Genomic DNA, 52,233 nt, shown 5'->3' on the forward strand with positions numbered 1-52,233 from the left:
CCTATCGACCCGGAAGAACTGACGCATGCCGTAGACAAGGCGGTCCAGGTCGTCCTTCGGAAACAGGAGAACAAACGGATGCAGAACCTCCTGCAAAACACGCAAGCATTGGACAAACAAAAGAAAATAGCCCTGTCAGTCGCCGATAAGATAGAGTTTGTAGAAATCGGTTCCATCATCCGTTGCGAATCCGAAAGCAACTACACAACTTTCTATTTGAAATCGGGAGAAAAACTGATCGTATCGAAGACACTCAAGGAGTTCGACGAACTACTGGCCCCTTACCATTTCCTTCGCGTCCACCAATCACATCTGATCAACCTGGATGAAATCAAAAGTTTCATCAAGAGCGACGGTGGATATATACGCATGAAGGACGGAGCCTCGGTCAGCATTTCCCGCCAACGGCGAAACTATGTGATGGAAGTATTAAAACAATTATAAACCAAGCCATCTAAATAACTGCTCATTCCTTATATTTCAAATCGAAACGGCCTTCCGTAATGCGTCCTCCCTCGAAAGTGCCGCTGAACACGCCGTCCGACATACGGGAGATGTAGACCTTGCCATCTTCCATATTTTGATTTTCAAAAGAGAGATTCACATAAGGAAGCGTTTCTCCCTCCTTGGGATCGGCAATCGTAAAACGGATATACGAACCGAGACCGACCTGCGCCGAAACCGTCACGCTGGAACCCTCTTCCCGCTCCAAATATTCCGCAGCAGGCATCCCCCACCGGCCGCTTGTATACACCCAGCCGTCAACCAAGCAACCAAATGTATTTGCCCCGGTCGTAGTAGCTTCGGGCATGATCGTCGGATCGACCGATTCGTTCTCTTCACAGGCCACACAAAACAGCAACAAACAGATAAATAACAGATGTCTCATAACCGTATCTGATTAAAAGTGTAAATTCATACCGAACAATAAGGATAATTGGGAGAAACATCCTCCGCCACCGCTCAATTCAGGAGATTCGACCTGCCATTTCTGACCGTGATACCTGACCGAATAGCTCTCGGAGGAGGTAACGATCCAATTCAATTTTGCAGAAATCCCCACCAATGGAGAAAGACGATACTCGCCTCCCGCCGACAGATTATAGGCCAGTTTATTCATTGACACATCCCGCGGCTTGCCGTACACAAAACTTTTATCTTTATAATGCTGATATCCCACCCCGGTCGATAAAGACAGATTGTATTTCTGCTTCACCATAAACAAGGCAAGCTGAGGCGCGATATAATGCATCAGGATCTTGTCGGAACTTTCGTCATGAGTGTTTTTATAACGCCCACCCTGATAGATAAGTCCGGGAGCGAGTTTAAACGAACCGAAGATATATTTGTCTCCCAAGAAATAATAATTGGCATCCCAGGCGATCCCATTCCGCAAATCATTCCGATAAGCATCGGAGTTGTTCGTGATCCCGATCATTTTCCCCAAATACCAGGAAGGTCCTACGCGAACGGAGAACATCGACTTTCCGACAGACGTCTCCTGGGCTAAAACCGACACAGCCTGTATCAACAGCCCTAACCAAAGTACATACTTTTTCATAACATTTCTTTTAGACTTATAATCATAAATATAAGATGCTCAAAACCAGTCAAACGTTGCACAGGCGGTTATGATAGAATAGGGTCGTATTGTTTCTCCCTATCTCCAAAGTATCGCTTGGTTCAGATAATGGATAAATTCAGGATCATCGGGTGCAATGATAAAGTTACCACGGCGGGAAGTCGTAATCAGAATACGGTTATCAGAACGCCGGGCAAAAACTTTTACACGTCCGATAGCAGTAGAAGAAAAATATCCGAGATCACCAAACAACCAACCGACACCAAATGAACGGATCATTATTCCTAAATCCAGCCGGTCGACCTCGCGAGCCGAAAGGATTTCCTCTATGTTTATATACGTCTTCCGAAAATACGCATCTATCACCAGTTTTTCTCCATCCACAATAAAACGGTTTGGCATAAATCCTCGAGTAAGCATACAAAGGATCGAACTGACGGCAAACAAACCTAACAAAACAGACAGATTGCCATCCCAAGCCGGAAATATACAGATACCATATAAAAGCAGAAGCATGACAGACGTTTTTATTTTATTGGCATTGTCCATCGAAGAAGAAGATATCCGGGTTTCCATACTCTTATTCCTTTAGTATTACTTAGATATTCCAAGACTCACAAATATAACAAAAATCCCGTACAAACTATTATCTTTGCAAAAGAAACAAAGACAATTAGGACAATGACTTTCAATTACGATGTGATCGTGGTAGGTGCCGGCCATGCAGGCTGTGAAGCCGCAGCGGCGGCCGCCAATATGGGTTCGAAGACGCTTCTCATTACAATGGACATGAACAAGATTGCGCAGATGAGTTGCAATCCGGCTGTCGGAGGCATAGCCAAAGGACAGATTGTCCGCGAAATCGACGCTTTAGGCGGATATATGGGAATCGTGACGGACCGGACAGCCATCCAGTTCCGTATGCTGAACCAAAGCAAGGGACCGGCGATGTGGAGCCCGCGCTCCCAGAGCGACCGCGCCCGTTTCATCGAATGCTGGCGGGGAATACTGGAAAACCTGCCGAACCTGTATATCTGGCAGGATACCGTACGCGAACTGTTGCTCGACGGGAATACCGTATGCGGCGTAAAAACGGATATGGGAGTCGAGTTCCATGCGAAAAGCGTGGTCCTGACAAACGGGACTTTCCTGAACGGGCTCATGCATATCGGACGGACACAAATCAGAGGCGGCCGCATAGCCGAGCCGGCGGCAACCGGACTGACCGAACAACTGGTCTCATTAGGCATCAAATCCGAACGGATGAAGACCGGAACACCTGTGCGTATCGATGCACGCAGCGTGCACTTCGATGAAATGGCGGAACAGCCCGGAGAAAACGACTTCCATAAGTTTTCTTATATGGACACCTCGCACCGCGTTTTGAAACAACTTAGCTGTTGGACAACGTTCACCAACGAAGCCTGTCATGCAGTCCTGCGCGAAGGTCTCCCCGACTCCCCGTTGTATAACGGGCAAATCCAAAGCATCGGCCCACGTTACTGTCCGAGCATCGAGACAAAAATCGTAACGTTTGCGGACAAGCCACAACACCAACTATTCCTGGAACCGGAAGGTGAAACGACACAGGAATACTACCTGAACGGCTTCTCCTCCTCCCTTCCGTTGGATATCCAGCTACGTGCCTTGCAACAGATACCGGCATTCCGGGACATACAGATCTATCGTCCGGGATATGCTATTGAATATGATTTCTTCGATCCGACGCAGCTCCACCATAATTTGGAAACAAAACAAATCCGCAACCTCTTCTTTGCCGGACAGATCAACGGGACGACCGGATATGAGGAAGCCGGCGGACAAGGATTGGTAGCCGGCATAAACGCACATATCAATTGCCACGGCGGAGATCCGTTCGTTTTAGGACGCGACGAAGCCTACATCGGCGTACTGATCGACGATCTTGTTACGAAAGGCGTCGACGAACCCTACCGTATGTTTACCTCACGTGCAGAATATCGCATTCTGCTCCGCCAAGATGATGCAGACATGCGTTTGACGGAAAAGTCGTATCATCTCGGTTTGGCAAAGCAGGACCGCTACGATTTGTTGAAAGAGAAAAAGGTAAGCCGGGATGCGATTATTTCTTTCGCAGAAAACTACTCCATCAAACCGCAATATATAAACAGTGGCCTGGAGGCGTTGGGCACTACCCCGCTCGCACACGGATGCAAGTTGATCGAACTGATTCCACGTCCTCAGATCACCTTGGAGAATATCGCGGAACTGGTTCCGGCATTCCGGACAGAGCTGGACAAGGTCCCTGTTTCACGAAAAGAAGAGATCATCGAAGCGGCAGAAATATTAATCAAGTATAGCGGCTACATCCGCCGCGAGCAGATCATCGCCGACAAGATAAACCGCCTGGAAAATATCCATATCAAAGGCAAGTTTGACTACAATGCGATCCAGTCTTTGTCTACGGAAGCCCGCCAGAAACTGACACGGATAGACCCAGACACGATAGCCCAGGCAAGCCGTATTCCGGGCATCTCACCGAGCGACATCAATATCCTTCTGGTGATGCTGGGACGCTAAACGTGGAATGTTCCACGTGAAACATTTACTTTAACAACAATAGCGTAAAAGACTGAAAATAGGATAGAAACAGATGCAAAAAGCAATGAGCGCAACCGAGGAACATATAAAAACAATCCTTTCCGTCATACCGGAATCGCCTGGCTGCTACCAATACTTTGACGAGAAGGGGACGATCATCTATGTAGGCAAAGCAAAGAACCTGAAGCGTCGCGTTTCCTCCTATTTCAACAAAGAACACGACAGCAACAAAACACGTGTCCTGGTCAAGCAGATACGAGACATCAAATATTTTGTTGTCGACACGGAAGAGGATGCACTTCTTTTGGAGAATAACCTGATCAAGCAATATCGTCCCCGGTACAACGTGCTATTGAAAGACGACAAGACCTATCCGTCCATCGTTGTCAAGAACGAATATTTCCCGCGCGTATTCCAAACCCGGAATATCGTACGGGACGGTTCGCGCTATTACGGTCCCTACCCTTCCATCTATACGGCAAAGGTCATGCTGCAAATGCTGAAAGAACTGTATCCGCTACGTACCTGCAAATATCCTCTTACTCCCGAATCCATTGCGAAAGGACGGTATAAGGTATGCCTCGAATACCATATCAAGCGCTGCAAAGGGCCTTGTGAAGGATTGCAGACATTGGAGGAATACCAGCAAAACATTTCCGAAATAAAGGAAATCCTACGCGGGAATATCTCGCAAATAAGCAAACATCTGTATGAAGAGATGCAGAAACTGGCAGGAGAATTGCGGTTCGAAGAAGCACAGAAGATCAAAGAAAAGTATGAAGTCATCGAGAATTACCGCTCCAAATCGACAGTGGTCACCCCGATGCTCCACAATATAGACGTATTCTCACTGGCCGAAAACGAGAATTCCGCCTACATCAATTACCTGCATATCGGCAACGGAGCGATCGTGCAAGCCTATACATTCGAATATAAAAAGCGTTTGGACGAGTCGAAAGAGGAGTTGCTCAGCTTGGGGATCATCGAAATGCGCAACCGCTTTAAAAGCACTGCACGCGAAATCATCGTTCCTTTTCCGTTGGATATAGAACTGGAAAACGTTTCGATCACCGTTCCGCAGCGCGGAGATAAAAAGAAGCTGGTGGAATTATCGGAAATGAACGTGAAGCAGTATAAGGTCGACAAGCTGAAACAGGCGGAGAAACTGAACCCGGAGCAACGCAGCACACGTCTTTTAAAAGAGATACAGGAGACGCTCCATCTCCCCAAATTACCGGCTCATATCGAGTGTTTCGACAATTCCAATATACAGGGAAGCGACGCGGTAGCTGCGTGTGTCGTCTTCAAAATGGCGAAACCATCGAAAAAAGATTACCGGAAATACAACATCAAAACGGTTGTCGGCCCGGACGACTATGCCTCCATGAAAGAGGTCGTACGTCGCCGCTACCAGCGTGCCATCGTCGAAGAGACTCCCCTGCCCGACCTGATCATCACCGACGGTGGAAAGGGGCAAATGGAAGTCGTACGCGAAGTGATCCAGGACGAACTGCACTTGGACATTCCGATAGCCGGGTTGGCAAAAGACGGGAAACACCGGACTTCGGAACTCCTGTTCGGCTTCCCTCCCGAAACGATCGGCATGCCGATACAAAGTTTCATGTTCAAATTCTTCACGCAAATACAGGACGAGGTGCATCGTTTCGCCATCACTTTCCATAAGGATAAGCGCAGCAAAAGCCAGACAAAATCCGAATTGGATACGATAAAAGGGATCGGAGAAAAGACAAAAGTATTACTTTTACGTCATTTTAAGAGCGTAAAACGAATACGTGAAGCCGGCTTCGACGAACTGAAAGAGGTAATCGGAGAAGCCAAAACAAAAGCATTATTAAATGGTTTAAAATAAAGATATGAGAACATTGATACAACGGGTACAGCATGCCTCCGTAACCATAGACGGACAGCTGAAATCCAAAATCGGGAAAGGTCTGCTCGTACTGGTCGGTATTGAAGACCGCGACACGCAGGAAGATATCGAATGGTTGTGCAAGAAGATTGCCAACCTGCGCATCTTTGACGATGAAAACGGCGTTATGAACCGTTCTGTCGTCGAAACGGAAGGCGAAGTGATGGTGGTCAGCCAGTTTACCCTGCACGCCTCCACAAAGAAGGGAAACCGCCCTTCCTATATCCATGCCTCCAAACCGGACATAGCCATTCCGATGTACGAAGCTTTTTGCGCCGAGATGGGCCTGCAGATCGGAAAGGAAGTACAGACCGGCACGTTCGGCGCCGACATGAAAGTGGAACTGGTGAACGACGGGCCTGTCACGATCTGGATCGACTCACAAAACAAAGAATGAAAAGATATGGCAGAAATTACGCTTAAACAGGCACAGGAGCAGGTGGACAGCTGGATCAAAACGTATGGTGTCCGCTACTTCAACGAACTGACGAATATGACCATTCTGACCGAAGAAGTCGGCGAACTGGCCCGCATCATGGCCCGCACATATGGTGAACAATCTTTCAAGGAGAGCGACAAACACCGCGATTTAGGCGATGAAATGGCCGATGTCCTATGGGTATTGCTTTGCCTTGCCAACCAGACAGGCGTTGACCTGACTGCTGCTTTCGAAAAGAACCTGCAAAAGAAAACGAACCGGGATAAAGAACGACATATAAACAATAAAAAACTATAAGATTATGGTACACGAACACGATCACGAATGTGGATGCGGACATCACCATCATGATGAAGACACCGAACATCTCCACACCAATAAATACCAGCAAGCATTCGCCAAATTCGAGGCGGCCGGCACAACGGAAGAAGTGACCGGACGGGTAAAAACACTGCTCGGAAAACATGGGAACGACAACTTCACTCCCGACGTTTTGAAGCAGATTCACGGTTTCATCGACCTGACTTCCCTCACCAGTATCGACACGAAAGAGAGCATCTGGAAACTGGTCGACAAGGTGAACGATTTCGAAGGAACCCGCCCCGACGTACCCAACGTTGCCGCCATCTGCACCTATCCCCTGTTTGTTGAGACGGTAAAAGAGGCCCTCTCCGCACAGGAGGTAAAGATTGCGTCCGTAGCAGGCGGTTTCCCTTCCTCGCAGACCTTCATGGAAATAAAGATTGCCGAGACAGCGATGGCCGTCATGCAGGGAGCCGATGAAATCGACGTTGTCATGAACTTAGGCTATTTCCTCGAAGAAAATTATGACGAACTTAGCGAAGAAATTCAAGAGATCAAAGAAAGCTGCCGTGATGCCAAACTGAAGGTCATCCTTGAGACAGGTGCTCTCCAGACTCCCGAAAGCATTCAGAAGGCGGCTGTCCTCGCAGTCTATTCCGGTGCGGACTTCATCAAGACATCGACAGGGAAAGGTTATCCGGGAGCCACTCCGGAAGCCGTTTACACGATGTGCCAAGTCTTGAAAAAGTACCATTCCATCACGGGAAAACGTGTCGGTATTAAAGTTGCAGGCGGTGTCCGCACGGCAGAAGAGGCTGTCCGCTACTATACCATCGTCAAGGAAGTATTAGGAAACGATTGGTTGAATAAAGACCTGTTCCGCATAGGAGCCAGCAGTTTGGTGGAAGACATCGAACACCGTCTGGGAAAATAAGAAGAAAAGCAACGGGATATTTCTCACAAACCCATAGTCTTTTCTTCCAAAGATAACGACATAAATTCGGCTACACCCGGATGTTCCCACCTGCTACACCCGGATCTACCTTAAACGAACACCCGGATGCAGGGATCGCCTACATCCGGGTGTCGTCGTGTTTATATAAGCAGTTTATTCATCTTTCTCTGTATCTTCCGGAAGTTTTTCCAAGGTGCTATGCGCATTCAAGGGAGAGACAACAGAACGTCCCAACTGACTTTCCAATTGCTGCCTGGCCACTTTGGCGACCTTGCCGCCTTCCATCGCTACAGAGGCGTTTTCATCGAAATTTTGAGGGTTCTTTACTTGCGAAAGTTCCGTTGTAGAAGCTTCGGCAAGCATATTCAAGATTAACTCCGTATTAGTCATATTATCCCGGAGGTTTTCTTTCTTAAGCCCCTTATACGCCTTATATTCTTTCGTTGTCTTATCAGACCAAGTCTTTGTGATAATATCGGTCAAAGAAGCGAACTGTACCCCTTCTTCCATTCCACAACGCTTCCATTCGTCCGTCAGGTTCTTACGGATCTCAATGCTTTTTAATCGTTGATTGATCCAGCTGTCAGAGTATCCCAAACGTTTATATTCCCACATAGCACGATCTATCGTCAATTCAGGATCCTGCAATTCATCGATTCTTTCACTGGCAATCTGCGCCATCCACCCTTTAAAAGGTTCGGCTTTGGGAGAAGGGACAGATTGAATCAGGCGGAAAAGTTGTTCGGTATCGGCAACATCGGTAAGACGTTTCTTTCCATCTTCGGCAACCAATTTCAACTGGTTACAATTTGTAACCGTTTCATTTCCCTCCTTCTTCAACCGATTTTTCAATACTTTCCAATAATTTCGAGGATCAGGACTGTCGGTTAACACACCTATTACATCTACAATAGAAAAGTACCATTTTTCCAGTTCATCGTCCCAAACGGTCCGGACTTTACGCTCTTCGAAGAGCTTAATCGCTTCTTTTTTTGTCATAGTCACTGTTTTTAAGTAATATCTGGCAAAGATACTGACAATAAAGCAGCAAACCTAACTTTCCCTCGGCATATTTATCAAATTGATTTTCAACCTATAACGTATTAAACGAAAAGAAAAGTGTGATAGAGGGTGACACAGGAGTGATAGATGAAAAGGGCATCTATCACACTCAATACATGTTGATATACAAAGGATGCAAGAAAAAAAGTGATAGAGTGACAGTAAATACGCGAAAATCTATTTACGGCGTTCTACGATGTAATCGGCAAGCAGCAGCAAACCTTCGCGTGCTTCCGATTCAGGAAGTGTCATCAAAACCTCGACCGCTTTGTCATGATATACCTGCATACGCTGTTCAGCATATTCGATTCCCCCGTTCGCTTTCGCAAAATCAATCAGCAAATCTATATTCTCTGTGGTAAAGTCTTTTTCATTTATGATATGAAGGCAATGTTCTGCCTCTTCTCTCCTACCCGTCTGCAACGCGTGCAGCAAGGGGAGCGTGACCTTTCCCTCCCGGATATCGTTGCCAGTCGGTTTGCCGATATTCGCCTCTTTGAAGTAGTCGAAGATATCATCTTTGATCTGGAAACAGTAACCTAAATATTCACCGAACTCACGGCATTTTCCCACCATCTCACCGGATGCTCCGGCAGAAATGGAACCGATCTCGGCACAAGCGGAAAGCAGCATGGCCGTCTTTTTCCGTATCACCTGCATATAGCAGGATTCGTCGATGATGCTTTCTTCGGCTGTTTCCAACTGCTTGATCTCCCCTTCCGAAAGATCGCGTCCGAGATTGGAAACAATACCTATGATTTGCAGATTACCTGTCTGGATAGAACGGATCAACGCGGTGGAAAGGACATAATCGCCCACTAAGACAGAAATGCGGTTATCGAATATGGCATTCAAGGAAGGAACCCCGCGACGCTGTTTTGTCTCGTCGATCACATCATCATGAATCAGTGTGGCAGTATGAAGCAGTTCCAACAGAACAGCCGAATTGATCGTATTATCCGTTACCTGCCCACATGCTTTAGCCGTCAAAAGTACTAATAAGGGGCGGACATGTTTTCCGCTCGCATTCAGTATCTGGTCAATAGCTGATTGCAAACGATTCGTTTCGCTTCGCAGCGAAGCAGCAAACTCATCATTAAAACGTTTAAACTCTACGGCAACCGGTTGTTCTATTTTACTTCTATCCTTCATAATTGATCCTAAGATGCGCAAAAGTAACAAAAAGTATCGAGTAAGCGAGTTTTTTCGTACATTTACCGACAATTGTCACACTAAAACGTGTTAAAAGAGATGAAGTTATTCCTCATAGATGCATATGCATTGATTTATCGGTCTTACTACGCTTTTATCAAGAACCCGCGTATCAACTCCAAAGGCATGAACACTTCGGCCATCTTCGGTTTTATCAACAGTCTGGAAGATGTCCTGAAACGTGAAACCCCGACCCATATTGCGGTAGGCTTCGACCCGAAAGGTCCGACTTTCCGCCACGAAGCCTACGAACAGTACAAGGCGCAACGGCAAGAGACGCCGGAAGATATCCGCAAGTCGGTCCCTTTCATCAAAGACATCATAGAAGCCTACAACATCCCGATACTGGAAGTTCCGCGCTATGAAGCCGACGATGTTATCGGCACGGTTGCCAAGCAAGCCGAAAAAGAAGGTTTCGAAGTTTATATGATGACACCTGACAAAGACTACGGCCAGTTGGTATCCGAACATATATTCATGTACCGCCCCCGCTTCGGCGGTGACTACGAGATTATGGGCGTACCCGAAGTACTGGACAAATACGGCCTGACATCCGTCGACCAAGTGATCGACCTTTTAGGACTGATGGGCGACAGTTCCGACAACATCCCCGGATGTCCGGGTGTCGGTGAAAAGACCGCCCAGAAATTATTGGCCGAATTCGGAACGATCGAAAATCTTTTGGAGAATACCGACAAGCTGAAAGGCTCCCTTCAAAAGAAGGTCATGGAGAACATGGAGCAGATCCGCTTCTCCAAATTCCTGGCAACAATCAAGACGGATGTACCGATCCGGTTCGATGCTGCCAAATGCATCCGTAAAAAGATGAATGAGGAACGTCTCGTAGAGATTTACACTGAATTAGAATTCAGAACATTTATTAACAGAATGAGCGGAGAGCCGGAAAAAGTCAAAACGGAATCCAAAACAGCACCGGCGCCAGCAAAAACCGATACAAGAAAAAAAGCAGCTCCGGCAGGCCCAATTCAAGGCTCGCTCTTTGAAGAATTTGCGACCGAACCTACGGCTGTTCCCAAATATTCGACTCTCGCGAACTTAAAGTCTACTCATCACACCTATCATCTTGTTGATACAGAGGAAAAAAGAATAGAATTAGGGTGGTTTTTGAACGAACAGGATTTTTTTGCTTTTGACACGGAAACAGATGGTATAGATCCATTGAAGGCCGGATTGGTCGGAATGTCGTTCGCCGTGAAGGAAAACGAGGCCTGGTACGTCCCTGTTCCGGCAGCCCGCGAAGAAGCCGACAAAATTCTTGCCCATTTCTCCCCCGCCCTGCAGAATCCGAAATCTCTCAAGATCGGACAAAATATAAAATTCGACATCCTTGTCGTCCGCAAATATGGAATCCGGATAGCCGGCCCTCTATTCGACACGATGATCGCCCACTACCTTCTGAATCCCGAACTGCGTCACGGTATGGACTACCTCGCCGAAACATACCTTAAATATACAACGGTACGGATCGAGGAACTGATCGGCCCGAGAGGAAGGAAACAACTTACCATGCGTGACGTCCCGGTTGCCCAAGTAGCCGAATATGCCGCCGAGGACGCGGACATCACGCTCAAGCTGAAAAACTATTTTACCCCCTGTCTGGAAAAAGAAGGACTCGAATCGCTTTTTTATGACATCGAGATGCCTTTAATATATGTATTGGCTGAAATGGAATATACGGGAGTGACGCTTGACACCGTCGCCTTGAAACAATCGTCCGAGGAACTGACGACCGCACTCAAGAAGTTGGAGAAAGAGATCTACGAACTGGCAGGAATGAAGTTCAACATCAATTCTGCCCGGCAGGTCGGCGAAGTCCTTTTCGATCACCTCAAGATAGAAGAGAAAGCGAGGAAGACGAAGACAGGCAGCTATAGCACGAGTGAAGAAATACTGGAAAAAATGCGTTCCAAACATCCCGTCGTGGGAAAGCTGCTCGAATATCGCGGGCTGAAGAAGCTGCTCAGCACCTATATCGACGCCCTGCCCGAACTGATCAACCCGGAAACCGGCAAGATCCACACGTCCTACAACCAGGCAGTCACCTCGACCGGCCGCCTCAGTTCTACCAATCCGAACCTGCAAAACATTCCGGTACGCGATGAGTTGGGACGTGAAATCCGGAAAGCCTTTACAGCCGAAAACGAAGACTGTATTTTCTTCTCCGCCGACTATTCGCAGATCGAACTTCGCATCATGGCCCATCTGAGCCAGGATGCCCACATGATAGAAGCCTTCCGCAGCGGAGCCGACATTCATGCCGCCACAGCCGCCAAGATATACGGTATTCCGGTTGAAGAAGTCACTTCCGACATGCGCCGGAAAGCGAAAACGGCCAATTTCGGCATTATCTACGGAATCTCTGTTTTCGGGTTGGCCGAACGGCTGAGCATCCCACGCGCAGAGTCAAAAGAGTTGATCGAAGGATACTTCAAAACCTATCCGGACATCCGTGCATACATGGACGAAAGCATCGAGGTGGCGAAAGAAAAAGGATATGTAGAGACGATCTACAAGCGCAAACGTTTCCTGCCGGATATCAACTCCCATAACGCGATCGTACGGGGATATGCCGAACGAAACGCGATCAACGCTCCGATCCAGGGCAGTGCAGCCGACATCATCAAAGTTGCCATGGTTCGCATCTTCAACCGTTTCGAAACCGAAGGTCTGAGGAGCAAGATGATCCTGCAGGTACACGATGAATTGAACTTTAACGTCTACAAAGACGAATTGGAAAAAGTGAAACAAATCGTGTTGGATGAAATGGAAAATGCAATCAAACTGCAAGTTCCCTTGATCGCCGACTGCGGTGAAGGGGTAAACTGGCTGGAAGCGCATTAACAAAAACACATAAAGTTTATAAATCACAGCATTTATACACTATCTTTGTCGTGAAATTTATTGCAAGGAGTTGCAATATCACATAGTAAAACAGAAGCGTTATCATATTGTCCTTAAGCAAGAAAATCGCCAATTTTTCATCCAGCAAGGACAGTAGACAACAATTGCCTCACGTTTTTTGTATATATATACATAATATATAAACATCAAGCGTGGGCTGTTGTCTATCTGCTGGATAGGTGTTTGGCGATACCTCTTGCTTGGATAGATGGCAGTTCCCACGCTTTTATTATATTTTCCGTCTTAGGGGGACAGATGGAGCAATTGGAAAATTATGTATTTCATATTCCCTGACAATCTTCCAGTATCCGTACAAAAAGCAGCGTTCGAATTCACATCCGGACAGTTCCCCTTGTATCGTTACATAACACCGGATACAGAGATACTGAATCGGGGTATTTCAATCGCTATCCCGGATGAAGCCAGCCACATCCGTTCCATCCGCCTCACGACATCACTGAGCCATTTCACTTACTATTACCCCGAAAAAGGATATAAGATCGCGCAAGGTATCCATCTTCCCCCTTTCCGGGTTCCGGCTGTCGGAGATCTCTATGCAAACGGCGTGATCATACAGGCTGGGGCAGATTCTCCCGGTCAGCATATAGAACCCGATATAGCCCCTTATAAAGGTTCGGTAATGGAGATACGGGAACAGACACTCGATTATTTCGATGCCTTGATCTATTGCGAGTCCATTTCCGAAGGGACCTTAGACAACTGGCATCTGCCGGATATGCTCAATCTGGTATTACTGCACACCAGGCAACGGGAATTCAACATGTTCCTCGCCAAGTATCAAGGAACTTTTTTATACGACGAGGAATACTGGTGCAAAGACAACAGCGTGATCGATCTGGGAGTAGCATTCAATATGGCAAACAGCCGCCTCGCTATATGCCCCAAAAAGGAAAAGCGGCAGGTTCGGGCCATACTGGATTATTAAAAGACTCAAATTCCTCTCCCGCTTATTCGCCCAAACAATATTTTCTATATCCGGTTCGCCTGTATCCGGCAACATAAATACAAAAGATTGTATATCTTTGCAGTCTGGAAACAAAGTTTGAATAAATCATAACAACAAAATAGAATGGCATTACAATGTGGCATCGTAGGACTTCCCAACGTAGGAAAGTCTACTCTTTTCAATTGCTTATCGAATGCAAAAGCACAGTCTGCTAACTTCCCGTTCTGTACGATCGAACCGAATGTCGGCGTGATCACCGTACCGGACGAACGTTTGAACAAACTGGCAGAAATCGAACATCCCCAGCGTGTTATCCCTACTACGGTGGAAATCGTAGACATCGCCGGCCTTGTAAAAGGCGCCAGCAAAGGAGAAGGGCTGGGAAACAAATTCCTTGCCAATATTCGCGAAACAGATGCAATCCTGCATGTACTGCGTTGCTTCGATGACGACAATATTGTTCATGTGGACGGCCGTGTCGATCCGGTTCGCGACAAGGAAATCATTGACACCGAATTGCAGATCAAAGACTTGGAAACCATTGACAGCCGTATTGCCAAAGTGCAGAAACAGGCTCAGACAGGCGGTGACAAGCAGGCTAAAATCGCTTACGAAGTACTTTGCAAATATAAGGAAGCACTGGAACAGGGTAAAAGTGCCCGCACCGTTTCTTTCGATACGAAAGACGAACAGAAGATCGCACACGATCTATTCCTGTTGACCGACAAACCGGTAATGTATGTCTGTAACGTAGATGAAGCAAGCGCAGTCAACGGTAATAAATATGTGGATGCTGTCCGCGAAGCCGTAAAAGACGAAGGAGCTGAAATATTGGTCGTAGCGGCCAAGATCGAAAGCGAGATTGCCGAATTCGACACCTACGAAGAACGCCAGATGTTCTTACAGGAGATCGGTTTGGAAGAATCCGGCGTTGCCCGCCTGATCAAGTCCGCTTACAAACTCCTGAACCTGCAAACATTCCTGACCGCCGGTCCCGACGAATGTCGTGCCTGGACTTTCCATAAAGGATGGAAAGCCCCGCAATGTGCCGGTGTGATCCATACCGACTTCGAAAAAGGCTTTATCCGCGCCGAAGTCATCAAATATGAGGATTATATTTCCTACGGTTCGGAATCTGCTGTAAAAGAAGCCGGAAAGATGAGTGTCGAGGGAAAAGAATATATCGTTCAGGACGGCGATATCATGCATTTCCGCTTTAATGTGTAATTACCTAAAACAAAATACATTATGATTGATAAAACCAGTACAGCATTAATAGTGGCCTTGATAAGTATCTTAGGGCTTACCAGCTGCATACGATACAACGTTGCAGAACCATTAGACCGTTTCAGCAGTCCCGAAATGGGAACTGCCGACGGTAATGAAATAACCGTGACAGCCGGATCGACCTGGTTTGCTGAAGGAGAATATGAGAACTTTATACTTACCGGGCAAGCTCTCACCGGAGAAAATGCGGAAGCGGCCTTGTTGTTCCATCATACCGACGGGAAATCAGGCTATGAGGTAGCATTCCGGAACGGAGCCATCGACGGCACACGTAAAAGCGGCAGCCTCACATCCGTGCGTAACCTCTACCGTTCATTAGCTGAAGACGGGAAGTGGTTCGACTTTGAAATTGCTGTACGCGGGCATAACATAATGATTGCCATAAACGATACGGTAGTAGTATGCTATACCGAACCCGAACACCCCTATCGTACAAAAGAGTATGCCGGGCGCTTGCTCAGCCGCGGTTCTATTGCACTAAAAGGTATGAGCGGTGATGTAGCCTTTCGTAACCTCAACATGACCCGCTTGAAAAAAGACGTGGTCAATGAGGCAGATACAATGCCACGGATAGACGAACAGAACGATGCTGTGATCCGTTTCCAGCAGCAAAACTTCCCCGTGATAGATTACCACGTGCATTTGAAAGGCGGCCTGACGAAGGAGATGGCGCACGCCATGTCAATGAACTACGGTATCAACTACGGTGTGGCTCCCAATGCCGGTGAGGGCGGCGTAGGCCGTATGCTTGCCGATGACAAGGAAGTGTACGAATACTACAACGAAGTAAAAGACATGCCATTCCTGCGCGGTGTGCAAGGTGAAGGCCGTAAGTGGACAGCCACCTTCTCTCAGAAGGCTTTAGGCGTATTCGATTATCTCTTTACCGACGGAATGACCATTGTGGACCATAAAGGACGTCTGTCAAGGATATACCGCCCCGAAGAGGTACACTACGACGGTGTTACCAAAGAACAATATATGGATAACTTGGTGGACCAGACCGTCAAGATCCTTACCAATGAGCCGGCCGACATCTATGCCAATCCTACCTTCCTGCCGGAAGAGTTGAATGCAGAGTATGCCAAATACTGGACCGATGAGCGTATCGACCGCGTCCTGGATGTATTGAAAAAACATAACATTGCACTCGAAATCAACGCACGCTACAAAATTCCAAGCTTCGACATCATCCGCAAAGCGAAAGAGCGTGGAATCAAGTTCACCTTTGGGACGAACAATGTCGATGCCGATTTCGGCAAACTGGAATATTGCCTGCAAGCCGTCGACGAATGCGGTCTGACAGCAGAAGATCTCTGGTTTCCGACTATGAGCGTACGCGGTACTCGCGAAGTGGTGCTGTATAATAAGTGGTAAAATCTTCTCTTTACAAATAATTTTCATTTTCAGGTGCGCTGTCTATACTTAATCAACAGCACACCTGTTGTTTTATAGATACTCCTATCACATTCTATGGAATATTAGAAAGTGACCAAACTTATCCTCTACAGCAAAGCTGGCCATCTCCTGCTGGACGAACCGTTCAACGCCTCTCCTATTGCTGCAGAAGAAATACGTATGCACATCACCGAAAGCGCCCGGACAAGAGGCATTATCTTGATAGACCACAATTTCAGGGTAGTGCACAAAATAGTAAACCGCACCCTGCTCCTGGATCAATGCTACCTAAAGAAAACCAAGGAAAAGAAAAAATTAATCCCTTACGGCCATTATCGTCCCGGCTAATTTTAGTATCTTTCAGCGCATATTAATTCTCAATCATTATGAAAACCTGTTGTATGATTCTCTTAGCGGCTTTCACGTCGCTCGCATCCGCCCAACAAAACGACGTAACCAGCATATTGGAAGTACTGGACGTAACAAACGGCAGGCGCACCGTAGTCAAAGAATTCCCCTACCGTGTCGAAGCTCCAAACTGGACACCCGACGGCCAGTGGCTCGTGTATAATAGCGGGGGAAAACTGTACAAACTCTCCCCCGATTCGCCCGGCGAACCTGAAATGATAAACACTGGCTTTGCCACCCGATGCAACAACGACCATGTCATAGCTGCCGACGGCAAGCAGATAGCTATCAGCCACGGGACGAAAGAAGACGGCAAATCACGCATCTATACCCTCCCGATGCAAGGAGGGACACCTCGCTTGATCACCCCGATTGCTCCTAGCTACCTACACGGATGGAGCCCGGATGGACGGCAACTTGCCTATTGTGCCGACCGGAAAGGCAATTATGACATTTACATTATTCCAGTTGAAGGAGGAGAAGAAAGACAGCTGACGACAGCAGAAGGATTGGACGATGGTCCCGAATATTCCCCTTGCGGAGAATATATCTGGTTCAATTCCGTACGCACGGGTTTGATGCAAGTATGGAGAATGAAGAAAGACGGCTCCGAACAAACCCAGATGACGTTTGACGAAACCCGCAATTCCTGGTTTCCTCATGTCTCGCCTGACGGTAAATCCGTTATCTTTATCACTTATTATAAAGGAGATCTGGAACCGGGGCAGCATCTTCCCAATAAGAACGTTGAACTTAGGATTATGCCAGCCACAGGAGGAAAGCCAAAAACATTAGTCAAGTTATTCGGAGGACAGGGCACAATCAATGTCAATTCCTGGGCTCCGGATAGTAGGCGCGTCGCATTCGTCAGTTACCGCCTCTCCTCTCCTTCATCCAAATAAGCATTCTTGGCGGTGTCAAAACTATTCTACCCCCACGCTTAACGCACCGCCAAGCTTTTACATTATATAGAAAAACATCATTTCTAATAAAAAAAGGAATGCCGTACCGACATTCCCTACCAAACACACATTTACCTCTTATTTCATACCATATTTCTGCATTCCATATTCACCTAATATTTCAAGGCATCTGAGGCACTTTCTAAAAAACTTCTTCATAGCTTCTCTCTTTTTGTTTAAAACGACTCATGCAAAACACACCCGCATTAGTATTGCATAATTATGTTTTACAACACAAAAATAGAGGTAAAACAGATACGTTATTCACCTCAAAATGTCTATTTAACATCATTTGTACAAACAGCCGAACAATAAAAAAGCACCTTAGCCTATGATATATTTCGCATGTGGCAACTTACTCACCAGATAAGTAAATGACCATGAACAAATAAAGGTAAGAATGGTCGAAACAGGAACCAAGGCCGGAATAGGTGTTCCAATCCACTGCGCGAACATATAGGAAGGGCCGACAAAGAAATAATGCACGCAATACAAGCCAAAACCACATTTGGTCAGATTGGCAAGGGCACGGCAAATAACCGGCGAAGTAATCCGTACTTTCCGTACCAACAAGAAAACGGCAGCCGTCATCAACAATGCGTTAGGCGAACAATAAGTAAAGAACAACTCCATCCCCTCCTCGCTCACGTTCGGATCGGATGTCATATAGCGAAAACCGGCTAATGTAATAAAATAGCCAACTAAAAACAGCGGAACCGTCACTGAGAAAGTCTTGCCAAGCGACCAATCCGTTCTTTTCCCTAAATAATGTCCTAACAGCAAATAGCCGTTGAAACCGGCAAAATAATAAAATAGACCGAATGAATTCCATGAGCAAGTTCCGAACTGGTAATGCGAAACAAACTCCGTCAGATAAGGGATAAACAACGAAATAAACCAAAACGCCAGAAACATACGCTTCGCCTTATCCGACGCCTTTTCCACCCATGCGGAAAAGACCGGCATATACAGATAAAGTCCTATCAGCACATAGATATACCACATTGGCGTCGCATAGACCGTAAAGGTTACAGGGATCAAAGCGATCGTCTTCAGCGCCTCTACAAACGAGGCCGAAGGGTTCGGTTCCCAAGGGAAAAAGTCCGTCACCAGTTCCGGGCTGCCTCCTATCCACTGGATGAACCAGGGCGCCAGATCAAACAAAACAGACCAGATCAGAAATGGAAACAACACACGTGGAATGCGTTTCTTATAAAAGGCAGAAGCCTCTTGCCTGACCGGCAACAAAAGAAATCCGGTCATCATCACAAAAAGCGGCACACTGGCACGCAGCATGGAGCCATAAACAGAACCCCAGAAATTGAACTCCGGATTGGCACGCGATTCAGGCGAAGCGTTAAACGGATCAGTGCAATGGATGGCAATCACCATCAAGATGGCGACAAGACGAAGAACATCCAGCCAGACAATATGCGGTCTGGCAGTAGTAGTTTGAACAGTGTCCATGATAGAATAAAGATCGTTATGTATTTATTTGTTATTCTTATACTCCGACGGGATCATGCCCGTACACTTCTGGAAAGCCCGCCGGAACGTACTGATCGAATGGAATCCGGAACGTTCGGCAATCTCCTGTATACTGGCATTCGGCTCGGCATCCATCAAGCGCTTGCTTTCCTCGATCCGGAACTGGTTGACATAATCGGAGAACGATTGTCCCAACTCCCGGTTAAACAATTGGGAAAGATAAGAACGGCTGATAGGGAAGATCCGTTGCAAATCCGTCAGACGTAAATCTTCGCGAAGATACGGTTTTTCTCTTTCAAACCATGCACTTACTTCCTCTGCATAGCGTTTACTGAAAACCCTGTGTTCATCATCGTCATTGTCGTCCTCTTGATACGGAAGATCCCATCCGCTTTTAAAAGAATGCTCCAAAACAACTACCTTCAGAAATAGCGCCTTATAAAAGAAATAATACCAAACGAACAACAGGACTGTTTTGTCGATCACATACATCAATGGTGTATTGGTCAGCAATAAGACAAGATAGAAACCATACAGAACAATCAAAATTATCATGGTTTTCCTTAACCATTCCAAATCATATTCTTCCGGATCGGAAACATTCTCTGCTAAAAAAACATTGAAGTCTTTACTGTACCTTGCTATCAGATAAACGGGCAGAATCATATAAAACAAAGTCAGCAGAAAGACTGTCATACGAAGCAAAACATCCATATTCAAGTATTCGAAAACCTCCCTTATTGAATAGTAGGTATGAATTTCACCTCCCGACAAACGATAAGTCAGGTAAGCCAGTCCACCAAAAACAACCGGACTGATAAATAAGAAAAAACGTTTGCAGGTAAGAAACCCGGGCCGTAAGACCTCAATCACATAACAAGCAAGCGTTGCCGTTACCAAAGCGCCCATAATCAATATATCCGGATGGAAAGCCTCTTTCGGTTTATGCAGGTAAAGGTTCACAGACAACCTTATGGCAGCCAGAAAAGCCCACAAAAACATACCCCACCCTAATATCCTTTTCGCCCGGTTATCATCGGCTCGGAGCAATAGGGTAGCTCCGCCGAAGATACAGAATCCGATGATCTGTAAGCTTAATAAAAACTGAATTTTGTCCAACATAATATATCCCTCGTATCAAGTAAACAAATTGAAGCATTAAATAGTTGATCTGAACCATTAGTAGACAATTTGATGCCTGTAGATAATTTGCGCCTCGTGGTTTTATACGATTTCATCGTGGTTTTATACCGAATGCACCCTCTACCTCTCCAAACTGACTGATCTTTGTACCTGCAATCACTTCACAAAAATAATACAAAGAATGAATAAATTACTACTATTTATGATAACGGCGGTTAGTATTTTTAGTTGCACAAACGACTACGATCCGGGGCTCATTGAAAATTTAGGCATGAAAGAGCAACCTTTAAGAATAATAACAAAGGTGCTGACAACAAAGTCTCCTAATTTTATGCAAGAATTTACAAGAGGATCGGTCATCGGGTTGCATGTCGTCTCGGAAAGTACCGGCAACATCTACGATAGTAATCCGGATTACAAAAACGTGCGGGCTGAAGCCTTTCTGGTAAACAACAAGCTGAACTGGCGCCAGTCACCCGATATTTATCTGAACGAGGAACCAGTCACTGTTTATGCCTATTACCCGTATCAGTCGCAGGTTAATTTCGACCCGGAGAATATCCCGGTCCGCATATCGCCAGACGCTTCCCTGACGAAAGATTACATGTACGGGATACAGGCCAGCGGGCAACGAGCGGTCAACCAGATTTCCCCAGTCGCGTTGCTTAACATGAATCATACGCTTTCGCTCCTGAGCTTCCAACTGCGAATGACACCGGAAGCAGAAGGCTGCTTCCTACTCCATGCGATACAGATCGGAAACAAAGCCGGCGGTACAGCTCTTTGCTTCAGGGGTAAGATGAACATTAAAACCGGAAATATCGGCGGATGTGCCGGGACAAATGCCTCTACCCGACTGAAACTGAATACTCCGCGCATGTTGAAAAAGATACCGGACGAGCCGCAACAACTAATGGTAATCCCCACATCGCGTATCAGAACAGACGGAGATGTGGAAGTGCTCTTCATCATCAACGAAACGACATTCAAATATAAAATTCCCGCCAATACGAAGTGGGAAAAAGGAAAAAGATATATCTACAACCTTCTTTTCAACGGTAAAGACATCACACTCGAAAATATAAGTACCAGCGAATGGCTTCCTGTTGAAGGGAATATGGAAAATACTATTCTGTAATGTAAGTTTTATTTTATGTTCGGTTATGTCAGGTGTAACAGCCGAATATCGCCACTCAAAAGACATATGAAAGCGCCCCGCCCATTTTATCCCTTCTCAACTTATCGCCAACAACACACCTCTATTCAAATTTAACCAGGACGGGGCCGCTTTTCATCTCACTTCTCATTTACAAAAATATTTATGCATGATGAACTTGTAACTGAATGTATCATATCCCATGCACTCGTCAAGCTACGGAACCCCCAATATGTAACTGTTTGAGCACTCACATCTCCTGATACTAGTCTCTTAAATAAACAAGGGCAGTCCATACATTGTGAACTACCCTTGTTTCATTCTATAATCAATAATATTTTCAGGAAAATAATAATTTATCTCTCACTCCGGTCTCTGCCCTTAACGCTCACCAGCTTAGGCCGGAGCAAGCCTGACGGTTAGATCTTGCCTGACGTTCCGGAAGAAGATATGCCGGTTACAGTGTTGCGATCCGATGTTTTAGAAGCGGAGGACGTTGTTTCAGAAGCTATATTTGTAGCAGTCGCAGCAGTTCCTTCTACCTGTTTGTCGACTTCCCAATGGAACGGTTCAAAGGCAGTATTCGGGTCCACCCAAGATGGTTTTTTGGCAGCATAGATAATGAACGGAGCGGCTACCACCACGATAGCGCCGATAATCAGCACGGCAAACCAAACGGTATTGTTACCTGTAGAAATTTGACTGGGCGGAATAAAACTCAGTACGAAGGCAAGCAATGAACCGCAAAAACCAAGGCCGCCGATAAACCACATCAGACCGTTGCCACTCTTACCGATACGGAACGGACGACCGGCTTTCTTCATCCGATAACGCAATGCGATTGCACCAGAGAACATCAGCATATACATAATCAGATAAAGGATAACTGTCAACTGTGACAAAATCTGATAGAAACTTTGTACGGAAGGCATAACCACGAACAACAAGCTCAGGAATGTAACAGCCAAGCCCTGAACCAGCAGGATATTTTTCTGCACACCCAACTTATTTGTTTTCTGGAAGAACGGAGGCAGATAACCGGCTTTGCCAACGGCAAAGATACCTTTTGACGGACCGGCCACCCATGTCAATACACCTGCCAACACGCCGAAAGCCAATGCAACTGCGATAACCGGCGACAGCCAAGAAGCATGAATAAACTTGAAATAGTTGTCAAAACCGACCAACAAACTCTGAGTCAGGTTAATGTCCTTCTGCGGGATAATGATACCTAATGCAAATGTTCCCAACACGAAGATCAACACCGTGATCAGCGCACCGATAAACACGGCCTTCGGATAATTGACGGAAGGGTTTTCGACATCTTTCACATGAATACCGCCCATTTCCATACCGGCATAAAAAAGGAAGATACTGGAAGCAAGCACCAGGTTATCGAACTTCGTAAAGTCAGGGAAGAAATTGCTGTGGAAGTCCATGTTGGAATGACCGCCGGAAGCCAGGTACACGATACCTAAGATAATCAACAAGGCAGCAGGGATGATCGTACCGACGATGCCACCCACTTTAGCCACTTTACCTACCCAGCTCAGACCTTTCAAAGAGATAAACGTAGCGAGCCAGTAAATAATCAATACGACAACCAGCGTATACATTTTGTTTGAAGCCAGCGTCATATCGTGCGCATCGTTCATCCCAATAAAGGCGATGGATACAGCACCGAAAGTCAATACGGTCGGATACCAGATCGTACTCTCGATCCATTGTACCCAGATAGCCAGGAAACCCCATTTCTTTCCATAGGCCTCTCCTACCCATCGGAATACCCCGCCCTGTTTATCCTGGAACATGGCAGCCAACTCAGCTGCCACCAACGAGGTAGGAATTAAGAACACGATTGCCGCAAACAGATAATAAAAGGCTGAACTCAGTCCATACACAGCCTCAGCAGGCAACCCGCGGAGCGAGACGACTGCCGTGACATTCATAATCGCAAGAGTAAATACTCCAAGTTTTACTGCTTTTCCAATATTTGCCATGAATTTTACTATTAAAATGTGAATTTTGTTTTGCTTGTATTGACAGTATAACAACTCGTTTTTGTGTTAGTTTGTCAACAGGATGTCAAACTTGGTTAATTAACAGACAAGTGTTAAAAACAAAAGGTGTCATTTTGCTGTTTCATCGGATAAAATGTCAATGATGATTTACAAAATAAATACCAAATATTAAAAGACAATGAGAACTGCATTCAATGACTTTTTTTATGAAAAGCGAGGCATTTACGGAGTGCTTCATGTGATGATATTGCTACTCTCGCTTTTCCTGATTGTGGATATTTCGATCGACACGTTCAACAACATACCGTTCATCTCTCAGACTTCGTATCTGAAAACGCAGTTCTGGATCTGCATGTTCTTCATCGCCGATTTCATATTGGAGTTTTTCCTGTCAAAAGATAAAATTCATTATTTGCAAACCCATTTCCTCTTCCTGCTGGTTTCGATCCCTTATCTTAATATTATCAATTACTACGATTTCACCTTCTCGGCCGAAGTGACCTATTTCCTACGTTTCATCCCGCTCGTACGCAGCGGATGGGCACTGGCGATCGTCGTCGGCTGGCTAACTTCGAACCGGGCCTCCGGACTCTTCGTCTCCTACCTGACGATGTTGCTGGCAATGGTCTATTTCTCCAGCCTGATCTTTTTCGTGATCGAACAGAAGGTGAACCCTGAAGTAAAGGATTACAACGACGCCCTCTGGTGGGCTTTCATGGACGTGACGACTGTCGGTTCGAACATCATCGCGATCACGCCTACAGGGCGTATTTTGTCGGTCCTGCTGGCCGCTCTCGGCATGATGATGTTCCCGATCTTCACGGTCTATGTCACGAGCCTAGTACAATCGGCAAACAAGAAAAAAGAAGATTATTATAATCAAACGCATCCCGTCTCCTCCGGACAAGCATCAGAAGCCAAACCGGCCGGTTCCACTCAAACAGACAAATAAATTCAAGACTACTTATTGTAAAAAACAAGTTATTTAACAATTGGCAGGTCTGGCGATGAAAGAATTCAAATATTCTTCTTTTTGAATATAAAACGTACTTTTCCCATTTATTTGCCGATCTATTACCATGAAGACGATCGTCATCGCCAAAATACTGCGCAACTCTTTGCTTTTCCTACTCAGGCTGACAAAACAGAAGCAATAACCGGACAAGTTGCCTATCACATACTTTCTGTTGTCAAACAAAAACCGTCAGGCCGAACAAAATGCAAGATTAAAATGAACTGGAATTTCAAATGAAAAACTATTCCCGCAAAAAAACAAGCCTCCCGTCTCCCTATTATTTCAGGGGAGTGGAGGCTCGTCAACTAAAAGAATAAACCGTTTTAACCGGTGATTGTAAACCGGGTACTGCCAAAAATGGAGAGCCCCAGTTTATTCATTATATATTTGATCGCCAATTGTGCTTTCACCGAATTGCCGGAGCTATCCAATGGAGGCGCAAAGGCGGAGATTCCGAAGTGTCCGGGCATGATCCCCATGACACCGCCGCCAACACCCGTTTTGGCAGGAATACCGGAAGTGTACAACCAGTCTCCCGTACGTTCATAGAAACCGACCGTAGCCACTAAGGATGTGATTTTAGGCGACAAAGAAGCGTCGAAGACAAGTTTCTTTGTAACCGGGTTCACGCCATCGTTGGCAATCGTTGCTGCGGCGATGGAAAGTTGTTCGGCTGTGATACCCAACGAACACTGGCGAGTATACAGGTCGAGCGACATATCCGGATCGTCATAGATACGGTTGTAATTCTTCAGTAACCAGGCGATAGAACGGTTATTGAAGTTGGTGGCAGTCTCTGACTTGTACAGTTCATCGATCAATTGCGGAGCACTCCCGCAAAGGTCGGTGATGTTGGAAACGATGGCTTCCCACTTCTTGTCGGACTTACCGAGCGGCTGTACCATACTGCAAGCCGTGATCGCACCAGCATTTACCAGTGGAGTGGAAGGATGGTCATTTTCCAACAAGATCGCCATGATGGAGTTGAAAGGAAGACCGGTGGCATCGGCACCGATCATCTTTAGCACTTTCTCGGCTCCGTACTGGCGAAGTGCCAGGATAGCCGTATGTACTTTCGAAACGGATTCGATCCCGAAACAGTAGGAAGAGTCCCCTAACGTAATGGTTCTGCCATCCAACAAGCAGATACTGATACCGAACAAGTTCTTGTCAATATTAGCCAGATAAGGGATGTAATCAGCATTCTTGCCACCCGTATTATCCTTGAACTGCTCGTAAGCCTCCTGTGCCGCTTCTTTTATCTGTGAAACGGAAATTGTTTTACTCATGATCATTTCTTTTTATGGGGCATACCCGTATGAGTAAACACAGAACCTTTCACTTCCTGATTCTTATCCTGTGCGATACGGGTAGGAGTCGGATATTCCAGTTTTTCAAGTTCCGCAACAGCTCCTGTGATATCATTCAGCAACTGGTCAGCCATGTCGCGACTAAATCCCTGACGGGCAACGATACGCATCACGACATGGTTTTCAAGATTGTTTGGCAATGTATAGGCAGGAACCATCCAACCGCTTTGTTTCAGTTTATCCTGCAGGTCGTACAGGGTCCATTTCGCTTTTTTCGCATAGTCCGGTTTCAGATACCAGATAAACAACGGGTTCACGACTTCGTTGCTGTAGTTCACGAACGGAGCCATCTTACCGATCTGATCATGTAAGTATTGGGTAACCGCCATGCTGTTTTCCTGAACTGCTTTATACCCTTCGAACCCGAGACGGATAAATTGGTAATATTGTCCGAGGATCTGGGCGGCAGGACGGGAGAAATTCAGACCTACCTGTGTGATATTGGCTCCCAAATAATTTACACTGAATGACATGGAGTCGGGCAAATATGACTTGTCTTTCCAGACAACCCAACCCAGGCCCGGATAAACCAGACCGAACTTATGTCCGGACGTACTGATGGAAAGAACCCATTTCAAACGGAAGTCCCACTTCAATTCCGGTTTCAGGAACGGGAGGATAAAACCGCCGGAAGCAGCATCCACGTGAATTGGAATATCGTAGCCGGTCTTTGTATTGTAAGCATCAAGAGCTTTGTCCAAAGCCTCCACATCATCGTTCAGACCTGTCCATGTAACCCCTTGGATCGGCACGATACAGATTGTATTTTCATCACACATCTTCAATGCTTCTTCGGGATCGAGCGTAGTCTTCTCCAATGTCAGAGGCACCTGACGCATTTCGATCTGCCAAAGCTGGGCGAATTTTTCCCATACAACCTGAAATCCGGTAGAAATAACGAAGTTCGGCTTATCCACAGGCTTACCGGCGGCTTGCCTTTTCTTACGCCAGCGCAACCAAGCAGCAACACCTCCCAACATACATGCTTCGGACGAACCGATAGCCAATGCTCCGGCTTTCCACTTTGCCTGTTCGGGAGTATTCCACAAATTGGCTACGATGTTGATACATTTGGCGTTCATGACGGCAATACGCGGATATTCCGTTTCATCGATATAGTTGATGTTGATCGCCTCGTTCATAAGTTTGGTTGCATAGTCGTCCATATAGGTAGTTACGAATGTCGCCAGGTTCAAGCGGGGCTGTGTCTGTGCAAACGTTTCGTCTTTAACCATCTGATACGCGATTTCCGGGGTGGTAGGACCATCAGGGATTTTGTCTACAGGAGAGGCTTGTAGCATCTTTTCCGAGCCAAAGATTGCTGTCTTGGCATCACCTTTTCTGAAATTAGAATCTTCCATGTCTTTTTGTTTTTAATTAATAATGGCGCTATCGACTTGTTTCGGCCGATTGTATGGCAAAAACAGCTACTATCCGCAATTGTTCTGCGTTTTTCGTTAAACATACGATATTTAGGGTTTATTAAAACAATGAACTTTCACTATTCGGGATTGTTTCAATACAATAAAAAATGATTTAACGAAACGATTATGCGAATACAGACCGGACAGGGAACGATTCCTCTTATCACGCTAATAGGCATATGGTCGATATCGGCACTGAATGCACTGCCCGGCCTGGCTGTCTCCCCAATCTTAGGAAGACTTTCTGCAATCTTTCCGCATTCCACAGAACTGGACATACAGATGCTTTCATCACTTCCTTCCCTCTTGATCATCCCTTTTATCATCCTGTCGGGCAAACTGACGGAAAAGATCAATAATGTCCTTCTGTTGCAAGTGGGACTGGTGATCTTCTCGTTGAGCGGCATCCTGTACATGCTTTCCACAAAAATGTGGCAACTGATAACAGTCAGCGCATTATTGGGGATCGGTTCCGGATTGATCGTGCCACTTTCCACCGGTTTGATTTCCCGCTTTTTTACAGGAACATACCGTACGAAACAGTTCGGGCTCAGTTCCGCCATTACGAATATAACGTTAGTGCTGGCCACCGTTCTGACGGGGTATCTGGCAGAGGTGAACTGGCATTTGCCGTTTATCGTCTACCTGTTTCCGCTGATCTCGATCGTTCTCTCGTTCTATCTGAAAAAGAATATTTCACCGTATCCCGGTATAGGCATAAACACCACTAGCCGGAGAACGGAAAGGCCTGCCGATAGCAGTTTCGGGAAGTTCGGTATACAGATTCCCCACCTGATGCAGATCATGTCGTTCTATGGGTTGGCTACTTACTTAGTGATCATCATCAGCTTCAATCTTCCTTTCCTGATGAAAGAATATCATTTTACCAGCGGTAATTCGGGTATTATGATCTCGCTGTTTTTCTTGGCTATCATGTCGCCGGGATTTATACTGAATCAAATTGTCTCCTTCTTCGGCAAAAAGACCAAATTTGCCTGTATGGTCTCGATCTCTGTCGGAATGGCGCTTATACTCGTTTCCCGCACCGAATGGTTGATCGGGCTGGGTTGTATCTTTGCCGGATTAGGCTATGGTGTCATACAACCGATAGCTTACGACAAAACGACCCGCACGGCTATTCCTGAAAAAGTGACGCTTGCACTGGCATTCGTTATGGCCATGAACTATCTGGCCATTCTTCTTTGCCCTTTCATTATAAACATACTCAAGGATATGCTCCATATCGAGACACAGCAGTTCGCTTTCATCTTCAATATGGCCATTGCCCTGATAGCTGCCGCATGGGCCTACCTGAAACAAGATTCGTTCTTGTTCGACGACCGCATCAAACAAGTATAACATAAAATCCCAAGCATCGTGAAAAATAAAATAAGAGAAGCCAATATTTACATGATTATTTCCAAAACTTTCAGCGGGTTGAATATGAATGCGTTGAAATATCTCCTACCATTATGGATAAGTCCGCTGACGGGTGTAACCCTGCGCTGTACGTTTGCCGCCCTCGCGTTTTGGATTATCAGCTTGTTCACCCAACCGGAGACTTCCACCCGCCGGGAAAAGATTCTCTTATTTCTGTTGGGGGCGCTCGGCATTTATGGCTTTATGTTCTTTTACTTGCTGGGATTGAGCAAAACGACCCCTGTGTCAAGCTCCATTTTCTCCAGTTTACAACCTATCTGGGTATTCATTCTTTCTGTCATCTTCTTTAAAGAAACAATCACAAAGATGAAAATAACCGGTATTCTGATCGGATTAGGTGGCGCATTGCTCTGCATCCTGACCCAGAAAAACGATGACCTGGCTTCCGATGCCTTCACCGGAAATCTGCTTTGCCTGCTAAGTTCCATGGCTTATGCAATCTATCTGATTGCAAGCAACCGAATATTGAAGCATGTAGGAGTTATGACAATGCTGCGGTACACCTTTTCCGGTGCGGCTTTCTCCGCCATCATCGTTTCCGGATTTACAGGATTTGAAGCAACACTTTTCACGTTCCCGATCCATTGGAAACCGATGGCAGTCTTGGCATTCGTCCTGATTTTCCCGACCGTTATCAGTTACCTGTTAATACCGGTCGGACTAAAATATCTGAAAACCACACTGGTGGCCATCTATGGTTACCTGATCCTGATTGTGGCAACCATTACCTCGCTGGCATTAGGACAAGATCGCTTCAGTTGGTCCCAATTAATAGCTGTCCTCCTGATTTGTTCGAGCGTTTATTTCGTTGAAATAGCAGAAAGTAAGGAAAAATCATAAATTTTTCTCTTTCTTTGTAACAACAGCTTTTCCGTTCCCGTCTACTTAATGAACGCTCTCCAATAGCGCGCGTTGAAGAGCCGGAACTAACGGAATAAGTAACGATTAATACATTAGAAAGATGAAAAAATACATCGCAATCCTGATCCTCATCCTATTCTGCCAAGCAGGATATAGCCAGAGCATGGACAAGCTGTTCAACGACTTTGCCAAGCAAAAAAACGTAACCCACGTAACGGTCGGCCCGTTCCTGATGAAAATAAGCAGCCTGTTCACCGAGACGATGGGTGTAAAAAGCATCGAAGTCCTTTCTTTCGAGGAATGCGGCAATACCGTCAAAGACGATCTCCGCGCTGCCATCAAGAAACTGAAAGACCCGAATTACGAAACAATGGTCAATGCCAACGAAGAGGGCAACCGCACGAAAGTAATGGTACGTATTGACAAAGACATCATCCGCGAACTGGTAATCTTGACAACCGATGGAGGCGACGATGCCCTGATCCGCATCAAAGGAAAGATCAAACCATCTGACATCGAAAAAGTAATAAACGACCACAAAGATGGATGTTGAGAACTTTAAAAGGCTGTTCCTTCCCCTCCATCCCAAGCTCTTCCGGATTGCTTATGCGCTGGTCGAAAACAAGGCCGATGCCGAAGATATCCTGCAAGATGCCTACTATAAGTTATGGAGCCGGCGGAATGAACTGACCGATATCCAAAATCCGGAAGCTTTCTGCGTGACGCTGGTCAAGAACCTCTGCCTCGATTTCCTTCGCTCACCTCGTGCCAACAGGCGCGACGCAGATGTCACCGAAGCCGTCACTCTTTCTACCGCTTCTTCACCGGACGAAGAGTTGGAAAGACAAGACAAAGTACAGCAAATCCGCCACCTGATCGACCGCCTGCCGGAAAATCAGCGGCAAGTTCTCCGGTTGAGAGGGATCGAAGACTGTTCGATGGACGAGATAGAACAGATCACCGGCCTGAGTGCCGTCAACATACGGGTGCTACTCTCCCGGGCACGAAAAATAATCCGGGAACAACTTGAAAAATATTATACATATGAATATGGACGATAAAAAGATAGATGAACTGATCAATAAAGCCCTCCAAGAGGAACAAGCTTTACCCGAAGGACTTTCCCGTAGACTGGAAAAGCAGATCGACACCTGGGCTTCCACGGAAGAAAAGAAGACCCGTTCATTGACCCGTAGACGGACTTTATATTGGTTAAGTGGAGTTGCTGCCTCCATCCTGTTGTGCATCAGCTTTTTACAATACAAATCGTCGTATCAAGCTCACGACCGGCTCAGCGACACTTACACCAATCCGAAAGATGCCGCCGCCGCTGCCGAAAAGGCTTTACTCCTACTCTCGCAGAACCTCAACAAAGGCATCAGCCAGGTGGATAACGCCGGGCAGGAGATAGATAAAGTAAACAATATTTTAAACAAACACTTAAACGATTAATCTTATGAAATTAAAGAATATATTCCTGATCCTGTTTCTTTGTTGCACCAGCTTGTGCTTTGCCCAGGATAAACTGTTCGAAAAATATGCCGATATGGATAATGTAACATCTGTCTTCATCTCCAAGAAAATGTTCGACATGATCCCTAATGTAGAAAGTGGTGGCCTCAACCTGATGAATCTGAAAGGGAAAATAAACAATCTTCAAATCGTCACTTCCGACAAGCAGGAAGTCCGGGACCAGATGCGAAAAGAATTCAGCAGCCTTATCAGCAAATCACATGAAGAACTGATGCGGGTCAAGGACAACGATACACGCGCCTCTTTCTACATCGTCCAGAACGATGACCTAATCAACGAAATGATCATGCTAGCCGACACAGATTCAGACTATGTGGTCATCCGGATAACAGGCAAATTCACCTTGCAGGATATACAAGATGTGGCAAAAAGTTTTTCCCAAAACGATAAAAAAGAGGTAACGATCAGTTACAACTAAAACCGGAAAAGTATAAATATCCCGAAAAGATAATTATGCTTTTGTGAATACCTTAGTTCTGGTAGAACTAAGGCTATTCTTGTCTGTTGTTTGCTACCGTGACAAAATTAGCTATATAAAACTACTAGATGTTTTCAAAAATGATATTAAAATTAGTCAAATTGATATTCTTTCAAAAAAGATATTCTCCTTTTTCCCTTCCAGAAGACTCCAATAACCTCCACAGATAAGCCAAAACCGATAATCGAGCCTACTTTTTTACAACTATCCGTACTGTATAGTTCATAGTTCTACCAGAACAAATTCAATTGCAATCTTAAATCATTAGCCTATGGAGAGAAGTAAATAACACACCTAAAAAGTTTTTGTAGAGAAAATTAGAGTATTTCAACTGTTAAATTAAATTTTAATATTATGATCAAATCGATATACAGCAACTTATTGCCTAAAGCTGTACTATTATCAGTATTTTTAAGCCCCGGATATGTGATTTCAAAAGCTCATGCAAACACAGATTCCATCAGTGGTATAGAACAAACGAACGGTAAACTGTCCGGACGGGTTATCGATGCAAAAGGAGAACCTATACCAGGTGCAAACATTTCCGTCAAAGGCACCACCATCGGTACCATTACAGACATGGACGGTAATTTTTCCATTGATGTTAACCCCAATCAAATACTCACCATCAGTTTTATCGGATATGAAACAAAAACAATCCCTGTCTCCAACCAGAAAACATTAAATGTCGTTCTGCAAGAAACTGTAAACCAACTGGACGAACTTGTTGTCGTTAGCTACGGTACACAGAAAAAAAGGGATTTGACCGGATCTGTTTCCAAGATAGATGCAGGAGAATTAGAAAGTTTTCCTGTAGGACAATTTGCCCAAAAACTTCAAGGACAGGTAGCAGGTGTACAAATTAACCAATCTACAGGACAGCCGGGTAAAGGTATGGGATTCCGTATCCGTGGTGCAGCATCTATCAATGGTGGTAGTTCACCTTTATTCGTGGTCGATGGAATCCCTATCAATATGGACCTAAGCAGTATCAATCCGGATGAAATTGAAACCTTTTCCATCTTGAAAGATGCCGCTGCCACTTCTTTGTATGGATCACGTGCCGCCAACGGTGTCGTACTGATCACAACGAAAAGAGGAAAACAAGGTAAAACTCAAGTGGATGTGAATGCTTCATTCGGTATTCAGACTTTAAAGGGACTAAAGACTCCGGATGTTATGAACGGGGAAGAATTTGCCCAATACAAAAAAGAATACTACGAAGATGCTGCCAGATATGAAGGTTATACCGGAGGAGTTCCAGAACAATATCAAAATCCATCCCAATACGGTACTGGAACCAATTGGTATGACTTACTGACACGCAATGCCGCCACACAGAATTACAGTATCAGTGTGACAGCCAATAAAGACAAGTTCAATACAGCTATCGTATTAGGCTACTTCCGCCAAGACGGTGTTATGTACAATTCTAATTTCGAACGTTACTCTTTACGTGCAAACAATGATTATCAAGTAAACGACCGCTTAAAATTAGGACTGAACATAGCTCCCACCTTGCAAATCAAAAACAACCAAAATACAGACGGAGGTTGGCAGATATTAAGTGCTGCGTTCTTGGCTGACCCAACTGTAAATCCTTACGATGAAAATGGAGAACCTATTCTTTCTCTAAACTCTCCAGGGATGTTCCCCCAACCTAACTGGATACGTGTTTTACATGAAAAAACAAGTAAAACACAGGATTTGGCCTTATTAAGCAATGCTTTTGCAGAACTGGATATATGGAACGGTATCAAATATAAATTCCAGGCTGGTTTCGATTTAGGTGCCAAGAACTATAGAGATTTTACACCTTCGACAGCCGGTGGAGCCATGTTTACTGCTCCCCCTCAAAAAGCAAGTGGACAATACAACACCAACTTCCACTATAGTTGGACTATCGAAAATATGTTGATGTATAACCATAAATTCGGAAACCATAATATAGATGCACTGGTCGGTTATAGTGCACAAAAATATTCCAACGAATATAACCAACTAACAGCAACTGACTTTCCAAGTGATGATATTCCTTGGATGGGTGCCGGTGCTACAAAAAACGGTGACAACAACATCGAGCAATGGGCATTAGCCTCTGTCATTGCACGCGCGAATTATAGCTTCAAAGACCGCTATTTACTCCAGGCGACATTCCGCCGAGATGGTTGCTCCCGTTTTGGGGCAGGCAATAAATACGCAAATTTTCCTTCCATATCCGCCGGATGGATTGTATCTGACGAAGCCTTCATGGAACCAGTAACCAATGTTATGAACTACCTGAAAATAAGGGCCAGTTATGGACTAACTGGTAACTACAACATTGGTAATTACCGATATATTGCGGGAGTTAGCACTTATAACTATGTCTTAGGTGGCTCTTTAGCTCCGGGAAAAGGATTAGGTAATTTAGGGAACAATGCTCTTACTTGGGAAGAAACAAAGCAACTGGACTTAGGTGTCGATATCGGTTTCCTAAACGATCGTATCTATTTGATGTATGACTATTATAATAAAAAAGTCGATGGACTTTTGTATCAAGTCGATATTCCAAGAGCTTCCGGCTTTTCCAACATTTATTCCAATATCGGTGATTACAAAGCATGGGGACATGAAATCACTTTGCAATCTCGTAATCTTGTCGGTGATTTCAAATGGACTACCAACTTGAATATAGCCTTCAACCGGAATGAAATAACCAAAATGGGAACAAACAACACCCCAAAAGGTGGATATTCCAATCAGGAAGATTTCAACCGTTTAGCAGTAGGAGAACCTATCGGTATATTCATGGGATATGTATTTGACGGCGTATATATGACCGAAGAAGAGTTTAATTCCCAACCAAAGCACGCCTCATCTGAGATCGGAACGGTCCGCATGAAAGATGTCAGTGGTCCTAACGGTGTTCCTGACGGTATAATCGACAACAATGACCGTGTAAAAATTGGTGATCCGAATCCGGATTTTATTTATGGTATGACAAATGAATTTTCCTGGAAGAACTTCGATCTGAGCATTCTGATCAGTGGACAAGTAGGTGGTGACATTATCAATTCAAACTACGAACATACCTTGAATATCGACGGTTGTTTCAATGTATTGAAAAAAGTTGCCAATCGTTGGCGCTCTCCGGAAAATCCGGGTGACGGACAGGTTCCGAGAACAAAAGCCGGTACCACGGAATTATTCCGCTTCAATAATAGCAGTTGGGTATATGATGCTTCTTATTTGACCATAAAGAATATCACTCTGGGCTATACAATTCCGATTAAACCGAGTCAATACCTCTCTAAACTCCGGGTATATGTAACAGCTCAGCAATTAGTCACATTCACTAAATACCCAGGTATGAATCCGGAAATAGCCATGAATGAAGATATGGGATGGAACGGTTTAGGAGTAGATCGTACAACTTACCCGGTTCCAAGAACATTCAGTATCGGATGTAACATTTCATTCTGACAGAAAAACAAATTATAAATTTAAAGCGAAAGATCATGAAAAAGATATTTAGTTTAGTTGTTGCATTGTTAACTTTGGTTTCTTGTTCGGAAGATTTTCTGAATCTGACGCCTCAATATTATCCGAATGATGCGACATTCTTTAAAACTCAAGAGCAATTCACTCAAGCAGTGAACGGAGCCTATTCCGCTCTACGGGGAGTATCGGCAAGACAAGGATACCTGATGGGAGAAATGCGTTCCGACAATACACATTACACCCGCTATAAAGCAGACCGTGGTCTACACATCTTGTATCGTGAAAATATCGCGGATTTTGTTGTAGATGACCAGAACCAATGGACAAATGAAATGTATTATGCATGTTATACGGGCATTTCAAGAGCCAACACCATTCTGAACCGCATTGAAGGGACGACTTTTCCCGATGATTTCAAAAATAAAACGATCGGAGAAGCTAAATTCATCCGTGCTTTCATGTATTTCCAATTGGTGCAATGCTACGGAGACGTCCCTTTGCATCTGGAAGAAGTGACAGGAGCGGACAACGCATTCTTACCTCGTTCATCTGTTAACGATATCTATACAGCCATCGTTGATGATGTGAAAGATGCCATAGAGAAACTTCCGACGGTCAAATTCCCGCAAAATGGTGCTGCAACCAAAGGAGCTGCCAAAATGCTCTACGCTTATGTATTAATGACAAAGCCAGATCGAGATTATGCAACAGCGGAAACGCAGTTAAAAGATATCATGAATATGGGATATGAATTACTTCCCAATTATGCCGATATATATGACACATCCAAAAAGAACGGAAAAGAATCGATTTTCGAAATCCAGTATCAAATGGGAGATCAGGGACAGCAAAGTGATTGGTTATACTACTTTATTCCCAAAACAACGAATGCAGAAATTATTACAGGTGTTCCGGATTGTAGTACGTTACTGACAGGAGGCTGGAATGTTCCGACACCGGAAATGATCGCTTCTTACGAACCTGGAGACCTGCGTGTCGACCCATCTATCGCTGTTGCAGTCGGTACACTGGATGCAGCAAACGCCTTAGTCGTAGCTGATGTACTAAAAGTCGGTGATCCCAAGATCAATGATTATCCAGTTAATTATCCATTTATCAATAAATACCGTCACGCACACTCCAAAATAGAAAATACAGACGATAACTGGCCTGTTTACCGCTATGCGGACTGCCTGTTATTGTTAGCTGAATGTCTGGTGGAGCAAGGACGTGCAGGAGACGCAGCACCCTATGTCAATCAAGTACGTGCGCGTGCAGGTTTACCTGCTGTTACAACAATCAATGCCGAGGTAGTTGCCAATGAGCGACGTCACGAACTCGCATTTGAGAACCATCGTTGGTATGATTTATTGAGAACAGGAAAAGCTATTGAAGTAATGACTGCCTACGGAAAATATATCAAAACGATTGATACGGAACTTCCTGAACGTACCTATCAGATAAAGCCGGAATATTTGCTTTATCCGATACCTTATAACGAGTTGCAATTAAATGACCAGCTCAAACAAAATCCAGGTTATTAATTATCATATTAACAAAAAGACCTTTACTTTTGTAGTAGAGGTCTTTTTACTATTAGCACCATGAATACACAACGTATTATCAAAAACTTTATATATACCGTCGCAGGAGGTATCCTGTCTCTCGGAACGACTGGTTGCAGTGGCAACAAAGCGGAAACGACAGACAGTTTTTCCACTTTGGAAGCCCAGTTTTCCAACCCTTCATCCGAGTACCGTACAGCCCCTTTTATGGTTTGGAACGGAAAAGTTACAGAAATTGAAATCGACCGTATGCTGAAAGACTTTAAAGATGCAGGCTGCGGAGGTGCGTTTATCCATCCCCGTCCGGGCATGATCACGGAATATATGTCGGACGAATGGTATTCCCTCTACCGTTATGCCGTCGATAAAGGAAAAGAGATGGGACTGGACATCTGGATTTACGATGAAAACTCCTATCCCAGCGGCTTTGCCGGAGGACATGTTCCCGAAGATATGCCCGAATCCTACAACCAAGGACAAGGACTTGAGTTGACAAAAACAGATCTTCTGCCTGACAAGACAGACGAATATTTCATCATCCTTAAAAAAGAAGGGGACAAATGGGCAGATATCACGAACGCCCTGAGCCAGCATAAAAAAGCAAAAGGAGAATATTACCTCTACAAAAAGACCTATTTAGGCAAATCAGACTGGTACGGAGGGTATTCTTACGTAGACCTGCTCGTACCCGGTGTGACTGAAAAGTTCATCGACCTCACGATGAAAGGATACGAAAAAACAATAAAGGACGAATTTGGCAAATCTGTTTTCGGTATCTTCACAGATGAGCCCAACATCAGCAGTCCCGGAGGCTTGCGCTGGACACCAGACTTGTTCGAAGTATTCCGGAAACAGTGGGGATACGATCTAAAACCACTACTTCCCCTTCTGGACGAAGAGACGGGCAATTGGAAACAGGTACGTCATAACTATATGGAAACCCTGTTGCAAATGTTTGTCGACCGCTGGTCCAAACCTTGGCACCACTACTGCGAGACGAACAACCTGAAATGGACCGGACACTATTGGGAACACGGTTGGCCGCAAATGAACGACGGACCGGACAATATGGCAATGTACGCCTGGCATCAGGTACCCGCTATCGACATGCTGTTCAACCAGTTCGACGAAACCAACCCGCAAGCACAGTTCGGCAATATCCGTGCAGTAAAAGAATTGCGCAGTGCCGCCAACCAAACAGGTTGTAACCGTACCCTCAGCGAAACTTATGGTGGTGGAGGTTGGGACGAAACTTTTAAAGATTTCAAACGGTTAGGCGATTGGGAGTATGCACTCGGGGTCAACTTCATGAACCAACATTTAGCCCATATGACACTAACAGGAGCACGCAAATACGACTATCCGCCGGTATTCACCTATCATTCTCCCTGGTGGCCCGACTACCGCGAACTGAATGACTATTACGGACGCCTTTCATTTGTTATGAGCAAAGGCATCCAGAAAAACGATATTTTGGTTCTGGAACCTAACTCGACTTTATGGAGCTATTACGTCCATGCAGGAAGTTCCCCGAAACTCATGGAGATAGGAACCAATTTCCAAGCTTTTGTTACAACTTTGGAAAAGAACCAGGTAGAATATGACCTCGGTTCCGAAAACATCATCAAAGACCTCGGAAAGGTAGAAAACGGGCGTTTCATCGTCGGCAATGCCTCCTACTCGACTGTCGTTCTGCCTCCCATGATGGAGACCTTAAACAAGCCTACCTTCAACCTCTTGCAACAATTTGTAGAACAAGGTGGACAGATCATAACCTTCTCCGCTCCCACCCGGATAGACGGGGCTGTCAATGACGAACTGGCCGGACTGTTGACCGGTACAACCGTCACATCACTCCCGGAACTATCCAAAGATGTAATCGCCCGGTATTTCTCTTCCGATAACTTCAGGATTACTTTCAACAGTGGTAACCTGTATCACCATCGTCGCCGGTTTGCAGACGGAGAATTGGTTTTTCTCGTCAACTCTTCTATGGATGAAGTTGTTGACGGCACCCTTTCGACGCAGGGAAAAGCCATGTTGGAAATGGATGCTCTGAACGGGGAAATCTATACGTATCCGTCTTCAAAAGAAAAAGGCATACTAAGTACATCTTTCCGGATCGAACCGGCAGGAAGCCTCTTGCTTTACTGTTCTGACAAGAACCCTAAAAACTATCCGGAACGCCCCGGAAAAGCGGGAAGCAGCCCGGTGACGGCAACAAGCCGGACCACCGTCAGCCGTTTACGCGACAATGCTCTGACAATTGACTTTTGCGATGTTACGGTTAAAGGAAAGACTTACAAGAAACAACATTTCTCCCGTGCCGCCGATATCGCCTTCAAAGCGCACGGATTCACCAACGGCAATCCTTGGAATACCTCCGTACAATACAAACGGAATATCCTCGACCGCGACCACTTTAAGGATGGCGGCTTCACGGCCTCCTATCATTTTACGGTAAACGATGCTTTCGACTATTCCGGTATCAAACTGGTTTCCGAACGCCCCGAACTATTTACCGTAAAAATCAACGGAAATCTCGTGAACGCTCTTCCAGGTGAATGGTGGCTGGACCGTTCTTTCGGCGTTTATCCGATAGGCGGACAGGTGAAAAAAGGTAGCAATACGGTAGAACTCAGCATCAACCCGATGCGTATTTTTGCAGAGATAGAACCGGTCTACATCATCGGAGACTTCTCGGTCGTACCCGAACAAGAGGGATGGAGCATCGGTGCACCACAGGAATCGTTCGCTCTGGGTAGCTGGAAAGAACAAAAGCAACCGTTCTACTCATGGGATATGAGCTATAGCAAAGAATATACCCTCGATGACCTTACAGGCAGATATGCCGTCAAACTGAACAAATGGAACGGGACGGTAGCAGAAGTATACGTCAACGGACAGAAAGCCGGTATGATCGCCTTCGACCCCTGGCAACTGGATGTAACATCCTATCTGAAAGAAGGCAGCAACACGATTGATGTACATGTGATCGGCAGTTTGAAGAACCTGTTAGGCCCGCATTACCGGAATCCGGCTCCCGGCCTGGCATCTCCCTGGCATTGGAAAAACGTAGACAAACCGATATCCGGAAAAGAATACCAGATGGTGGATTACGGGCTGATGGAAGATTTTGAATTAATTCATTAAACATACACGAAAAGAGGGTGCGTGCTTTTCCGGAAAAGCATGGCACCTTTTTCAAAAAAGGACGGCAGCATGAAAAATAGACTTTTAAACATTTGTATCTTATGTATGGTTTTTCCTTTCTTTCTACAGGCAGCGGACACACATTCCGTTTATAACCTGCGATGCGAACAGGAAGAAAACCCGTTAGGAATCGAAACAGGACAACCTTGTTTCAGCTGGCAGATACAGGCACAACAACGGAACTTCGAACAATCGGCCTGGCAGATATTAGTGGCCGATTCTCCGGAAAAACTACAGGCCAGCAATGGAAATATCTGGGACAGCGGAAAAACGCTTTCTTCCGCCTCGATCCTTGTTCCTTTCAAAGGAAAAGAATTGAAAGCAGGACAGACCTACTACTGGAAAGTAAGGAGTTGGGATAAGGAGGACAGCCCTTCCCGCTGGAGCTGTATCCATACCTTCGGCATGGGGCTTCTTTCGAAAAAAGACTGGAGCAATGCCAAATGGATTGCACTGGAAAAAGACAGGAAAGACGAAATCGTCACGATAGGGCTGCACGGACTGGCCAACGTGGACCGGGAACTCAAAGGCAAAAAGATCGGTATGTACCGCCTCCCCCAATTCCGAAAAGAATTTACGGTTCAAAAACCGGTAAAACGAGCGACCGCCTATGTCTCCGGACTCGGACATTTCGATATGTTCCTGAATGGAAAGAAGGTGGGTAACAACTTTCTCGATCCGGGATGGACAAAATATGATAAATGTGCGCTGTATGTCACTTTCGATCTGTCCGGACAGCTAAAGCAAGGCGGAAACGCAATAGGCGTCATGTTGGGAAACGGCTTTTTCAATATCCCGCGGGAACGTTATTTCAAACTGCTTGCTTCATATGGCGCTCCGCGCCTCTTGATGAAAATACAAATCGAATATGCAGACGGCAGTACGCAGGACATCGTAACCGGTACAGACTGGAAAACAACCGAAAGCCCCGTTACCTACAGCAGTATTTACGGCGGTGAAGATTACGATGCCACGAAAGAACAGACCGGATGGATGCAACCCGGTTTCGACGACCGTACCTGGAACAAAGCCCTCGACACAGGCTGGAAAACCCAGCTCCTCTCCCAACGCTCCGCACCGCTGACCGTACGTGACCGAATCCCCACCGTCCGTCTTTTCAAGACCCGGAAAGGACAATGGGTGTACGATTTGGGACAAAACTTTTCCGGCATCATACGGCTTTCCCTGCATTCAAAGGACACGCACCCGGTTAAGCTCTATCCGGCCGAACTGCTGAATCCGGACAGTACCGTAAACCAAAGCGCGTCCGGCGCTCCTTTCTGGTTCGGTTACACACCGAAAGGAAAAGGTATTGAAAGTTGGCAACCCCAGTTTACCTACTACGGTTTTCGTTACGTGCAGGTCGAAGGTGCTGTTCCCGCCGGACAACCCAATCCGGACGGACTACCTGAAATAACGGAAATCACCGGTCTTCATACTTGCTATTCGGCCGAAGATGTCGGCAGTTTCCATTGTTCCAAACCGTTGTTCAATCAGACATACGAACTGATCGACTGGGCGATCCGCAGCAATATGGCAAGCGTGCTAACCGACTGCCCGCATCGTGAGAAGTTGGGTTGGCTGGAAGAAGCGCACCTGATGCAATACTCCGTACAATACCGCTACAACCTGGCACGCCTGTACGAAAAGACATTCAACGATATGCGCTCCACACAAGCAGCCAACGGCATGATACCGACCATTGCTCCCGAACTGGTCGAATTCGAAGGAGGCTTCAAGGATACGCCGGAATGGGGAAGCACATTTGTCATCAGCCCTTGGTACATCTACCAATGGTATGGCGATACGCGCCCGATCGAAACCTATTATCCGGATATGCAACGCTACATCGACTACCTTTCCTCGAAAGCCGATAACCATATTATCGCCTACGGCTTGGGAGACTGGTTCGACATCGGTCCGAAAAGTCCGGGAGAATCGCAACTGACCTCCAATGGCGTAACGGCAACGGCTATCTACTATTACGACGTCACCCTGATGGAGAAAATGGCAAACCTTTTAGGGAAGCCGGACGATGCACGCAAGTACCAGGAACTGGCGGCCCGGATCAAACAAGCCTTCAACCGGACTTTCTGGAACCCGTCCACCCGTACCTACGACCGCAACAGCCAGGCGGCAAACGCCGTCGCACTCTACATGGGACTGACGACTCCGGAAAACAGGCAGCAGGTATTCGATAACCTGATAGCCGATATCCGCGGACGCAACAACGCCCTGACGGCAGGCGACGTCGGCTACCGCTATGTCTTGCGTGCCCTTGAAGCCGGTGGCGCTTCGGATGTCATTTACGACATGAACTGCAAGTACGACACACCGGGATACGGTTGGCAACTGGCACACGGAGCTACCGCTCTCACCGAATCCTGGCAGGCATACGGCTTCGTATCGAACAATCATTTTATGTTGGGTCATCTGATGGAATGGTTGTTCAGCGGCTTAGGAGGCATCCGTCAGAAAGAAGATTCCTTCGGGTTTAAGCATATTGTCATCAAACCCGAACCGGTCGGTGATGTCCGCGACGCACAGGTTTCCTACGAATCGCCTTACGGACAGATTGTTTCCGACTGGAAAGACAACGATAAAGAATTTATCATCCGAGTGGAAGTACCGGCAAACAGCAAAGCCTCCGTCTATCTCCCGTCTACCGACACGAAACAAATAACCGAAAGCGGTGTACGATTGGAAGATGTCCCCGGAATCAGTTGCAAACAAGAAGGAAATCGGTATGTCGTGGCAACAACAGGTTCCGGTACTTATACTTTCAAAGTGAAGAAAAATAAATAATGAAGAATACCATGAATACAACAAAAAAGGAAGTTAAAGTCGGACTGATCGGAGTCGGATTGAACACCTATTGGAATCAATTCGAAGGGCTTCTCTCCCGATTGACGGATTACCAAAGAATGATAAAAGAACGTATGTCCGGCTTACAGGCAACCGTGATTGACGGGGGAATGGTAGACAGCCCGGAAAAGGCAGCCCGGACAGCAGAAGTTTTAAAAAGTGAAGACATAGAAATCCTCTTCATCTTTATTTCGACCTATGCCCTTTCCTCAACGATCCTTCCGATCGCCCAGCGCATCAAGATTCCGGTTATCCTGCTCAACATACAACCCGTAGCCGCCATAAATTACGATTATATCAACGGATTAGGCGACCGTGGAAAAATGACCGGCGAATGGCTGGCTCACTGCCAAGCCTGTTCCACTCCGGAATTTGCCTGCGTATTCAACCGTGCCGGCATCAAATACGACATCCTGACCGGTTACCTCGAAGAACCATACGTATGGAACGAAATCGAAAACTGGATCGATGCGGTAAGGGCCGTACAAGGGATGCGTAACAACCGGATGGGTATTCTCGGACACTATTATTGCGGTATGCTGGACGTTTACACCGACATTACCCGGCAATCCTTCACTTTCGGCACTCACATAGAGCTTCTCGAAATGTGCGAACTCAAAGCTTACCGGGATGCTGTAACGGAAGATGAACTAACAGCAAAACGCCTGGAATTATCCATGAAGTTTGAAGTCGACCCGCATTGTGAAGAATACGAATTGGATCGTGCTGCCCGCACCTCTGTCGCACTCGATAAACTGGCCGAAGCCCACAACCTCAGTTCAATGGCCTACTACTACGAAGGTTGGAAAGGAAACGATTATGAAAATATCGTGACTTCCGTAATAGCCGGCAATACCCTGCTTACAGGACGCGGCATCCCGGTAGCAGGCGAGTGCGAAGTAAAGAACGTACAAGCCATGAAGCTCCTTTCTCTTTTAGATGCCGGAGGTTCATTCTCTGAACCGTATGCCATAGACTTCAATGACGATGTTGTTTTATGGGGACATGACGGGCCGGCTCATTTCGCCATTGCTGAGGGAAAGGTCAGCCTCGTACCGCTACCCGTATATCACGGTAAACCGGGCAAAGGATTGTCCATTCAGATGCGCGTCAAACAGGGACCTGTCACTTTTCTTTCCGTATGTGAAAATAATGATGGCGTATTTTTACTTATCGCAGAGGGAGAATCGACCGACGGACCCACCCTGCACATAGGAAACACGAACAGCCGCTACAGGTTCAGTTGCGGAGCCCGCACCTTTATGAACCGATGGAGTAAGGCGGGTCCTTCACACCACTGTGCAATCGGTATCGGACATGTTGCGGATAAACTAAAAAAGATAGCTTTCCTGTTAGACATACCTGTTATCCAGGTTTGTTAAAAGATAAGAAAAAAAGAGAGAGGCTCTTTATCTATCACGATCTTTTAGACACGGATTTCACGGATAAATTATTTTACTTCCGTGTAATCCGTACTTAAATTATGGCTATCAGTATGCAGGATTTTGTTTCGACATACCTCTCAGATAAATACCCTATGCGACATAAGAGAGACCTTATCTTTTATGGTGAGGAGATCCCCAGATAAACACCAGTAGTCGTTTTTATTTCCCAGTAATAATCCTTCGTATCTCGCTCAGCTTATTCAGGGTTTCCAGCGGCGTCAGGTTGTTTACATCCAGATTCTTGATCTCATCCCGCACCTGACTGAGTACCGGATCATCCAATTGGAAGAAGCTGAGCTGATAGCCGTCTGCCGATGAAGCGATCCCTTTTACAGGCTTGCTTTTGATACTGCCTTTGCGTTTTTCCGTGGCAATCCCCTCCTGACGGTTTTCCGTTTCCAACTGTTTCAGGATTTCGTTGGAACGCTTTACGATGCTTTTCGGCATACCCGCCATCTTGGCCACATGGATACCGAAACTGTGTTCACTGCCTCCGGGAACCAGTTTGCGCAAGAAGATCACTTTGTTATTGACCTCCTTCACCGAAACATTGTAGTTCTTGATACGCTTGAAAGAAGCCTCCATCTCGTTCAACTCATGATAATGCGTAGCAAACAATGTCTTCGCACGGGCATTGGGATGTTCGTGGATATATTCGACAATCGCCCAGGCAATAGAAATACCGTCGTATGTGCTTGTCCCGCGTCCCAATTCGTCAAACAGGACAAGACTGCGGGAAGACATGTTGTTGAGGATATCCGAAGCCTCGTTCATCTCCACCATGAAAGTGGATTCTCCGACCGAAATGTTATCCGAAGCTCCCACACGTGTAAATATCTTATCCACAATCCCGATACGAGCGCATTCGGCTGGGACGAAACAACCGATCTGCGCCATCAGCGTAATCAGAGCCGTCTGGCGAAGCAAAGCGGACTTACCGGCCATGTTCGGTCCGGTGATAATGATAATCTGCTGCTTTTCATCGTCCAGATAGACATCATTGGCAATATAAGGTTCACCGATAGGCAATTGTTTTTCAATCACCGGATGGCGGCCAGCCTTAATATCGATCACCTGCGAATCATTCACATCCGGACGGATATAACGGTTGCTTTCAGCCACCTTGGCAAATGAGAGCAGACAGTCCAGACGACCGATCAGGTTCGCATTCATCTGGATAGGCGGAATATATTCGGAAAGACAAAGCACCAGTTCGTTAAAGAGACGGGCTTCCAACGAAAGTATCTTCTCTTCCGCTCCCAATATCTTCTCTTCGTATTCTTTCAGTTCTTCAGTAATATAACGTTCGGCATTCACCAAAGTCTGTTTGCGTATCCATCCGGCAGGAACTTTGTCTTTATAGGCGTTACGCACTTCGATATAATACCCGAAAACATTGTTGAAACCGATTTTAAGGCTCGATATACCCGTCTGTTCTATTTCCCGCTGTTGTACCTTCAAGAGATAATCTTTACCCGAATAAGCGATTGCACGCAACTCGTCAAGCTCGGCGTTCACGCCTGTCGCAATCACGCCGCCCCGGTTCAGCAAGGAAGGCGGATCGTTGTTGATCTCTTTTTCTATCCGGTCACGGATCAGGGCACAGGCATTCAACTGTTCGCCGATACGGCAAAGGCTCGGCTCATCGCTTGCCGTACAAGCCTCCTTGATCGGCTCGATGGCACGAAGAGCGACTTTCAACTGTACCACTTCGCGGGGAGAGACGCGACCGACCGCCACTTTGGAAATAATACGTTCCAAGTCGCCGATCTGTTCCAGTTTCTCTTCCAGCAGCTCCTTCACTTCGGGATGGCGGAAGAAATATTCCACTACGTCCTGACGCTCATGGATCGGTTTCACATCCTTCAAGGGGAACAAGATCCAACGGCGCAACATACGCGACCCCATCGGGGAAACGGTCTTGTCCAGCACATCCAGCAAACTCGTCCCCTCCTCGTTCATCGTGCTGACCAGCTCCAAGCTGCGCACCGTAAACTTATCGAGGCGTACATAGCGGTCTTCTTCGATACGGGAAAGAGAGGTGATATGCGAAATATGGGTGTGTTGCGTCTGATCCAGATAATACAGGATGGCCCCCGAAGCTACGACTCCCAATTTCAAATGCTGGACACCGAAACCTTTCAGGTTCTTCGTTTCGAAATGTTTCAGAAGCCGGTCGTTGGCAGCTTCCGAAGTAAACACCCAGTCATCCAGTTCAAAAATAAAGAACCGAGGACCGAAAGCCTCTTCAAAACGTTTACGGCTACCCCGTTCGACCAATACTTCTTTCGGTGAAAAATTATTCAGCAGTTTATCCACATAATCAACGGTTCCTTCGGCTGTCAGGAACTCGCCGGTAGAGATATCGAGAAATGCAATTCCACAGACATCCTTACCGAAATGAATGGCAGCAAGGAAGTTGTTTTCCTTATGGTTGAGTATATTGTCATTGATAGAAACACCCGGAGTTACCAATTCGGTGATACCGCGTTTCACTAATTTCTTTGTGAGTTTCGGATCTTCCAGCTGGTCGCAGATAGCTACGCGCTTACCGGCACGCACCAGTTTGGGCAGATAGCTGTCCAATGCATGGTGAGGGAAACCGGCCATCTCGATCGTTTGCCCTGGTCCGTTCGCTTTTTTCGTCTGTACGATACCCAGTATTTCGGCTCCGGTCACAGCGTCTTCGCCATACATTTCGTAAAAGTCGCCTACACGGAATAGCAGGATTGCATCAGGATGTTTTGCCTTTATATCGAAATACTGCTTCATTAAAGGTGTTTCCACTATCTTTGCCACTGTTCTTTTCTTTTTATCTGTTCGACTGTACAAAGGTACGATTTTTCATCTTTAAAAACTCAGCCCCACGTTTCCGGTATTGAAAACTGCCTAAAATCCCGGACACCTTGCCATCATTAACAGAAACAGGCAAGCCGAAAACCGACAGATTATCACTTGTTCTGGAAAGAATTAAGAAATTCATCCTGCACAGCCTCTTTTATTTCATTGTCAAGCTGCGGAGTAAGGAAAGAAGCGACAAACGTTTCATCAATATCCACCACCGGACGGAACGCCTCACTCCGGACATAGTTGCTGATGCTTTGCAACAATTGAAGAGAAGCAGGACGTTGGTCGATCTTATTTTCCGTATCTATCGCCAGTACAAGCAACTTGCCCCCATGCAACTTGGCTTCGAATCCGATTCCGAGTTTATGGTTGTGCTGATAAGTATCAATGCTTTGGATGAAAGGAAACAGGGCATTGGGAGCTGTATTCATTTCGATCACTTTCGCATTGCACAAAATATCCCACCATTGCCAGTCCACAAACTCATCCGTTACGAAATCGGCAAACATAGGCTGTTCCTTATGAATCAGACACCCCAACGTAAGAGGTTGCCACTTGAACATGATCGGATTCCAAAAATGATTATGGAAATTTGACTTCCTTCCTTTCACAGCCTCCGGACGAGGCAACAGAACCACGCTTTTGCCAGCTTGCAGATAACGCCGGGCTTCTGCCGTATAGGAGGTCGTAAAGAGCACCTGATCGTCAGACTTCAAAACTTCTTTGACTTGTCTCCGAGGATAAACCCATATATCCCAACTGTTGGCAATCTTCTTGTCCACACAAAGATGTACGGTCAGTTTTTCGTTACTTGTAATCCGGTTCAACGGAAACTCAAACTCACCGAGAGGATAAACGCCATAATTGGAAACTTCCTTACAGCTGATCCGGCCACTATAAAGCGTAGTTCCACGACTGTCCGTCACGTGCCAGCGGACATCAGGACGGCGGAAACGGGAAGGAGAATAATTGTACAACTCGGCTTTGCCACTAAAGATTTCATCATTGAAAAAAGCACGCTTCTGAAAACGTAGCAAAGCTACACTGGGAGCACAAAATTCCCGAAACTTTTCCGGTGTAATGATTCCCTTACTCTTCCAAAAGGCATTGAGAATCCCTACCGGAGCATAACCTTGTCCAGGGAAGTCAATCAAGCTCAACAACTGAAATCCTGATGAAAGTGAACTGCGCAACTGCCCCTCGATCACATCTTTATATTCAATCCGGGTCTGTTGTCCCGACACCCGGAAGAAATCCGCGGCAAGATGCTCCATTCCGTGAGCAGCCAGTGAATCACGATAACGTTCCAGGTTACGTGCCTCCACAGGACCTGTATAAGCTGGAATCTCTCTAAAATCAGGATATACACAACGCTGCCCCGTTTCATGGCTGATGATAGGCTGTCCGGTACCATGTCCGGCATTGATATCCCAGTCAGTCATCGGACGACCTTCGTAGATGGTCACACCTCCTTTATCGGAACGATGGGAGACATAAAACTGTTCCGCCTTAACATGTTTGCGGGCAGTAGATCCACTGAATAGACGGCGGTTATCATGGCTACGTCCGTATTCGGTCAGTTCGTTCAAAAAATCAAAGTCCCCCTCCAGCTCATTCCCGTTACAATATAATAAGAAAGAGGGATGATTCCCATATTCTTTGAGTATAGCTCTGAGTTCGCGGCGGAAGAAATCATTACGTGCCTCATCTCCGGGTTTGGCATCGGCTCCCCACATCGGCATTTCCACTTCCAAATAGACCCCCATCTTGTCGGCCATACGGAAACAGGCGGCAGGCGGACACCATGAATGGAAACGCATATGGTTCATTCCATACGATTTGAGTATGTTGAAAATATGTTCCCATGAAGCATCATCCATAGGAACATGGCCTGTAAGCGGAAACTCGGCATTGTTTACCGTACCACGCAAATGCAAACGATGTCCATTGAGCAAAATATCATCTCCTACAGCACTGACCTCCCTCATACCAAAAGAGAGCTGTTTCCGTTGTTTCACTTCTTCACTTCCGGAGGACAGCAAGGAACACTGCAATTGATACAGATCGGGCGAAAATTCATCCCACAACTTCATCTTCTTGCCCAATACCAATGTTGTTTCCAAATTGATGATTGAATCGGTCGAAGCAACTTCCATCTCCTTCTTCACCTCCAACCCATGTCCGGTCACTTCCAGCAGGGCTTTACCCGTAAAAGGCTTTCCGGTCGTATTCACAAGACTGAGACAAACCGTCACCTGCTGTCGTTTCACATCGGGATAGAGCTGCAGATCATCCATATAAACAGGATCTAAAGCAACAAGTTTCATATCCCCAATCACACCGTTCCAATTAATCTGTGTAAATTCGGTATGAGCATGATCCCATTTATGCGTGTTATACTGATAACGATTGTCGATCATCAAATCTATAATATTTTCCTGTCCAGGCTTCAGATAGCCGGTAAGATCATGTATATGGGGCACACTGATATAATCATTTCTGTTCACCTCCTTCCTTCCACTATAAATGGCAGTCAACCAATGAGCGCGTTCCAAATAGAGATGTATGCGTTTACCATCCCACGATTCAGGGATTTGTACATGCTTACGATACCAAGCCGGTGCCATATATTCATACTTACGCGTCAAGCGGTCATAATATTTGTAAGTCGTACGATTCCCTATATGATATTGATCCGTAATACCGGGCAAAGTAATTGTATCATGCAACTCCCCATCACCACGTATCTCCACGCCGGAACGGCGAAAATCCATGACATCTGTTTCAAATCCCCAACTTCCTGCAAGATCTATCTCTTGTTGGGCAGTCGTCTTTTCGACTTGTAAAAAAAACAATACTACAATTACGGCAACAATTTTAAAATTTATCATAACATAAAGATCCGTTTATACCTAATTTAGACTTTACCTTTGCAAAATTATTGATTTATTTTCTATTTATTTTCGATTTGTCAAACATTAATTTCTAAAAAACCATACATTTGTAAATAGTAAAAACATACATATATACCGAAAAAACATGAAACAGGCAATTCTAATTTCGACCGGCCTTCTGTTAGCTGTTCCTTTCATTCATGCGGAGAAGAATAAGAAACCGAATGTCGTTTTTATCCTTGCAGACGATTTGGGTTATGGCGATCTAAGTTGTTACGGACAAGAAAAGTTCGAGACGCCCAACATCGATAAGCTGGCACAAAGCGGAATGCGCTTTACGCAGTGTTATTCGGGGACAACTGTCAGTGCCCCTTCCCGCTCTTGTCTGCTGACAGGCACGCACAGCGGACATACCCCTGTACGTGGCAACCTCGAACTCGATCCGGAAGGGCAGTTTCCGCTTCCCGACGATGCCCGCACCATCTTCGAAGTAATGAAAGATGCAGGATATAAGACATCCGCTTTCGGCAAATGGGGACTGGGCTATATCGGTTCAACCGGCGATCCTAAAAATCAAGGTTGCGATACTTTCTACGGATACAATTGCCAATTGCTGGCACACAGTTATTACCCCGACCACCTCTGGGACAACGACAAACGAGTGGAACTCGAAGACAACAACCTGAATGTACAGTACGGAATATGAATCCGGACGAACCGTTCTTCATGTGGTATCCGACCATCATTCCGCATGCGGAGCTGATCGTTCCGGAAGACAGCATCATACAGAAATTTCGCGGTATGTACCCGGAAAAGCCTTACAAAGGAACCGAACCGGGCAGCCCGGCTTTCCGCAAGGGAGGTTACTGTTCGCAGTTCCATCCACATGCAACTTTCGCCGCTATGGTCTACCGTCTGGACGTCTATGTCGGGCAGATCATCCAAAAGTTAAAAGACAAAGGTTTATATGATAACACCATCATCATCTTTGCGAGCGATAACGGCCCTCATATGGAAGGGGGCGCCGATCCCGATTTCTTCAACAGCAACGGTATTTATCGCGGATATAAACGGGATCTGTACGAAGGCGGTATCCGTGTCCCGATGATCATTTCCTGGCCCGGACATGTCCAACCGAATACGGAAACCGACTTTATGTGCTCTTTCTGGGATGTATTACCGACCTTCGAAGAAATCATCCATCCGAAAGCCAAACAGAAGGAAATGGACGGCGTCAGCATGCTTCCCCTCCTGGAAAACCGGAAAGGACAGAAGGAACATGAATTCCTGTATTTCGAATTCCAGGAACTGAACGGTCGCCAAGCCGTACGCAAAGGACCGTGGAAATTGGTCCACATGAATATCCGCGGCGACAAGCCCTATTATGAACTGTATAACTTGGCGTCCGACCCGTCGGAACGGCACAATATATTGGACCAGTATCCTGAAAAAGTAGCAGAACTGAAAGATATCATGGTCCGTGAACACAGACCGGACCCGAACTGGCCGCTATTGAAAGAGGAAAAGGCGAAATAATAGGGAAAATTTATAGAAAAGGATGTCAAAATCCAAGACAACCGCATCAAAATTTTCCAAGGTTGTGATCTACATACGAAGTTTTCTGCAAATCTTCTATCACTCTATCACTACAAAAGTTTCAGATATTGATATTCAAGTGTTATAGCAGTGATACAGGATGTTTTCCTGTATCACTGCCTCTATCACTCCTAAAACAGGACATTTTATCATATGATTGGAAACCAACATATTGCTTTCTGTTACTTTTGAAAAAGCATATAAAATAATCGAATAAACAAATGTAAAAACGAATATAATAGGTATTAAATTGGCAAAATACGGTTCTTCATTCCACAAAAGCCCTCTCTTTTTTTAGCAGAAACAAGCTGATAATTCCGTAAACACCCCCATGTTGCCATCCTTTACATCCGGGTGTAGGGAGCCGGTACATCCGGGTGTAAAAGGGG

38 protein-coding genes and 1 pseudogene are annotated in these 52,233 nt (G+C 45.8%); 27 read left to right on the plus strand and 12 right to left on the minus strand.

Annotation, left to right across the window (positions count from 1 at the left end; genetic code table 11):
• The coding region (locus BHV83_RS15585; RefSeq protein WP_286757733.1) for a LytR/AlgR family response regulator transcription factor at window positions 1-444 on the plus strand (444 nt) is incomplete at its 5' end.
• A gap of 22 nt (window positions 445-466) precedes the next feature.
• Here BHV83_RS15585 and BHV83_RS15590 read toward each other — a convergent pair.
• From BHV83_RS15590 to BHV83_RS15600, 3 genes are all read right to left on the minus strand, one after another.
• Complete coding sequence (locus BHV83_RS15590; protein WP_022322530.1) at window positions 467-889, minus strand: Riean_0653 family protein; 423 nt, start codon at window positions 887-889, stop codon at window positions 467-469.
• A gap of 12 nt (window positions 890-901) precedes the next feature.
• Window positions 902-1,561 carry a hypothetical protein gene (locus BHV83_RS15595; protein WP_270657775.1) on the minus strand — a complete coding sequence of 220 codons (660 nt, stop codon included), beginning with the start codon at window positions 1,559-1,561 and terminating at the stop codon, window positions 902-904.
• 99 nt (window positions 1,562-1,660) lie between these two features.
• Window positions 1,661-2,158, minus strand: coding sequence for a PH domain-containing protein (locus tag BHV83_RS15600; RefSeq protein ID WP_046452552.1), 498 nt, complete (start codon window positions 2,156-2,158; stop codon window positions 1,661-1,663).
• A gap of 105 nt (window positions 2,159-2,263) precedes the next feature.
• Between BHV83_RS15600 and mnmG the strand changes: the two genes are divergently transcribed.
• The 5 genes from mnmG (at window position 2,264) to deoC (ending at window position 7,768) form a co-directional block, all read left to right on the plus strand.
• Window positions 2,264-4,141, plus strand: a complete 1,878-nt coding sequence (gene mnmG / locus BHV83_RS15605; RefSeq protein WP_122300192.1) for a tRNA uridine-5-carboxymethylaminomethyl(34) synthesis enzyme MnmG — start codon at window positions 2,264-2,266, stop codon at window positions 4,139-4,141.
• Window positions 4,142-4,226: 85 nt separating this feature from the next.
• The gene (gene uvrC, locus BHV83_RS15610) at window positions 4,227-6,032 is read left to right on the plus strand and encodes an excinuclease ABC subunit UvrC (protein WP_122204104.1); all 1,806 of its coding nucleotides are present in this window, start codon (window positions 4,227-4,229) and stop codon (window positions 6,030-6,032) included.
• Window positions 6,033-6,036: 4 nt separating this feature from the next.
• Window positions 6,037-6,489, plus strand: coding sequence for a D-aminoacyl-tRNA deacylase (gene dtd, locus BHV83_RS15615; RefSeq protein ID WP_005633815.1), 453 nt, complete (start codon window positions 6,037-6,039; stop codon window positions 6,487-6,489).
• A gap of 6 nt (window positions 6,490-6,495) precedes the next feature.
• A complete protein-coding gene (locus BHV83_RS15620; RefSeq protein ID WP_005645131.1) occupies window positions 6,496-6,828 on the plus strand; it encodes a nucleotide pyrophosphohydrolase in 333 nt (110 codons plus the stop codon).
• Between the two features lie 4 nt (window positions 6,829-6,832).
• A complete protein-coding gene (gene deoC / locus BHV83_RS15625; RefSeq protein WP_005633819.1) occupies window positions 6,833-7,768 on the plus strand; it encodes a deoxyribose-phosphate aldolase in 936 nt (311 codons plus the stop codon).
• 174 nt (window positions 7,769-7,942) lie between these two features.
• On the opposite strand, the gene BHV83_RS15630 is transcribed toward deoC, so the two are convergent.
• Together BHV83_RS15630 and BHV83_RS15635 are read right to left on the minus strand one after the other, a co-directional pair.
• Window positions 7,943-8,788: a BRO-N domain-containing protein gene (locus BHV83_RS15630; protein ID WP_119215938.1), complete on the minus strand. Its 846-nt coding sequence runs from the start codon at window positions 8,786-8,788 to the stop codon at window positions 7,943-7,945.
• Between the two features lie 240 nt (window positions 8,789-9,028).
• Window positions 9,029-10,003 (minus strand): polyprenyl synthetase family protein, encoded by a 975-nt coding sequence (locus BHV83_RS15635; RefSeq protein WP_005645136.1) that lies wholly within the window; start codon window positions 10,001-10,003, stop codon window positions 9,029-9,031.
• 99 nt (window positions 10,004-10,102) lie between these two features.
• On the opposite strand from BHV83_RS15635, the gene polA reads away from it, so the two are divergent.
• From polA to BHV83_RS15665, 6 genes are all read left to right on the plus strand, one after another.
• Window positions 10,103-12,925: a DNA polymerase I gene (gene polA, locus BHV83_RS15640; protein ID WP_122205671.1), complete on the plus strand. Its 2,823-nt coding sequence runs from the start codon at window positions 10,103-10,105 to the stop codon at window positions 12,923-12,925.
• Between the two features lie 334 nt (window positions 12,926-13,259).
• On the plus strand, window positions 13,260-13,931 hold the full coding sequence (locus BHV83_RS15645; protein ID WP_005633829.1) for a hypothetical protein: 672 nt from the start codon (window positions 13,260-13,262) through the stop codon (window positions 13,929-13,931).
• A gap of 144 nt (window positions 13,932-14,075) precedes the next feature.
• Entirely contained in the window at window positions 14,076-15,179 is a 1,104-nt protein-coding gene (gene ychF / locus BHV83_RS15650; protein WP_005633831.1) for a redox-regulated ATPase YchF, read from the plus strand.
• Window positions 15,180-15,200: 21 nt separating this feature from the next.
• Window positions 15,201-16,616 (plus strand): DUF1080 domain-containing protein, encoded by a 1,416-nt coding sequence (locus tag BHV83_RS15655; RefSeq protein ID WP_286757734.1) that lies wholly within the window; start codon window positions 15,201-15,203, stop codon window positions 16,614-16,616.
• A 111-nt stretch (window positions 16,617-16,727) separates the two neighbouring features.
• A complete protein-coding gene (locus BHV83_RS15660) occupies window positions 16,728-16,985 on the plus strand; it encodes a hypothetical protein (protein WP_022321417.1) in 258 nt (85 codons plus the stop codon).
• Between the two features lie 38 nt (window positions 16,986-17,023).
• Complete coding sequence (locus tag BHV83_RS15665; protein ID WP_046452501.1) at window positions 17,024-17,947, plus strand: TolB family protein; 924 nt, start codon at window positions 17,024-17,026, stop codon at window positions 17,945-17,947.
• Window positions 17,948-18,331: 384 nt separating this feature from the next.
• On the opposite strand, the gene BHV83_RS15670 is transcribed toward BHV83_RS15665, so the two are convergent.
• Window positions 18,332-19,474, minus strand: coding sequence for an acyltransferase (locus BHV83_RS15670; protein WP_005645146.1), 1,143 nt, complete (start codon window positions 19,472-19,474; stop codon window positions 18,332-18,334).
• A gap of 24 nt (window positions 19,475-19,498) precedes the next feature.
• Entirely contained in the window at window positions 19,499-20,617 is a 1,119-nt protein-coding gene (locus BHV83_RS15675) for a helix-turn-helix transcriptional regulator (protein WP_122205673.1), read from the minus strand.
• Window positions 20,618-20,819: 202 nt separating this feature from the next.
• Here BHV83_RS15675 and BHV83_RS15680 point away from each other — a divergent pair, with 202 nt between their 5' ends.
• A complete protein-coding gene (locus BHV83_RS15680) occupies window positions 20,820-21,776 on the plus strand; it encodes a fimbrillin family protein (protein ID WP_122205674.1) in 957 nt (318 codons plus the stop codon).
• Window positions 21,777-22,213: 437 nt separating this feature from the next.
• On the opposite strand, the gene gadC is transcribed toward BHV83_RS15680, so the two are convergent.
• A complete protein-coding gene (gene gadC, locus BHV83_RS15685; protein WP_005633853.1) occupies window positions 22,214-23,794 on the minus strand; it encodes a glutamine/gamma-aminobutyrate antiporter GadC in 1,581 nt (526 codons plus the stop codon).
• A 199-nt stretch (window positions 23,795-23,993) separates the two neighbouring features.
• On the opposite strand from gadC, the gene BHV83_RS15690 reads away from it, so the two are divergent.
• A complete protein-coding gene (locus BHV83_RS15690; protein WP_022321422.1) occupies window positions 23,994-24,767 on the plus strand; it encodes a potassium channel family protein in 774 nt (257 codons plus the stop codon).
• Window positions 24,768-24,848: 81 nt separating this feature from the next.
• Complete coding sequence (locus BHV83_RS15695; RefSeq protein ID WP_286757735.1) at window positions 24,849-25,067, plus strand: hypothetical protein; 219 nt, start codon at window positions 24,849-24,851, stop codon at window positions 25,065-25,067.
• Window positions 25,068-25,153: 86 nt separating this feature from the next.
• Here the strand turns inward: BHV83_RS15695 and glsA are convergent, their stop codons facing one another.
• Both glsA and gad read right to left on the minus strand, forming a co-directional pair.
• Window positions 25,154-26,119, minus strand: a complete 966-nt coding sequence (glsA, locus tag BHV83_RS15700) for a glutaminase A (protein WP_046452498.1) — start codon at window positions 26,117-26,119, stop codon at window positions 25,154-25,156.
• Between the two features lie 2 nt (window positions 26,120-26,121).
• Window positions 26,122-27,561: a glutamate decarboxylase gene (gene gad, locus BHV83_RS15705; protein ID WP_122205676.1), complete on the minus strand. Its 1,440-nt coding sequence runs from the start codon at window positions 27,559-27,561 to the stop codon at window positions 26,122-26,124.
• Window positions 27,562-27,750: 189 nt separating this feature from the next.
• Between gad and BHV83_RS15710 the strand changes: the two genes are divergently transcribed.
• From BHV83_RS15710 to BHV83_RS15760, 11 genes are all read left to right on the plus strand, one after another.
• On the plus strand, window positions 27,751-28,983 hold the full coding sequence (locus tag BHV83_RS15710; RefSeq protein ID WP_005633864.1) for an MFS transporter: 1,233 nt from the start codon (window positions 27,751-27,753) through the stop codon (window positions 28,981-28,983).
• An 18-nt stretch (window positions 28,984-29,001) separates the two neighbouring features.
• The gene (locus tag BHV83_RS15715) at window positions 29,002-29,904 is read left to right on the plus strand and encodes a DMT family transporter (RefSeq protein ID WP_005633866.1); all 903 of its coding nucleotides are present in this window, start codon (window positions 29,002-29,004) and stop codon (window positions 29,902-29,904) included.
• A 121-nt stretch (window positions 29,905-30,025) separates the two neighbouring features.
• Window positions 30,026-30,478 (plus strand): DUF4252 domain-containing protein, encoded by a 453-nt coding sequence (locus tag BHV83_RS15720; RefSeq protein WP_005633868.1) that lies wholly within the window; start codon window positions 30,026-30,028, stop codon window positions 30,476-30,478.
• On the plus strand, window positions 30,468-30,986 hold the full coding sequence (locus BHV83_RS15725; protein ID WP_005633870.1) for a GFO_1088 family ECF-type sigma factor: 519 nt from the start codon (window positions 30,468-30,470) through the stop codon (window positions 30,984-30,986). The genes BHV83_RS15720 and BHV83_RS15725 overlap by 11 nt, the downstream gene beginning before the upstream one ends.
• A complete protein-coding gene (locus BHV83_RS15730) occupies window positions 30,970-31,377 on the plus strand; it encodes a hypothetical protein (RefSeq protein ID WP_005649758.1) in 408 nt (135 codons plus the stop codon). Before BHV83_RS15725 ends, BHV83_RS15730 begins: the two co-directional genes overlap by 17 nt.
• 4 nt (window positions 31,378-31,381) lie before the next feature.
• A complete protein-coding gene (locus BHV83_RS15735; protein ID WP_005649760.1) occupies window positions 31,382-31,876 on the plus strand; it encodes a DUF4252 domain-containing protein in 495 nt (164 codons plus the stop codon).
• Window positions 31,877-32,290: 414 nt separating this feature from the next.
• Window positions 32,291-35,401 carry a SusC/RagA family TonB-linked outer membrane protein gene (locus BHV83_RS15740; RefSeq protein WP_005633876.1) on the plus strand — a complete coding sequence of 1,037 codons (3,111 nt, stop codon included), beginning with the start codon at window positions 32,291-32,293 and terminating at the stop codon, window positions 35,399-35,401.
• Between the two features lie 35 nt (window positions 35,402-35,436).
• A complete protein-coding gene (locus BHV83_RS15745) occupies window positions 35,437-36,963 on the plus strand; it encodes a RagB/SusD family nutrient uptake outer membrane protein (protein WP_005649762.1) in 1,527 nt (508 codons plus the stop codon).
• 60 nt (window positions 36,964-37,023) lie between these two features.
• A complete protein-coding gene (locus tag BHV83_RS15750; RefSeq protein ID WP_122205677.1) occupies window positions 37,024-40,137 on the plus strand; it encodes a glycosyl hydrolase in 3,114 nt (1,037 codons plus the stop codon).
• Window positions 40,138-40,206: 69 nt separating this feature from the next.
• Window positions 40,207-43,002 (plus strand): family 78 glycoside hydrolase catalytic domain, encoded by a 2,796-nt coding sequence (locus tag BHV83_RS15755; protein WP_122205690.1) that lies wholly within the window; start codon window positions 40,207-40,209, stop codon window positions 43,000-43,002.
• Between the two features lie 11 nt (window positions 43,003-43,013).
• Window positions 43,014-44,444: an L-fucose/L-arabinose isomerase family protein gene (locus tag BHV83_RS15760; protein ID WP_122205691.1), complete on the plus strand. Its 1,431-nt coding sequence runs from the start codon at window positions 43,014-43,016 to the stop codon at window positions 44,442-44,444.
• Window positions 44,445-44,666: 222 nt separating this feature from the next.
• Here the strand turns inward: BHV83_RS15760 and mutS are convergent, their stop codons facing one another.
• Together mutS and BHV83_RS15770 are read right to left on the minus strand one after the other, a co-directional pair.
• Window positions 44,667-47,279, minus strand: a complete 2,613-nt coding sequence (mutS, locus tag BHV83_RS15765) for a DNA mismatch repair protein MutS (RefSeq protein ID WP_502687968.1) — start codon at window positions 47,277-47,279, stop codon at window positions 44,667-44,669.
• Window positions 47,280-47,458: 179 nt separating this feature from the next.
• Window positions 47,459-50,245, minus strand: a complete 2,787-nt coding sequence (locus BHV83_RS15770; protein WP_122205678.1) for a DUF8487 domain-containing protein — start codon at window positions 50,243-50,245, stop codon at window positions 47,459-47,461.
• A gap of 148 nt (window positions 50,246-50,393) precedes the next feature.
• On the opposite strand from BHV83_RS15770, the pseudogene BHV83_RS15775 reads away from it, so the two are divergent.
• Window positions 50,394-51,784, plus strand: a pseudogene (locus BHV83_RS15775) (arylsulfatase).
• Window positions 51,785-52,233 lie beyond the last annotated feature (449 nt).

It is taken from the genome of Parabacteroides sp. merdae-related_45_40 (assembly GCF_001915675.1).

Excerpts from the sequence above, each read along its gene's own strand:
- BHV83_RS15590 (WP_022322530.1), bottom strand. The coding sequence starts at position 889 with ATGAGACATCTGTTATTTATCTGTTTGTTGCTGTTTTGTGTGGCCTGT.
- BHV83_RS15595 (WP_270657775.1), bottom strand. The coding sequence starts at position 1,561 with ATGAAAAAGTATGTACTTTGGTTAGGGCTGTTGATACAGGCTGTGTCG.
- BHV83_RS15600 (WP_046452552.1), bottom strand. The coding sequence starts at position 2,158 with ATGGAAACCCGGATATCTTCTTCTTCGATGGACAATGCCAATAAAATA.
- mnmG (WP_122300192.1), top strand. The coding sequence starts at position 2,264 with ATGACTTTCAATTACGATGTGATCGTGGTAGGTGCCGGCCATGCAGGC.
- uvrC (WP_122204104.1), top strand. The coding sequence starts at position 4,227 with ATGAGCGCAACCGAGGAACATATAAAAACAATCCTTTCCGTCATACCG.
- dtd (WP_005633815.1), top strand. The coding sequence starts at position 6,037 with ATGAGAACATTGATACAACGGGTACAGCATGCCTCCGTAACCATAGAC.
- BHV83_RS15620 (WP_005645131.1), top strand. The coding sequence starts at position 6,496 with ATGGCAGAAATTACGCTTAAACAGGCACAGGAGCAGGTGGACAGCTGG.
- deoC (WP_005633819.1), top strand. The coding sequence starts at position 6,833 with ATGGTACACGAACACGATCACGAATGTGGATGCGGACATCACCATCAT.
- BHV83_RS15630 (WP_119215938.1), bottom strand. The coding sequence starts at position 8,788 with ATGACAAAAAAAGAAGCGATTAAGCTCTTCGAAGAGCGTAAAGTCCGG.
- BHV83_RS15635 (WP_005645136.1), bottom strand. The coding sequence starts at position 10,003 with ATGAAGGATAGAAGTAAAATAGAACAACCGGTTGCCGTAGAGTTTAAA.
- polA (WP_122205671.1), top strand. The coding sequence starts at position 10,103 with ATGAAGTTATTCCTCATAGATGCATATGCATTGATTTATCGGTCTTAC.
- BHV83_RS15645 (WP_005633829.1), top strand. The coding sequence starts at position 13,260 with ATGTATTTCATATTCCCTGACAATCTTCCAGTATCCGTACAAAAAGCA.
- ychF (WP_005633831.1), top strand. The coding sequence starts at position 14,076 with ATGGCATTACAATGTGGCATCGTAGGACTTCCCAACGTAGGAAAGTCT.
- BHV83_RS15655 (WP_286757734.1), top strand. The coding sequence starts at position 15,201 with ATGATTGATAAAACCAGTACAGCATTAATAGTGGCCTTGATAAGTATC.
- BHV83_RS15665 (WP_046452501.1), top strand. The coding sequence starts at position 17,024 with ATGAAAACCTGTTGTATGATTCTCTTAGCGGCTTTCACGTCGCTCGCA.
- BHV83_RS15670 (WP_005645146.1), bottom strand. The coding sequence starts at position 19,474 with ATGGACACTGTTCAAACTACTACTGCCAGACCGCATATTGTCTGGCTG.
- BHV83_RS15675 (WP_122205673.1), bottom strand. The coding sequence starts at position 20,617 with ATGTTGGACAAAATTCAGTTTTTATTAAGCTTACAGATCATCGGATTC.
- BHV83_RS15680 (WP_122205674.1), top strand. The coding sequence starts at position 20,820 with ATGAATAAATTACTACTATTTATGATAACGGCGGTTAGTATTTTTAGT.
- gadC (WP_005633853.1), bottom strand. The coding sequence starts at position 23,794 with ATGGCAAATATTGGAAAAGCAGTAAAACTTGGAGTATTTACTCTTGCG.
- BHV83_RS15690 (WP_022321422.1), top strand. The coding sequence starts at position 23,994 with ATGAGAACTGCATTCAATGACTTTTTTTATGAAAAGCGAGGCATTTAC.
- glsA (WP_046452498.1), bottom strand. The coding sequence starts at position 26,119 with ATGAGTAAAACAATTTCCGTTTCACAGATAAAAGAAGCGGCACAGGAG.
- gad (WP_122205676.1), bottom strand. The coding sequence starts at position 27,561 with ATGGAAGATTCTAATTTCAGAAAAGGTGATGCCAAGACAGCAATCTTT.
- BHV83_RS15710 (WP_005633864.1), top strand. The coding sequence starts at position 27,751 with ATGCGAATACAGACCGGACAGGGAACGATTCCTCTTATCACGCTAATA.
- BHV83_RS15720 (WP_005633868.1), top strand. The coding sequence starts at position 30,026 with ATGAAAAAATACATCGCAATCCTGATCCTCATCCTATTCTGCCAAGCA.
- BHV83_RS15725 (WP_005633870.1), top strand. The coding sequence starts at position 30,468 with ATGGATGTTGAGAACTTTAAAAGGCTGTTCCTTCCCCTCCATCCCAAG.
- BHV83_RS15730 (WP_005649758.1), top strand. The coding sequence starts at position 30,970 with ATGAATATGGACGATAAAAAGATAGATGAACTGATCAATAAAGCCCTC.
- BHV83_RS15735 (WP_005649760.1), top strand. The coding sequence starts at position 31,382 with ATGAAATTAAAGAATATATTCCTGATCCTGTTTCTTTGTTGCACCAGC.
- BHV83_RS15740 (WP_005633876.1), top strand. The coding sequence starts at position 32,291 with ATGATCAAATCGATATACAGCAACTTATTGCCTAAAGCTGTACTATTA.
- BHV83_RS15745 (WP_005649762.1), top strand. The coding sequence starts at position 35,437 with ATGAAAAAGATATTTAGTTTAGTTGTTGCATTGTTAACTTTGGTTTCT.
- BHV83_RS15750 (WP_122205677.1), top strand. The coding sequence starts at position 37,024 with ATGAATACACAACGTATTATCAAAAACTTTATATATACCGTCGCAGGA.
- BHV83_RS15755 (WP_122205690.1), top strand. The coding sequence starts at position 40,207 with ATGAAAAATAGACTTTTAAACATTTGTATCTTATGTATGGTTTTTCCT.
- BHV83_RS15760 (WP_122205691.1), top strand. The coding sequence starts at position 43,014 with ATGAATACAACAAAAAAGGAAGTTAAAGTCGGACTGATCGGAGTCGGA.
- mutS (WP_502687968.1), bottom strand. The coding sequence starts at position 47,279 with ATGAAGCAGTATTTCGATATAAAGGCAAAACATCCTGATGCAATCCTG.
- BHV83_RS15770 (WP_122205678.1), bottom strand. The coding sequence starts at position 50,245 with ATGATAAATTTTAAAATTGTTGCCGTAATTGTAGTATTGTTTTTTTTA.